Below are 56,915 nucleotides of genomic sequence, written 5' to 3'. Positions count from 1 at the left end.
GACACCTACGTCGTGCGCCGCGCGGGACGACTGGTCGCGGCGGTCCGCGGCCGGGTCGAGGGCCCCGAGGGCACCGCCTGGGACATCGGCCGGATCATGGTCGCGCCCGACCTCCAGGGCCAGGGCCTCGGCCGGGTGCTGCTGGAGCACATCGAGGCCGTCGCCCCGGCGACCGTGACGACGTACCTCCTCTTCACGGGCGAGGGAAGCCTCCGCAACCAGCGGATGTACCGCAAGGCCGGGTACCGCCTCCGGAGCGACCTCCCGGCACCGCCGGGGGCGGTCATCCTGACCAAGCCTCGGCGCCAGGACTCCTGAGAAGTCCGGGCGTGAACCTGTAACACACGCGAAACACGATCGGTCGTGAGGTGAAACGACGCGTCGCAAGTATGCGGCGCATCGTGTGGTCGGCAATGACGTCGGCCTCTGTGGGTCGAACGACAGGACCCGAACCTCCCGAGGAGTTTGTTTTCCATGGACCTTGCAGTTCTGTGGTTGCTGATCACAGCAGCCCTCGTCCTCTTCATGACGCCGGGCCTGGCGTTCTTCTACGGCGGCCTGGTCAAGTCGAAGAGCGTGATCTCGATGATGATGCTCAGCTTCGGCAGCATCGGCGTCGTCGGTGTGCTGTGGATTCTCTACGGCTTCAACCAGGCGTACGTCGACGGCTCCGACGCCGACTGGATCCCGCGGGTCCTCGGTAACCCGTTCTCCGACTTCGGCCTGCAGGACGCCGCCAACGCCGCGTTCGCCGGCGACGACGGCTCCGGGCTCGTCATGGCTAGCGCGATCTTCGGCTCGACGTTCGCGATCATCACCGTCGCCCTGATCTCGGGCTCGATCGCCGACCGTGCCCGCTTCTGGCCCTGGATGCTGTTCGCCGGCCTCTTCGCGACCCTCGTGTACTTCCCGGTGGCGTCGTGGGTGTTCGCGTTCGACGCGAGCGGTGACTTCACCGGCTGGGTGAACAAGCTCGACGAGCAGTTCGGCTTCTCGACCGGCACGATCGACTTCGCCGGCGGCACCGCGGTCCACATCAACGCCGGCGCGGCCGCGCTCGCGCTCGCGCTGGTGCTCGGCAGGCGGAAGGTCGGCTTCTCCAAGGAGGAGGCGCAGCCCCACAACGTCCCGCTGGTGCTGATCGGTGCCGCGATCCTGTGGTTCGGCTGGTTCGGCTTCAACGGCGGCGCGGCCATCGCCGACGGCCAGGTCGGCCTGATCTTCGTCAACACCATGGTGTGCCCCGCGGCCGCGCTGGTCGGCTGGATCGTCGTCGAGCACTTCAAGGAGGGGAAGCCGACCGCGGTCGGCGCCGCCTCCGGCATCGTGGCCGGTCTGGTCGCGATCACCCCGTCGTGCGCCAACCTGACGCCGATCTGGGCGATCGTGCTCGGCCTCATCGCCGGTTCGGTCTGCGCCTACGCGATCGAGCTCAAGTACAAGATCGGCGTCGACGACACGCTCGACGTCGTCGGCATCCACCTGGTCGCGGGTGTCATCGGCACGCTCTACCTGGGCTTCTTCGCCATCGACACCGGCCTGTTCACCGGCGGCAACTTCGAGCAGCTCGTGGTCCAGGCGATCCCCGCCTTCTCGATCATGGCCTACTCGTTCATCGTGGCCTTCATCCTCGGCACGGTCATCGAGAAGACGATCGGCTTCCGCGCCAAGGAGGAGGACGAGATCGCCGGCATCGACCTCGTGCTCCACGGCGAGGGCTACGCGATCTGACGTCGCCCGAGCGGATCATCCGCAGGCCCGTCCCGGTTCCGACCGGGGCGGGCCTGTGGCCGTTCTCGCGGGCGCTACGCCTCGCGCAGCCGCCGGCTCGAGGCCTGGATCCGTGAGCTGAGGTCCGCCACCTCGTCGAGCACCGACGTCGCGAGCCACACGGGCGCGCGCCGGGAGCCCCGCGCTCTCGTCAGCACCTTCGCGTCGACGAGGGCGGCGATCGCCTCGCTCGCGGCGGCCTCGGGGACGTCGATCCGCCCCGTGACGAGGGCGACGTTGACGATCGGCTCCTCGGTGAGCAGGTCGAGGAGGCGGTGCAGCGGCGTCCCCGGCCGGGAGCCCCCGACCGCGTCGTGCCACTCCCTCCGGAGATCGCGCAGGTGCGTCGCCGTACGCCACGACTCCCCGGTCGCCACGCTGGTGGCCGACGCCAGCATGGCGACCAGGGGCCCTGCGGACCCTTCGCGGTAGTGGTTGAGGGCGTCGAAGTAGCCCTCCCGGTGGGCGACCAGGGCGGACGCGATCGGCACCGTGAGGTGCCGGGTGGCACGGCGGCGTCGCAGCACGGCGTGGATCAGCGCACGGCCGAGCCGGCCGTTGCCGTCGATGAACGGGTGGATCGACTCGAACTGGGCATGCACGATCGCGGCCTGCACGAGGATCGGCACGTCGTCGCGGTTGGCGTAGGCGAAGAGGTCGTCGAGGTAGTCGGGCACGGTCTCGGGGGGAGGCGGCACGTGCAGCGCGCCGAGGGGGGAGTAGTCGCTCCCGCCGACCCAGTTCTGCGTGGTGCGGAACGTGCCGGCCCGGTGTGCCTCGTCGGGATTGCGCCGGAACAGCTCGTGATGGGCCTTGAGGAGCGCCTCGGCGCGGATCTTCCGGGTCGTCTCGGCGTCGCGGATCATGCGCGTCAGCGCTCCGGTCGCCGAGGCCATCGAGATCGCGGACGCGTTGGCCCCGGCGCCGAGGAGGGCACGCCCGTAGTCGGCCAGGCTGGCGTCGACGTTCTCGATCTTCGAGGAGTCGACGGCCTCGGTGCGGAGCTGGAGGTGGTTGAGGGCCTTCAGGGTCCTGCCGTGCACGAGGTCGAGGTGGCCGAGGTCGCCGGCGCTGGCGGTCGTCATCGCGGCGAGCGGTCGCTCCATCGCGAAGTCGCGCTCGCGGATGAACGGCGGCAGCGCCACCGTGACCTCGCGCAGCTGCCGGTCGGACCGCGGCCCCCGGGCGACCCGCTGCCGGTAGGGTCGCGACTCGAAGGTGTGGGGCGCCCAGTCACGAGCCGGGCCGGCGTCGGTCACGACGGCATTCTCCCCGACGCCGGGACGGGGCTCTGGAGGCGCCGGTGGCGATTACCGACCGTCCCGGCTCCTGTGCGATGATCGTCCGTCGGCGCCACGGACGCTTCTGCCACAGGGGAACCGTCGGACGTGCTGCGCCACCTGTTGGATCACGACCCACTATCCGCGGTTGACCTGTGGCACTCGCGAGGAGCCATCATGAGCAACGTTTCCCCGTCCATCGTCGCCGAGCTCGGCAAGGCCGCGAAGCGCGACGACATCCCCGCCTTCCGCGCCGGTGACACCGTCAAGGTCCACGTCAAGGTCGTCGAGGGCAACCGGTCCCGGGTCCAGATCTTCCAGGGTGTCGTGATCCGCATCCACGGCAGCGGCGTCGGCCGCACGTTCACCGTTCGCAAGGTGTCCTTCGGCGTCGGTGTCGAGCGGACCTTCCCGCTCCACTCGCCCATCTTCGAGCAGATCGAGGTCGTCACCCGCGGTGACGTCCGCCGCGCGAAGCTCTACTACCTGCGCAACCTGCGCGGCAAGGCCGCCAAGATCAAGGAGCGCCGCGAGGCCTGATCAGGCACTGGCTAGAGTCAGTACCTGTGACGACCGACGCCGGCGAGCCCGACGCCATCGAGGAGGCGCCCGAGGCCCCAGCGGCCTCGGACGGCTCTTCCGAGGAGTCCAGCGACCGGTCCAGCGACGAGGGCGATGGAGCGGCTGCACCGGTGAAGAAGGGCGAGCGCAAGCACCTCCCGGTGTGGCAGGAGAGCATCTTGCTGCTCGGCATCGCACTGGTGCTCGCCGTCGTCATCAAGACGTTCTTCGTCCAGGCGTTCTACATCCCGTCCGAGTCGATGGAGCCGGGCCTGATCCGCAACGACCGGATCCTGGTGCAGAAGGTCTCCTACTGGTTCGGGGGAGACCCGTCCCGCGGCGACGTCGTCGTCTTCGAGGATCCCGGCAGCTGGCTGACCGGCGAGGAGCCGGCGCCGACCGGCCTCGCCAACGTGCTGTCCAAGATCGGGCTCTACCCGACCGGCGGGCACCTCGTGAAGCGCGTCGTCGGCATCGAGGGCGACGTCATCGAGTGCTGCGACGACCAGGGGCGGATCCTCGTCAACGGCGAGCCGGTCGACGAGTCGCCCTACATCGCGAAGAACCACGGCAAGTGCGCTGCCGTCTTCGAGGGCAGCTGCGACTGGTCGGTCGGTCCGATCCCCGACGGCATGCTCTTCGTCCTCGGCGACAACCGCTCGCAGTCGGCCGACTCGCGCGCCCACATGTGCGGCCCCGACGTGGAGACCTGCGCCAAGAGCCCGTGGATCGACACCGACCTCGTGGTCGGGAAGGTCTTCTCACTGGTCTGGCCGCGCGACCGGTGGGACTGGATCAGCAATCCCGGCGTGTTCGACGGCGTGCCTGACGACCCGCCGGCCGGGGACTAGTCTCGAAGGCGATGTCCACGCTTCCCCGAGGATCGACGGTACGACGGGACGCCGGCCTCTACGGCTACGAGCGCGCCCTGCGCCGCCACGGCATCGAGCCGATCGCCGGCGTCGACGAGGCCGGGCGAGGGGCCTGCGCCGGCCCGCTGGTCGCCGGCGCGGCGATCCTCCCGGCCGGCAAGGCCGGGATCGTGCCGGGCCTCGCGGACTCCAAGCTGCTGACGGCGAAGGCCCGGGAGCGGTGCTACGACCAGGTGGTCCGGCGCGCGCTGGCCTGGTCCGTCGTCGTCATCTCGCACGAGGAGTGCGACCGGCTCGGGATGCACGTCGCGAACGTCGAGGCGCTGCGGCGCGCGGTCGCCAAGCTCGACCTCGCGCCGTCGTACGTCCTCACCGACGGGTTCCCGGTGGACGGCCTCGGCGCCCCGGGCCTCGCTGTCTGGAAGGGCGACCGCGTAGCCGCGTGCGTCGCGGCGGCCTCGGTGATCGCGAAGGTCACCCGGGACCGGCTGATGGACGACCTCGACGAGGAGTGGCCGGCGTACGACTTCCGCACGCACAAGGGCTACATCACACCGACCCACACCGCCGCTCTCGACGAGCACGGGCCGTCGCCTATCCATCGGATGCGGTTCGTCAACGTGCGTCGCGCCGCCGGTCTCGAGGACCCGGCGGTAGGGTCGGCATCGTGAGTGCCGAGGAGCTCGAGAAGTACGAGACCGAGCAGGAGCTGCGGCTCTACCGCGAGTACCGCGACGTCGTGAAGATCTTCAAGTACGTCGTCGAGACCGATCGCCGCTTCTACCTCTGCAACTCCGTGGACGTGAAGGCGCGCACCGAGGCCGGTGAGGTGTTCTTCGAGGTGACGATCAGCGACGCCTGGGTGTGGGACATGTACCGCCCGGCCCGGTTCGCCAAGAACGTGAAGGTGCTGACCTTCAAGGACGTCAACGTCGAGGAGCTCGCCACCTCGGACATCGAGCCTCCCAAGGACTGACTAGTTCGGACTAGTCCTTCCGGGCCGGTCGGTCCGGACAGTCGTACGGAATCCCTTTCTAAGGGATCGATCGGACGCCGAGGCGCCCTAGGGTCGACTCGTCCCCCCGTTCGGGCATGGGCGGACGAGGCTAGGGAGGGCCGACAATTGCGCTGTGTGCCGGGCGATCGGGGTCGCCTCCGTCTGAGGATGGAGGAGAGCCGACGGATGCTGCGCGCCCGCCGCGAGGACGAGCGCGGAGCCGTGACGATCTTCTCGGCGTTCATCCTGGTGGTCCTGCTGGGCGTCGGTGCGCTCGTCGTCGACATCGGCATGGAGCGCGTCGCCCGCGCGGACATGCAGGCGCTGGCGGACGTCGTCTCTCTCGACCTTGCCCGGGAGCTCGACGGCCGAACTGTCGCGGAGCTGACGCCGCTCATGCCCGGCCTAGCTCTCGCTTCGGAGCAGCGCAACCAGGACGTCATCGGTTACGCGGCCCACTTGCCTGACCTCGACGTCGAGCTCGGCACGCTCGTCGACGGCGACTTCCAACCGATGGCATCCGGCGTACCCAGAGCGGTCCGGGTGGAGGCGTCCACCACCGTCGACTTCGCCTTCGCAGGTATCACCGGCGTCGCGACCGGGACCACGAGCCGGCAGGCCGTTGCCGAGGCTCAGTCCGCGGCGTGCTTCCAGGTCGGGTCGTACGCAGCGTCGATCACGCCCGGTGCGGCGCCCTTCTTCCAGGACATCCTCGGACCGATCATCGGCAGCACCACGGTCCGGATGGTCGGCTACCAGGGCCTGGCCAGCGCTCACGTGTCGTTGCTCGACATCGTCAGCGCGCCGGCCATCGGCGTCGGGACGGTGGACGAGCTGCTGGCGATGCCCTCCATCAGCGTGGGGACCTTCTTCCGGGCCATGGCCTTCGCGCTGCGGAGCGACGGCCGGATCGCGGAAGCCGCCGTCCTCGACTCCGCGGCGGCGGCGGCGATCCCGGCGACGATCAACCTGCGCGACCTGTTCGGTCTCACGACTGCGTCCGACGCGGCCCTGGGCGTCCAGTTCAACGCGCTCGACCTGCTGGTCGGTGCCGCGTTCCTCGCCAACGGCACCAACTTCATCGCTCTGCCCAACCTGCAGGCCGGGGTCCCGTCCGTCGGCGTCACCAGCACCCAGTTCAGCCTCATCGAGCGTCCTCGCCGCGCGTGCGACGGCGACGAGGCCAAGACCGCGCAGGCCAGGCTCATCGCGGACGCCAAGCTGCAGCTCAACATCCCGCTGGTCAAGACGCCCGTCATCGACCTCAAGCTGGTCGGCGCCGACGGGAAGCCCAACAGCGAGGCGCCCCTGCGGATCGAGGTCGAGATCGCCGGCGCCCGCGGCCGGCTGGTCGAGGTGAGCTGCGATCCGGACCGGTTCGTCGCCGACATTTGGCGCGACCTGATCCGGCTGACGCTCACCGGCAGCCTGAAGCTCAAGGGCACCGTGGACGTCAACGTCCCCCCGTTCGGGCTGCTGACCGTCCCTGTCGCCTTCGACGTGGCCATCCTGGCCGACGGCTCGAGCGGAGCGGTCGGCCCGACCCGGGTCGACGTCACGTACCCCCCGCAGGTGTACGGCGACGCGGTCCCGGCCCCGTCCGGCCAGATCCAGATGAACCCGGTCACCGTGAGCCCGGTCGCCGGTACGCTGCGAACGGGTCCGCTGAGCGTGCTCGGGGTCCCTGTCGCGACGAGCGTCCTCGACGCCGCCGTGAACCCCGTGCTCCCCACGATCATGGGACTTGTCCGCAGCGAGCTGCACTTGATCGACCCGCTCGTCGCGAAGATCAACGACATCGTCGGGCCGCTGGTGACGGGGATGGGCATCACCCTGGCCGGGGCCGACTTCTTCGGTCTGCCCACGCCTTTATGTACCGAGCCCGCCCTCCGCGGTTGAGCGGGGGAGGACCAGACCGTGGACGGACGTAGTCCCGACAGACTAGGTGGCCCGGGACGAACGGTTGGATCGTCCGGGAAAGGGTCCCGGCGCGACGGCACGACGCTAGTGTCCGGCTTGGGTGAGGTCGAGGGAGTACAGGGGAGAGAAGTGGTGACGGTGAAGCCTCGAGTGCTGCGGTGGCGGTCCGACGGACGTCGCGACGCGGATCGCGACGACCGCGGAGCAGCGGCGATCGAGTTCGCACTGATCGTCCCGATCCTGCTCCTGCTCGTCTTCGCGATGATCAGCTTCGGCATGATGCTCTCCTTCCGGCAGACGCTCAGCCAGGCAGCCGCGGAAGGTGCACGTGCTGCCGCCGTCGAAAGAGATCCCGCGGCCCGGTCGACCGAGGCGTTGGACGCCGTGAACGATGCGATGGCAGCGGTCGACAAGGAATGCGGATCCGGTGGCCTCGTCTGCAACGTCGGTGCGGCGACGACGTGCGGGAGCGGTCAGTGCATCACGGTCACCGTGACCTATGCCTACCGGGAGAACCCGACGGTGGCGACGGCACCCTTCGCCGATCAGCTTCTTCCCGAACAGCTCGAGTACGCCGCGACGGTGCGCGTCAGCTGACCACGCGCGGCCGGACGAAAAGGCCGCGATCCTGTCGTTCGCCGGTGGACCCCTAACCGTCCCCAGCCCCGCGCGGGCGGCCGCCTTTCCACAGGGACTGCCCGCGGTGCGCTGGTTCGTCCGTCCTCCCGGCCACGCTGGCGGGCATGACAGAGACGACGACGGCGGCGGCGCGGCAGGCACTGGGGGCGTACGGCGAGGCGGTGGCGGCGCGGCACCTGGTCGGGCAGGGGATGGTCCTGCTCGAGCGCAACTGGCGCTGCGACGAGGGCGAGATCGACCTCGTGCTGCGCGACGGCTCGACGCTCGTGGTGTGCGAGGTGAAGACCCGGACGAGCCTGCAGGCAGGCACGCCCCACGAGGCGATCACCGACGCCAAGCTCGGGCGGCTCCAGCGGCTGGCGGAGCGGTGGGCGACCGACCGCGGGGTCCGGCCCGACGACACCCGGGTGGACCTGGTCGCCGTCCTGCGGCCGCGACGCGGGCCCGCGGTCGTCGACCACGTGCGGGGACTCGTCTGATGCCGTTCGCGACGACGCACACGGTTGCTCTCAACGGTGCGCTCGGACACCTGATCGACGTGCAGGCCGACGTCTCGCCCGGTCAGGTGTCGGTGACCATGGTCGGGCGCGGGGACGCCGCGCTCCGGGAGGGCCAGGACCGGATCCGGATGGCCATCATCAACAGCGACCTGCGGTGGCCGGCGACGAAGCGGATCACACTGCTGCTCTCGCCGGCCGACCTCCCGAAGTCCGGCACCCACTTCGACCTGGCCCTCGCCGTCGCGGTGGTCTCCGCCGACGGCGGCCTGCCCGACGGAGCGCTGCGGAACGCCGCGTTCATCGGCGAGCTCACGCTGTCCGGCGGCCTGCGCCCGGCCGTCGGGGTCCTGCCGATGGTGCTCGCCGCCGCGGAGCGCGGCATCGACCGCGTCTACGTGCCCGAGCCGCAGCAGGACGAGGCGCGGATGGTCCCGGGGGTCGACGTCTTCGGCGTCCGCTCGCTCGCGCAGGTCGTCGCGCTGCTGCGGCACGAGGAGCTCCCCAGCGCCCCGCCGGTCGCGGCGTCGTCCGGCACCCCGCTGCTGAGCTGGCGCGGGGAGGAGCGGCTCGACGAGCTGGACCTCGCGGACCTCCACGGTCTCACCGACGCGAAGTACGCGCTCGAGGTGGCGGCCGCCGGCGGCCACCCGCTGCTGCTGTCGGGCCCGAAGGGATCGGGCAAGACCAGCATCGCCGAGCGACTGCCCACGATCCTGCCCGACCTCACGCCGGAGGAGTCGCTCGAGCTGACGGCCATCCACTCGCTGGCCGGCGTCCTGGATCCCGCCGACGGCATGATCGTGCGACCGCCGTTCGCCGCGCCCCACCATGACGCGAGCAAGGCCAGCATCGTGGGCGGAGGCAACGGCCAGGTGCGCCCGGGCGAGATCAGCCGCGCGCACTGCGGCGTGCTCTTCATGGACGAGTTCCCGTTGTTCCGGTCCGACGTCATCGACGCCCTGCGCCAGCCGCTGGAGAGCGGCGACATCACCATCGCTCGGCGCGACGAGTCGGTCCGGTTGCCGGCCCGGGGCCTGCTCGTCCTCGCCGCGAACCCCTGTCCCTGTGGCAACTACTCGTCGGTCCCGCGAGCCAACCAGTGCACCTGCGCCGACCCGGTGCGCCGCGCCTACCAGGCCAAGGTCTCGGGGCCGATCGCCGACCGGATCGACATCACCCGCCACGTGCGGCCCGCGCTCGGCGGGCAGGTCGACCGGTTCCGGCCGCCCGAGTCGTCCAGCGTCGTCCGCGAGCGCGTGGCGGCCGCGCGGCAGCGGCAGCGGGAGCGGTTCGCGGGCTGCAGCTGGCGCCTCAACAGCCAGGTGCCGAGCCCGCGCCTCAAGGACGCGTGGCCGATCACCGGCGACGGCGGCCGGATGATCGACGAGGCGACCTACCGTGGTCGGCTGGGCGCGCGGGGAGCGGTGCGGGTCGCCCGGCTCGCGTGGACCGTCGCCGACCTCGAATCGGTCCGGTCGGGGCGTGACATCCGGCCGGGACCGGCCCACGTCGACACCGCCCTTCGGCTGCGCGCGGGCGAACCCCTGGACCTGCGGGTGGCGGAGGAGCGGGCCGGATGAGCGCGACCGAAGAGCGCCGGGCGCGGATGGTGCTGAGCCTGATCAGCGAGCCGGGCGATCCACGCTTCACCGACCTGGCCCACGAGCTCGGCGGCGCCCGCCTGCTGGAGGCGATCCGCACCGACCCGGAGCGCCACCAGCTGCTCCTGGCGGCGTCGGCGCGGCTGGAGGAGCTGGACCTCGATGCCGAGCTCGCCAGGGCGGAGCGCTGCGGCGCCCGCTTCGTCGTACCCGGCGACGACGAGTGGCCGCGGCAGCTCGACGACCTCCACGGCGCGGCTCCGCTCAACGAGCGCGGCGGGGTGCCGATCGGGCTGTGGGTGCGCGGCCCGCTCCGCCTCGACGCACTCGCCCGGTCGGTCGCGATCGTCGGCGCCCGGTCCGCCACGACGTACGGCGCCGAAGTCGCTTCCGACATCGCGGCCGAGGTGGGTCTCGCCGGCATCCCGGTGGTCTCCGGTGCCGCCTTCGGGATCGACTACGCCGCCCATCGCGGGGCGCTCGGCGCCGGTGCGCCCACCGTGGCGGTCCTCGCCTGCGGTCCCGACCGGGCCTATCCGGTCGCCCACCGGCCGCTGCTCGACCACCTCGCCCAGGAGCACGCGATCGTGTCTGACGCGCCGCCCGGGGCCGCGCCCACCCGGATCAGGTTCCTCTCGCGCAACCGGCTCATCGCCGCGCTGACCCGCGGCACCGTGGTGGTCGAGGCGGCGGTCCGCAGCGGCTCGCTCACCACGATGAACTGGGCCGAGCGACTGAGCCGGGTCACGATGGGAGTCCCCGGACCGGTGGGCAGCGCCGCGTCGGCCGGTGTGCACCAGGCCCTCCGCGGCGGTGCCGCGCTCGTGACCTCCGGCGCTGACGTGTTGGAGCTGATCGGGTCTTCGGGCGAGCACCTCAAGGCCGATCAGCGCGCTCCGGCGAGACCCCGCGACCGGCTCTCGGTCCACGACCGCCAGGTCCTCGACGCCGTCCCGGTGCTCTCCGGGGCTCCCGTCGAGTCGATCGCGAGGGTGGCCGGTCTCAGCGTGCTCACCGTGCAACCGGCGCTCGCGCGGCTGCGACGTTCCGGCCTCGTCGACCGGGCTCCACGCGGATGGCACCTGACCGACGCGGCGCGCGGGGACGTCGACGACGGCTCGACGTCCCACGTCCAGCGGCAGGAGGTTCCTACGATCGACAGGTGACCGCGAGCCGAACCACCCCGCCGGACAGCGACGACCTGCCCGAGTCGCTGTCGCGGGTGCTGGGGGACTACGAGCGACATCTGGCGTCGGAGCGCAACCTGGCTCCGCACACAGTGACGGCGTACCTGGGCGACATCGCCGGTCTGCTCGAGCACGCCCACCGGCTCGGCTTCTCCGACGTGTCGGAGCTGGATCTCCGGACGCTGCGGAGCTGGCTCGCGAAGCAGCAGTCGATGGGACGGTCGCGTACGACGCTCGCCCGCCGCGCGACGGCAGCCCGGGTCTTCACCGCCTGGCTGGCGCGCACGGGCCGCGCCCCGGTCGACGCCGGGTCGGCGCTCGGCTCCCCGAAGCCGCACCAGACCCTGCCGAGCGTGCTGCGGGTCGAAGAGGCACGCGAGCTGATCGTGGCCGCGACCGCTCTGGCCGACGACGGCAGCCCGGTGGGGCTGCGCGACGTCGCGATGCTCGAGCTTCTCTACGCGACGGGCATGCGGGTCGGGGAGCTGTGCGGCCTCGACGTCGACGACATCGACCGGGACCGCAACGTCGTCCGGGTGTTCGGCAAGGGCCGCAAGGAGCGGACCGTCCCGTTCGGCCAACCGGCCGCTGCCGCGGTCGACGCCTGGCTGGCGCACGGGCGCGGGCAGCTGGCCCGTCCCGGCTCCGGCCCAGCGCTCTTCCTCGGCGCCCGCGGGGGCCGCATCGACCAGCGCGCCGTGCGCACGCTCGTGCACCGGCGGATCGCCGAGGTCCCCGGCGCACCCGACCTGGGCCCGCACGGGCTCCGCCACACGGCGGCCACCCATCTGCTCGAGGGGGGAGCCGACCTCCGCTCGGTCCAGGAGCTGCTCGGCCACGCGTCGCTCGCCACGACCCAGCGCTACACCCACGTCACGACCGAGCGGCTCCGCCGGGCGTACCAGCAGGCGCACCCGCGGGCGTGACGTCAGCCCACCGCCGCGAGCGGCCGCCAATCGTCGTAGGGCAGGGACCTGCGGGCCGGTGACCGTGCCACCGGCAGGTCACGCCAGAGGGGGAGCAGCCGGACCGGTCCGGCCCCGACCAGGCGGAGCGGGTCGAGGTAGGTCTCACCGCGCAGCCAGCCCCAGTGCAGGCAGGTCCGCGGCGCGCAGTGGGAGGCGAACGGCTGCAGCGTGCCGATGACCGCCCCGGCGGCGACGGGGTCGCCGACTGACACGCGTGCGGTCACCGGCTCGTAGGTCGTGCGGGTGTCGCCGTGGCTCACCACCACCACGCCGCGACCCGCCAGCGGTCCGGCGTAGGTGACCGTCCCGGCCAGCGCCGACCGCACGGCCTGCCCCGGACGGCCGAGCAGGTCGACTCCGCGGTGCCCCGGACCGTACGGCGACGTCGGCGGGTCGAACCGCGCGACGACCTCCGGCTCCGGGCGGAGCGGCCACACCCCGACGGGGTCGTCCTCGCCTGCGCTCGGCGAGGCCGGCAGGAGCAGCACGAGCAGCACTGCCGGCAGCAGCGCACGGAGCAGGTCGACCAGTGATCGCATGGTCCGACCCTGGCCTGCCCCACCCACCGCGCCGGTGTCGTACGACTCCGGGCTGGGGACGGCTGCCCCGGCGCTCGTCCCTGTGGACGGCTCCTGGTCCGCGATTGGTCGGCGCGCCGACCTGGCGGGTACCCTGGGCCCACCGGTTCTTGGACCGTCCGTCAGGGCTGCCCGGGTGCCGGAATACGCACGTCAGCAGACCACGACGGCGCTCACTCCGAACGCCGACCGCCCGTGGGTGACGGCTCTCAGTCCCGAGCATTCGGGTCGGGCCGCACGCAGGCGTCAGGACCGAACTGAAAAACAACCCAACAGGAGACACCATCATGGCTGTCGTCACCATGCGCCAGCTCCTCGAGAGCGGCGTCCACTTCGGGCACCAGACCCGGCGCTGGAACCCGAAGATGAAGCGCTTCATCATGACGGAGCGCAACGGCATCTACATCATCGACCTGCAGCAGTCGCTGGCCTACATCGACCGCAGCTACGCCTTCGTCAAGGAGACCGTGGCCAAGGGCGGGACGATCATGTTCGTCGGCACCAAGAAGCAGGCGCAGGAGGCGATCGCCGAGCAGGCGACCCGCGTCGGCATGCCCTACGTCAACCAGCGCTGGCTGGGCGGCATGCTCACCAACTTCCAGACCGTGCACCAGCGGATCAACCGCCTCAAGGAGCTCGACGACATCGACTTCGACGACGTCGCCGGCAGCAGCCGCACCAAGAAGGAGCTGCTGCAGATGCGTCGCGAGCGCGACAAGCTCAACAAGTCGCTCGGCGGCATCCGCGAGATGACCCGCACCCCCTCGGCGGTGTGGATCGTCGACACCAACAAGGAGCACCTGGCGGTCGAGGAGGCGCGCAAGCTGCGCATCCCGATCATCGCGATCCTCGACTCCAACTGCGACCCCGACGACGTCGACTTCCCGATCCCGGGCAACGACGACGCCATCCGCGCGGTCGGCCTGCTGACCCGCGTGGTCGCCGACGCCGTCGCGGAGGGCCTCATCGCCCGCTCCGGCGCCAAGGGTGACGGGGAGACTCCCGCTGCCGAGGAGCCGCTGGCCGAGTGGGAGCGCGAGCTGCTCGGTGGCGAGGCCGCTGAGGTCGCCGTCGAGGCCACCGGTGGTGACGCGACGACCGACGAGCCCGCCTCCGAGGCGACCGGTGCGTCCACCGAGACCGCCGAGGCCGACGAGGCCCAGGCCAAGGTCGACGAGTCCGCGGCGACGGCCGACGGTACGACGGCTGCTGCCGAGACGACCGACGCCGCCGCCGAGACCGAGGCGCCCGCCGAGGCCTGAGCCCGGCGCACTTCCCGACTCACCCACCACGTAGATCCGAGGGAGGATCCATGGCATTCACCGCTGCCGACGTCAAGAAGCTCCGCGAGCTGACCCAGGCCGGGATGATGGACTGCAAGAAGGCGCTCGACGAGACCGACGGCGACTTCGACAAGGCGGTCGAGCTGCTCCGCGTGAAGGGCGCCGCGAAGGCTGCCAAGCGCGGTGCCGAGCGCGAGGCGTCGGCCGGGCTCGTCGCGGCCGCGGGCGGGGCACTCATCGAGCTCAAGTCCGAGACCGACTTCGTCGCCAAGAACGACGAGTTCGTCGCGACGGCCCAGAAGATCGCGGAGGCGGTCGACGCCGGCAAGGCGACCGACACCGAGGCCGCGAAGGCGCTGCCGCTGGGCGACAGCACCGTCGGCCAGGTCGTCGAGAACCTCGCGATCACCATCGGCGAGAAGATCGAGCTGGGCCAGGTCGCCTACTTCGACGGCCAGACCACGGTCTACCTGCACAAGCGGGCGGCCGACCTGCCGCCGGCGGTCGGCGTGCTCGTCGAGTACGACGGCGACGAGGCCGCTGCCCGGGGTGCCGCGATGCAGGTCGCCGCGCTCAAGGCGCAGTACCTCACCCGTGACGAGGTCCCTGCCGACGTCGTCGCGGCCGAGAAGGACGTGCTCACCAAGAAGACGCTCGAGGAGGGCAAGCCCGAGGCCGCGGTCACCAAGATCGTCGAGGGCCGCCTGGGCGGGTTCTTCAAGGAGGTCGTCCTGCTCGAGCAGGAGTCGGTGACGGAGTCGAAGAAGTCGGTCAAGGACGTCCTCGACGCCGCCGGCACGACCGTCAAGCGGTTCGCCCGGTTCGAGGTCGGCGCCTGACGCCGCCCCCAGCACCCGACGAAGGCCGGTCCCACTGACGTGGGGCCGGCCTTCGCCGTTTTCGGTTCGGCGCGTTCGTCGGTCGGATAGTTTTTGGTGACATGCGCCCCTTCCCCCCTGCGGGCGCGCCCCGTCAGGTGAAGGAGACAAGCCAGTGGGACTCATCCAGGCTGCGATCGGATCGATCGGTGGCACGCTCGCGGACCAGTGGGTCGACTTCTTCGGGGTCCCTGACGGGATCGCCCCGACAGCGGCGCTGTTCCCGGCTGTGCGCAAGGGCGAGAACGCCGGCCGCGGCAGCAACGACCGCGCGTCGAGCGCCGTCATCACCAACGGCTCCAAGTTCGTCGTGCCCGAGGGCTACGGCCTGGTGCTCCTCGAGGACGGCGCCTTCACCGGCTTCGCCGCCGAGCCGGGTGCCTACGAGTGGAAGTCCGACGAGCCGGCCTCGCAATCGGTGTTCACCGGCGGCGGGCTCGTCGACTCCGTCATCAAGCAGAGCTGGGAGCGGTTCAAGTTCGGCGGCCGCCCCTCCGCCCAGCAGAACGCCCTCTTCGTAGCGCTCAAGGAGCTCCCCAACAACAAGTTCGGGACGCAGTCGGAGATCTACTGGGACGACGCGTTCCTGAACACCCAGGTCGGCGCGATCACCCGCGGCACCTACACCCTCAAGATCACCGACCCGCTGACCTTCATCCGCAACTTCGTGCCCGCCGGCATCATCAGCGGCGGTGGCGTCTTCGACTTCACCGACATCGACAACCCTGCGGGCGAGCAGCTGTTCAACGAGGTGATCGGCTCGCTGGCGCCGGCGTTCTCGATGTACACCAACGACCCCGCGAAGGGGAACCGGATCGCGCGCCTCCAGCAGGACTCGATCGGCTTCGCCCAGTCGCTGTCCGCGGCGGTCGAGCAGAACTACCAGTGGAAGACGGCCCGCGGCCTGGAGATCGTCAAGACAGCGATCATCTCGATCGAGTACGACGCCAACACCCGCGAGCTGCTCAAGAACGTCCAGCGCGCCGACGCACTGTCGGGTGCCCGCGGCAACTCGAACCTGCAGGCGTCCGTCGCGGCCGGCTTCGAGGCGGCCGGGGAGAACGCCGGCCCGGGAGGCCTGATCGGCATGGGCATGGCTGCCGGCGGCGCCGGCCTCGGTGGCCTCCAGCAGCCTGCCCCGGCGGCTCCTGCCGCCCCCGCGCCCGCTGCGCCGGCTGCGCCCGCTGCTGCGCCGGCTGAGGCCGCCGACGACCCGGTGGCGGTGCTCAAGCGTGCCAAGGAGATGCTCGACGCCGGTCTGATCACGCAGGCTGACTACGACGCGGCAAAGGCGAAGGCGCTCGGGCTCTGACATGGCGCAGGATCCCGTCGACCCCCAGCAGCCCACCTTCGACGGCCCACCGCTGTCGCTGGAGGAGGAGCTCGCCGCGGCCAAGGCCGGGCCCGAGCCCAAGCCGTCCATCGAGACCGTCAACGAGTCGCTCAAGGACGGGCTCAACCGCTGCCCGAAGTGCGGCTCGACCGACGTGCGGCTCCGCGGGTCCACCGGCATGCTCGTCTGCCTGTTCTGCCGCAACGAGTGGCAGGAGGCGCGGGTCGAGGAGGAGTTCGGCCTCGGCGAGGGCATCGACGAGCTCGAGGGCACGGTCATCGCCAGCGGTGCTGAGGACATCCAGGCCGACGTCGCCGACATGCTCACCTTCAAGTGCGAGTCGTGTGGGGCCGAGGTGGTCGTCGACACGGCGCACGCGCTCAACGCACGCTGCCACTGGTGCCGGCACACGCTCAACGTCAACCAGCAGATCCCCAACGGGGCGGTGCCCGACGCGGTGCTGCCCTTCAAGCTGACCAAGGACGAGGCGGTCGAGAAGATCCGCGAGTTCGCCTCCAAGCGGCGGCTCTTCGCCCACGCCCGGTTCAAGAAGGAGTTCGTGCCGGAGAACGTGCTCGGCGTCTACCTCCCCTACCTGGTCATCGATGCCCGGGCCGAGTCGCAGTACTGGGGCAAGGGCGAGGTCCAGACCCGGCGGTGGACGGAGAAGAGCGGCGACAGCACGGTCACCTACTACGCCGCCGACGTCTACCAGGTCGCCCGCCAGGTGAGCTTCACCGTCGACGACCTCACCATCGAGGGTTCCTCCGAGCGGGCCGACTTCGGTCCTCAGAACACCAACAACATCATCAACACGATCCTGCCGTTCGACACGAAGAACGCCGTGAAGTGGAACTCCAGCTACCTCGTCGGCTTCACCAGTGAGAAACGCGATGTCAACGTCGACGCCGTGAAGCCCGTCCTGGAGGACCAGCTGCTCTCGATCGGAAGGTCGCAGGTGCACGAGTCGCTGGACAGGTTCGACCGCGGCGTGCGCTGGGAGCAGGAGAAGATCGACGTCGGCGGGTCCCGCTGGCTGTCGATGTACCTGCCGGTCTGGCTGTACTCCTACCAGCAGGAGAGCAACAAGCTCCTCCACTACATCGCGGTCAACGCCCGCACGGGCGAGACGATGGGCAGCATCCCGGTCTCGCAGCCCAAGCTGCTCCTCGCGGCCTTCACCGTCGGCACCTTCCTCGAAGGCATCGCCGGCACGATCCTGGTGGCATCGGCATGACGATCGAGATCCTCGGCGCCGTGGCACACCTCGTGCCCGCCGTACTGCCGCTCGCGAGCGACGACGGCGTGTTGTGGCTGCTGGCCGCCGGCCCGGCGGGTGGCGCGGCCACCTACTGGCTCATCTACCGCTACTACCGCAACACCGACAAGTCCCACGCCTACGAGCGGGACACGATCATCCACGCCCAGCCGGTGCAGGGGGGCGAGGAGAAGGTCGACCACATCTCGAAGACGCGCGACTCCGACATCGACGGGGACAACAGCAAGCACCACCGCAAACGGGTGCAGCGGATCCCTTGAGCGCCGCGCAAGACCGCCCGGTAGGGTCGCAGGCGTGACCGGCTACAGGCGAGTACTGCTGAAACTCTCGGGCGAGGTCTTCGGTGGCGGTGCGGTCGGTCTCGACCTCGATGTGATCAACCGGATCGCAGGAGAGGTGGCCGACGTCGCGAAGTCCGGCGTCCAGGTCGGCATCGTCGTCGGCGGCGGCAACTTCTTCCGTGGAGCCGAGCTCCAGCAGCGCGGCATGGAGCGCGCGCGTGCGGACTACATGGGAATGCTCGGCACGGTCATGAACTGCCTGGCGCTCCAGGACCTGATCGAGAAGAACGGCGTCGAGACCCGCGTGCAGACCGCGATCACGATGGGCCAGGTGGCCGAGCCCTACATCCCCCGCCGCGCCGTCCGGCACATGGAGAAGGGCCGGGTCGTCATCTTCGGCGCCGGCGCCGGCATGCCGTTCTTCTCGACCGACACCGTGGCGGCGCAGCGCGCCCTGGAGACGCGCTGCGAGGTCATCCTGATGGGCAAGCAGGGTGTCGACGGCGTCTACGACTCCGACCCCTACCAGAACCCCGGGGCGGTCATGTTCGACCACCTCACCTACGACGAGTACCTCGCCAGGGACCTGAAGGTCGCCGACGCCACGGGCATCGCGATGGCGCGCGACAACAAGATGGACATGGTCTTCTTCAACCTCTCGGCCGACGGCAACATCCTCCGGGTCGTGCAAGGTGAGAAGATCGGCACGCTGGTCAGCGCCGGCTGAGTCTCGACAAGCGAACTAGGAGCACCAGGTGATCAACGACATCCTCAAAGAGGCCGACGGCAAGATGGACAAGTCGGTCGCCGCGACCCGCGAGGAGTTCGCGACCATCCGCGCCGGGCGCGCACACCCGAGCATGTTCAGCAAGATCATGGTCGACTACTACGGCACGCCGACCCCGATCCAGCAGCTCGCGTCGTTCACCGCTCCGGAGGCGCGGATCATCCTGGTCCAGCCCTACGACATGGGCGCGATGGCCAACGTCGAGAAGGCGATTCGCGACTCCGACCTCGGCGTCAACCCCGCCAACGACGGCAAGGTCCTCCGCTGCGTGTTCCCCGAGCTGACCGAGGAGCGCCGCAAGGAGTTCATCAAGCTCGCCAAGGAGAAGGCCGAAGGCGGCAAGGTCGCCGTACGCCAGGTGCGGCAGAAGGCCAAGCAGAACCTCGAGCGCCTCGAGAAGGACGGCGAGGCCGGCAAGGACGACGTGACCGGCGCCGAGAAGCGCCTCGACGGCATCACCAAGAAGCACACCGACGCCATCGACGAGCTGCTCAAGCACAAGGAAGCCGAGCTCCTCGAGGTCTGACCCCCTCGATGGATGACTTCTTCATGACCGACGCCACGCCGCCGGCCGCTGCTGCCCAGCCTCCCCAGAAGGACCACGGTCGAGCCGGCCGCGACCTCAAGGCGGCGGTGGCCTCCGCCGTCGTGCTCCTGGCCGCGATCGGCGCCTCGCTGTACTTCTGGAAGCCGGCGTTCATGCTGATCGTCGCCGCTGCCGTGGTGGTGGCGGTCTGGGAGCTGCGCAAGGGCCTGCTCGCCCAGGACATCGACCTTCCCGAGCAGCCGCTGATGGTCGGTGGCGTCGCGATGGTCGTCGTGGCCTACGTCTTCAGCGCCGAGGCGCTGGTCACCGCGACCGCGGTCACGGCGCTGGTGATCATGCTGTGGCTGCTGCGTCGCGGCGTCGACGGCTACGTCAAGAACGCCACCGCGTCGGTGTTCACGCTGATCTACCTGCCGTTCCTCGGCTCCTTCGTCGCCCTGATGCTCGCCGAGGGCGGCGACACCTGGACCGGCGGCGGCCTCGACGACGACGGCGTCGCCGGGATCATCACGTTCATCCTGGTCACGATCGCCTCCGACATCGGCGGCTACTTCGCCGGCGTCCTCTTCGGCAAGCATCCGATGGCGCCGGTCATCTCGCCGAAGAAGTCCTGGGAGGGGTTCGCCGGGTCACTGGTGGCGTGCCTCGCCGCCGGCTGGGCGCTGGTCGTCTACCTGCTCGACGGGGACTGGTGGGTGGGCCTGTGCCTCGGCCTGATCGCGGTCGTGATGGCGACGCTCGGCGACCTCTGCGAGTCGGTCATCAAGCGCGACCTCGGCATCAAGGACATGAGCCAGGTCATCCCGGGCCACGGCGGCCTGATGGACCGGCTCGACTCGATCCTCGCGACCATCGCCCCGATCTGGCTGCTGCTGCACTACGCCGTCTTCTGACCGGCCGCGCTGTAGAGCTCGAGGTGTGCCATGGCGGCGCGCGCCCAGGAGTACGACGCCGCCAGCTCGATGCCCGGATCCGGCTCCGGGGGGCTGTTCAGCACGTCGACGAGGGCGTCCGCGATCGACAGGACGGTGTCGGCGAAGACCACCGTGTCGTCGAGGACCTCGCGCAGCGCGGGCAGGTCGCGCGCGACGACCGGCACGCCGGCAGCGAGGGCCTCCAGCGCCGCGATGCCGAAGCCGTCACCGATGGGGACGTGGCAGACCGCCGACGCGCCCGCGACCAGGGCGGGCAGGTCGCTGTGGGCCACCGGCCCGAGCACGACCGGCCGGGTGCCGAGCTCGTCCGCCCGGGCGTCGAACTCGGCCAGGTAGGTGGGCTCGGCTTCCGAGAGCCTGCCGCCGGAGAACACCAGCCGAACGTCGGCCAGCGCGGGCTGGTCCTGCACGAGGGCGCTGTGGGCGTCGAGCAGGTCGATGCTGCCCTTGCTCGCCTCGATGCCGCCGAGCGCCAGGAGGTAGCGGCCCCCGACTCGGACCCGCCACGCGGCCTGCCCGGGCACGTCGTACACCGCGGCCGCGAAGCGGGCAGCGTCGACGCCGTCCGGGATGACGGCTGCCTTGCGGCCGCAGTGGGCCAGGACCTCCGACGCGAGGGTCTTCGTCCCGCACACCAGCTGAACCCGGCGTGCGGCGCCGGTCGCCACCTCCAGCGACCGCATGTCGTCGAGGTCCTGGACGGTGCGGAAGGTGGGGAGGGTGGCGGCCGCGCTCGGCTCGTCCAGCGCGTGCACGACGTCGTACGACGACCGGGTGCTCGCGAACTCGTCACCGATCGCCACGGCCGCGCGGCGCGTGCGATCGGCGCGCGACTCCGTGGTGCGCTCGTGGAACGGGACGACGCGCACGGTGACCCGCGGCTCGGCGGTCGGCATCAGCACCGGGTCGGGCGCGACGCCCAGGCTCCAGACGTCCACCGCCAGCCGCCCGTCGAGCGCTGTGAGGGCGCGCGCCAGCGCCAGCGTGTGCACAACGCCGCCCCGTGCCTCCACCGAGGAGGTCAGCAGTGCGATCCGCAAGGCAGGTCCTCCCTCAGGCCGCTCCCGGATGCGTCCTCCCGAACTGCTGAGGCCAACCTAACCCCCGCGTGCCCCGCACACCATGGCTGGAGGGAGGTCGATTCGTCGCGCGGCCGATCATGTCGTCTGCGGGTCTGGCGGCTACGATCGAGGACACATGGACCAGGCAATCGAGACCCCGGCGCGCACCGCGACCGACCCCGCCCGGGGCGCCGCGGAGCCTGGTGCTGCGTCCGCGGGTGAGTCGACCCTGGCGCCGAAGAAGCGCTGGCAGCTGCCCGAGTGGTGGCACCGCGACCACCCGGTCTTCGTGCCGCTGGCCGGGTTCTTCACCGGAATGGCCTTCATCATCCTGGTCCCGGGCACCTACGGCGCCCTGCTGAAGGCGCTGGTCGGCTACGAGCGCGCCGAGGACCTCTTCCCGTTCGTGCTGGTCACGCTCGTGGTCCCGATCGGGCTGGTCGTGCCGCCCCACACGCGCAAGTTCGGTCGCTACATGCTGTTCGGCGTGGGCGCGACCGCGGTGGTCGTCGTCGGCGTCGCCGTCGGCGTCCTCTGGTTCCTCCTCAACCGCGACGGTTAGGACCGCACCGCCGCCGGTGGGACACTGGACGCACCATGTCCGAGTCCGCCGAGTCCGCCGAGCCCACCCGGCTGCCCCTGGTCCTCGCCGAGCCGCGAGGACGCAAGAAGCCTCCCCAGCACCTGGCGGACCTCACCCCGGCCGAGCGCAAGGCGCACCTGGTCGAGCTCGGCCTGCCCGGCTTCCGCGCGAAGCAGCTCAGCACCCACTACTTCTCCCGCCTGGTCGACGACCCGGCCGAGATGACCGACCTCCCGGCTGCGCAGCGCGAGGACCTGGTCAACGCCCTGCTGCCCGAGCTGATGACGCCGCTCCGGACGCTCGAGGCCGACCGGGGCACCACCCGCAAGACGCTCTGGCGCCTCTTCGATGGCGCGCTCGTCGAGTCGGTGCTGATGCGCTACCCGGGCCGGGTCACGATCTGCGTCTCCAGCCAGGCCGGCTGCGGCATGGCCTGCCCGTTCTGCGCCACCGGCCAGGGCGGCCTCCAGCGCAACATGTCGACGGCCGAGATCGTCGAGCAGGTCGTCGCCGGCGCCCGTGCGCTGGCGCGCGACGAGGTGGCCGGCGGCCCCGGCCGCGTCTCCAACGTGGTGTTCATGGGCATGGGGGAGCCGCTGGCCAACTACAAGGCCGTGCTCGGGGCCGTACGCCGGCTCACCGACCCCGCCCCGGACGGACTCGGCATGTCCGCCCGCGGCGTCACCGTCTCCACCGTCGGCCTGGTGCCGCGTATCCGGCAGCTCGCCGACGAGGGGATCCCGGTCACGCTCGCGCTGAGCCTGCACGCGCCTGACGACGAGCTGCGCAACGAGCTGGTGCCGATCAACACCCGGTTCTCCGTCGCCGAGACCGTCGAGGCGGCCTGGAGCTACGCCGAGAAGACCAAGCGCCGGGTCTCGATCGAGTACGCCATGATGCGCGGCATCAACGACCAGGGTTGGCGGGCCGACCTGCTCGCCGACGTGCTGACGTCGTACGGCGGGTCAGAGAGGTGGGGCTGGGTCCACGTCAACCTGATCCCGCTCAACCCCACGCCGGGCTCGAAGTGGACGGCCTCCGACCCCGCCGACGAGCGCGAGTTCGTCCGTCGCCTCGAGGCGCGCGGCGTGCCCACCACGGTGCGGGACACTCGCGGCCGCGAGATCGACGGCGCCTGCGGCCAGCTCGCCGCCGCCCCCGAGGGCGCCTGAAGAGGCTCAGGCCAGCGGGCTGCTGACCAGCAGCTCGACGTTGCGGTCGGCCTCGGTGCCGGTCGAGGCGGCCAGGTTGTTCTGCGGGTCGTTGACCGCGAGCTCGCGCGCCAGGCCGGCCAGCGAGACCGTGTTGGTGAGGTCGCCGCCATAGTTGGCAGGGCCGGCGTGATCCAGGATCGTGGTGAAGATCGACAGCGTGCCGTCGCGGTTGTCGGCCACCTCGACGATCCGCGCCTGCTGGGGATAGTCGATGTGCGACGCGCTGTTGATCTCCCAGAAGCCGCCGCTGCCGTCGGCGCGCTTGTGCGCCGTCACCTGGTTGCGGTGGGAGTGGCCGTTGACCCAGGCGACGACCTGCGACTGTGTGAGCAGGTACTCCACCACGGCGTCCCCGAGCACCCGCGGCGAAGGATCTCCACCGGTCAGCACGAACGGGTTCATCATGCTCGAGCTGGTGTGGTGGCTGTAGACGAGGACGATCTTGCCGGCGGCCGCTCCGATGGTCGCTTGGAGCCAAGCGAACTGGCCCTGGTCGAGTGAGCCGTCGTAGTAGCCGTTGGGGTTGACCGAGTCCATCACCACATGCCGGAACGGACCCTGGTCGAAGAAGTAGTACGCCGTGCCGTCGGCGCGGTTGGTCTCGGTGAACCCGTGCCCGACCGGCAGGCCCTTGGTGCGGAAGTGCTCCTCGACGGTGTCCTTGCGGCTGACACTGCGCCGCGTGGGGTCCGGCGCGACCGCCCGGACGTACGGCGAGACGACGAGGTCGCCGATGACGCGCAACGGGTCCTGGTCCTCGACCGCGTCGATCACGTCGGTCTCGCTCACGCCGGCAGGCGGCGAGATCACCTTGAGCGGGCCGACCGCTATCGTGGAGAACTGGAAAGTCTGCGGAAAGTTGCCCTGCACGAGCCCGTCGTGGTTCCCGAAGGCGGTGTACCACGGGATGTCGAGGCCCGGCGCGCGGAACGCCCTCCGGGAGGCGGTGAGCAGCCCTCGGATCGTGGGGAAGCCGTGCTCGGCCTTGTACTGGTCCGGCTCCTTGCCCGCTGGCACCCCCTGGGGGTGCCAGTAGTGGGTGTCGTAGTAGAGCGCGTTGTCGTCCATCACGCCCTCGTAGGCGAGCACGCTGCCGCTGTCGGGGCGGATGACACCACCGTCGAGCACGTCGATGTTCCAGCGCAGCTCGTTGTACTGGCAGTTGTCGGTGTTGTCGCCGGTCTCGATCGCGAAGGAGAACGGGAGCCGGGTGACCGGACCGCGCTTCTGGGCGTTGACGGCCTGCACCATCGCGTCGGCAACCTGCGCGGTCAGCATCTCCTGCGGCCGGTAGGCCGAGGAGAACAGGCCTGGCGTCTCGTAGCGGTCGGTCCACTCCACGCGGGCGGGCGACTGGTGGTCGAGGATATGGATGTCGCTGAGCTGGACGAACGCCTGGAGGCCGACCCGGCGATCGGCGCGGCCGGCCTGGGCCGCGACGCCGAGGTCGGTGCGCACCAGGTGGGGCTCGCCCGGCTTCGCCACGATCTTCCGGTAGCCGAGCGCGTTCGGCGTGCCCGGGGCGAACGTGCGAAGGAGGGTGGTGCGGGTGTTGACGGCGGCACGGGCCAGCGACGGACCGAGGACGCCGCCGACCGCGGCGGCCCCTCCCGCGAGCAGGCCGGCACGGAAAAGGTCGCGACGAGACAGCTTCACGGCCAACCAACGATCACGACGTGAGGTGGGTCACGCGTCCTGATGGCAAAGTCCGGGCGTTCATCCGGAGGTCACGCCCGGATCGTGTCGGCGTGCCCGTTCGTTGGCTGCCCGTCCCTAGCGTCGTCGCCATGAGAGTCCTGGTCGTCACCGAGTCGTTCCTCCCGCAGATCAACGGCGTGACCAACTCCGTACGACGAGTCCTCGAGCACCTGGCCGCCGAGGGGCACGAGGCGGAGCTCGTCGCGCCCACCGGCCCGGACCTGTACGCCGGCTTCCGGGTCACCCGCGCCCGCGGCGCCAACCTCCCCTTCTACAGAGACTTCCGGGTCGGCCTGGAGACGCGGCGCCGGCTGCGAGCGGTGATGCTGCGGTTCCGGCCGGACGTGGTGCACATCGCGTCGCCGGCGACCCTCGGCTACCAGGCGGCCCGCGCCGCCGGCGAGCTCGGCATCCCCACCGTCGCGATCTACCAGACCGATCTGGTCGGCTTCGCCGAGCGGTACGACGTGCCCGGCGGCGCCCGGGCCGCCGCGGCTCTCACCCGCAAGATCCACACCCAGGTCGACCGCACCCTCGCCCCGTCTACGGCGAGCCTGCGGCAGCTGGACGAGCTCGGCGTACCCGGTCTCGAGCGCTGGGGTCGCGGCGTCGACCTCCACGCCTTCCACCCGCGCCACCGCGACGAGCAGCTCCGGCGCGCGCTGGCGCCCACCGGCAAGCTCCTCGTCGGGTACGTCGGCCGGCTCGCCGCCGAGAAGGAGCTGGAGCTCCTCACCCACCTCTCCCGCGACCACCGCTTCGAGCTGGTCCTGGTCGGCGCCGGTCCCGAGGAGCAGCGGCTCCGCACGCTGCTGCCGGACGCGCGCTTCCTCGGGCTGCTCCACGGGCAGGACCTCAGCCGCGCCTACGCCTCGCTCGACGTGTTCGTCCACACCGGCCGGCACGAGACGTTCTGCCAGTCCGCCCAGGAGGCGCTCGCCTCCGCCGTACCCGTCGTCGCGCCGGCCCAGGGCGGCCCCCTCGACGTCGTCTGCGACGGCGTGACCGGCCTCCTCTACCCGCCGGGTGACGGCGCCGGCCTCGCCGCCGCCGTCCACCGCCTCGTCGCCGACCGCGCCCTCCGCGACCGCCTCCGCGCCGCCGCCATCCGCAGCGTCCAGGAGCGGTCGTGGCACGCCGTCAACGAGCAGCTGATGGGTCACTATCGAGCCGTGATCGGCTCGCGAGAGGAGCTCCTCGCGGGATAGGCGCTGCGCTGGGCTGTGTTGGCTGGGCCGTTGGTGGGTGTCGCGCGTGGGTGGGGCGGTGACGGGAGGTCGCCGCGGGACAAGAGCGGGGACCCCGCCGCCGGCCCTCTCGCCTGGGGCCTGGTGCGTCCTGCCAGGCGCGCACCGGGATCTGGTGCGTTGAGACAGAGCTGATGGGTCGGTTCGCCGGCGGCACCCCGATTGCCCCGCGGCGACCTCCCGGCACCGCCTGCATCAGGCGCGCGAGGCCCTCGCGGCTCCGGCTGCTCGGATGAGGGGGGTCTCGGGGTCGGTCGATCTCCCAGCGGATCCGTCCGAACGAGACAGGTGACCCCACCCACCCCGAACGCCGGAGCCGCGGGTGGCACGGCCCACAGGTCCGACACACCTGACCGGCGAAGCCAACAAGAGCCCAGCCCAGCGCTCTTACTCGAAGAGAGCGGCCGCCTCCTCGACCGAGTCGACCAGGTGGAGGTGACCCTCCATCGCCCGGCCACGGGCAAGGCTGGTGAGGAGCGGCCAGGCGGGGAGCGTCTCGGTCCAGTAGCGGCGGCCGACGAGGACCATCGGCGCCACCTTTCCGTCGTCGGCGTAGTAGTTCTCGCAGGCGTCCTGGAAGATCTCCTGCACGGTCCCGGCGGCGCCGGGGAGGAAGACGATCCCGGCGTCGCAGATCTGGAGCAGGATCGCCTCGCGCTGCGCGTTCCGGTAGTACTTGGCGATCACCGTCGCGAAGACGTTGGAGGGTTCGTGCCCGTAGTGCCAGGTCGGGACGCCCAGGGTCGGGCTCGGCTCCGCGATGAGCCGGCGCGCCTCCTGGGCGCGGCCGACCCACGCGTCGACGGAGGGCTTGAACGTCGGCACGTCCGCGAGCACCGCGAGCGCCTCCTCGAGCACCGCTCCGTCCGCCCGCGCGAACGACGCACCGAGGTTCGCCGCCTCCATCGCGCCCGGCCCGCCGCCGGTGGCGACGGTCAGCGTGGGCCCGAGCAGGTGACCGAGACGAGCCGCGTCGGCGTACTCCCGGCTGCCGCGGAGCACGCCGTGTCCGCCCATCACGCCGACCAGGTCGCGCGGGGTGCACCAGCGGCCCAGCGCCTGGTCGATCCCCTCGTCGTGGAGGGCTCGGCACGTGAGCGCCTCGGGGGAGTGGTCCTCGAGCGACCAGGCGTAGGCACGGGCGTCGAGCGCGTCGGCGTAGGGCACGGTGTCGTAGAGCTCTTCCGGCTCGTAGAGGCCGTCGCGCCCCGGGTCCGCGGGCGAGGTGTCGCGGACGACGACGATGCGTTCCGGGATGCTCCTCACCCGGTCGAGGCTAGCCAGGTGTCGCGCGCTCGGCGCGCTCCCGGGTGACGTCGGCCCACGGGCTCCACAGGAACCAGCGGGGGAGTGCCGAAGTCAGCCGCGGCGCCCCGGCGACCTCGATCCGACCCTCGTCGACGGCTTCGCGCCAGGTCCGGTAGCCCTGGAAGACGTCGGCGAAGTCGGCGGTCGTGGCCGTTACGACGACGTCGACGTCGAAGCCGGGGTGCTGGTGGCACACCGACACGTCGCCCCGGTCGATCACGAACCAGATGGTCTGCGATGTCGGCGCGGTGTGGCGGAACTCCAGGACGGTGCGGACCGGCGGCAGCGCCTCGGGGTTGACGCGGCGGCGCATCCACCACATCAGCGTCGTCGGCGGCACGTCGTGCGGGCGGAGGTCGTCGAAGAGCCACTCGATCGCCCACCGGCCGAGGCTGTCGATCACCCGGTCGAGATCCTTGCCCGCCGGGGTGAGGTGGTACTCGCTGCCGCGTCCGGCGGGGGCCGGCCATGTCTCGAGGACGCCCTTCTTCTCCAGGTGGCGCAGCCGCTGCACCAGCAGCGACCGCGAGATCCCCGGCATCGCGCGGGCGATGTCGTTGAACCGGGTGTTCCCGAGGACGAGCTCGCGGATGATCAGCGGCGTCCAGCGGTCGGCAACGACCTCGGCGGCCATCTGGACCGGGCAGTAGTCCCCGTAGTCGGGCATGCGTCAAGGATGACACCGGTCCGCGTCGTACGGGTCCCGAATCAGAACTGGCCTGGTCACGATCGTGGACTAGTTTGCGTCAGCCCCCCGGCGGACAGTCGGAGCATGACCACGACAGCCACTCCCTCTCCCGCCACCGAGTCCCTCGAGCGGCCGCCGACCCCGGCCGAGCGTGCCGCGGCAATTGGCCCCGCCATCGCCGAGCACGCTGCCCGCCACGACGCCGAGGGAAGCTTCGTCACCGAGGCGTACGACGCCCTCCGCGCCGCCGGGCTCCTCAAGGCCGCCGTCCCCACCGAGCTGGGCGGCGACGGCGCCACGATTGCCGAGCTGACCGCGTTGCAGCGCGAGATCGCCCACCACTGCGGCGCGACGGCTCTCGCGAGCTCGATGCACCAGCACGTCGTCGCGTTCACGGCCTGGCGGTTCCACCGGGGCCTTCCGGGCGCCGAGGCCACCCTCCGCCGCGTCGCGGACGAGGGGATCCTGCTCGTCTCGACCGGCGGTGGCGACTACACGCACCCGCGGGGCGAGGCGGTCAAGGTCGACGGCGGCTACCGCGTCTCCGGGCACAAGAGGTTCGCCAGCCAGTCCGGGCACGGCGCCGCGATGTCGACGATGTTCGTCCACGACGACCCCGAGCAGGGCCGGCGGGTGCTCAACATGGCGGTCCCGATCGCAGCCGAGGGCGTCACGGTCGCCGACAACTGGGACACCCTGGGCATGCGGGGCACGGCGAGCAACGACGTCGTCGTGAAGGACGTCTTCGTGCCCGACGAGCGGGTGCTCGCCAACCGCCCGTACGGCGTCGTCGACGGCCCCCTCCAGGTGATCTCCCAGGTCGCGTTCCCGATCATCACCGGCGCCTACCTCGGCGTCGCCGAGGCGGCGTACGACGCCGCACTCGCCGCTGCCACGCCCAAGGCTGAGAACCTGCTGGTCCAGCGCCAGCTCGGCCGGATGCGGCACCGGCTGCAGGTCGCGGCGTGGGCGCTCGACGGCGCGCTCGCCGCGGTGGGCGACGACCCGACACCGTCGCGGGAGGCCTACCTCGCCGTGATGACGGCGAAGGCCGAGGTCGCCGACGCCGGGATCGAGGTCTGCGACCTGGCGATGGACGTCGCCGGCGGCCCGGCCTTCTTCAAGGGATCGGTGATCGAGCGGGCCTACCGCGACATCCGTGCGGTCAAGTTCCACCCCCTGACGCCGGAGGCGACCCTGGTCGAGTCCGGTCGCCAGGCGCTCGGACTGACCGGTCTGCTGGCCTGACGCTCGTCAGAACGCGTGGGCCATCAGGTCGCCGAACAGCTCGTCGCCGTCCACCTCGAGGCCACGCCGGGCGAACCAGGCGCAGACGTTCCGGCAGTCACGGAGCAGGAAGTCGAACCCGGCCGGGTTGCCGACGAGGTCGACGATCTGGGGCAGGTCGATGATGACCAGCCGATCGCCGGCCGCCAGGATGTTGTAGGGCGACAGGTCGCCGTGCACCAGGCCCGCCTGCACGAGGGTCGCGAGGGCGTCCCGCAGCTGGTCGAGGTACGACGCCAGCAGCTGCCGGTCCGGGCGGGTCTGGGCCAGCCGCGGCGCGGTCTCGCCGTCGACGGTGATCCATTCCATCAGCAGCTCGGTGCCGTCGATCTGCACCGGGTAGGGGACCGGCAGCCCGAGTCCCCAGCAGCGGACCAGCGCGGACCACTCCGAGATGGCCCACTCACCAGCGGCGACCTCGCGGCCGAAGTTGCTCTTCCGCTTGATCGCGCGCTCGTCGCGCGAGCGCTTCATGCTGCGACCCTCGGTGTAGGCCGCCGAGCGGTGGAACGTCCGGTGCTCGGGCGACCGGTAGCGCTTGGCCGCCATGACGACCGCGTGGTCGGGATGGTGCAGGTCGGCGCGCTCCACGAGGAAGACATCGGCCTCCTTGCCGGTCTTGAGGATGCCGAGGTCGGTGTCGATCGCGCCCTGGGACGTGACGACCCAGTCGGGTCGTGGCTCGGGGCCGCGGCTGAGCGGCTCGACGCTCAGCCAGGTCGACCAGCGTCGACCGTCGCCGAGGTCGTCGTCGTAGGCGACGAAGTCGAAGGTGAACTGCGGGTCGAGGGGGTCGCCGGCGTCAGCCGGCGTGGAGGTGTGCTCCAAGAACATGGTGGGTGCTCCGGGTCGAGAAGAGATGGTCTGCGGACAGGCCAAGGACAGTCGTGGTCATGTCACGCTCCTCTCGATCCGGACCCGCGGCTCGTGCAGGTCGTGTGCGCCATGGTTCCCGGTCCGGGATATGCCGTGCAACGCATTTATCGCAGGTTCCCTTCCCGGGTTAGGTTGGGCCGGTGCGTCGACCTCGGATCGTCCCCCAGCTCACCACTGCCGCAGCCCTCGTCCTCGTCGGCGGGCTCGCGACCGGCTCGGTCGCGGCCCCGGCAGCGGCGCCGCAGGTGCCGGACCCGTACTTCCCGGCCGACGGCAACGTGGGCTACGACGTGCGGCACTACGACATCCACGACCGCTACCGGTTCGGGGACCGGCACCTCGAGGGTGTGACGACCGTCCGGCTGGTGCCCCTCCGGGAGCTGACGAGGTTCAACCTCGACCTGCTGCTGGACGTCGAGGCCGTGCGGGTCGACGGCGTCACCGCCGAGTTCGACAAGCCCAACGCCCACGAGCTCGTGGTCACGCCGGCGACGCCGCTGGCGCAGGGCGAGCCCGTCGACGTCCGGGTCCGCTACCACGGCTTCCCCGACCGGATCGGCTGGCAGGGCGAGACCAACTGGCTCGCCACCGGCCACGAGGTCGTCACCATGAACGAGCCGCACATGGCCGCGTGGTGGTTCCCCAGCAACGACCATCCGAGCGACAAGGCCCGGTTCGACATCCGGATCACCACGGGTGCGCAGCGCGAGGTCGTCAGCAACGGCGTTCGCGTCGGTCGCACGGTCCACGGACGCAGGGCCACGACGCACTGGCGGATGACCGACCCAATGACGACGTACCTCGCGTTCTTCGCTGCCGGCGACTTCCGGATCGAGCGGGGGCGCGCCCATGGCCAGCGTTACTACAACGCCGTCTCGAAGCGCCTCGGCGCCTCCGCCGAGAGCTACGCCCTCCACATGCTGCGCCGGTCCGCTCGGATCACCGCGTGGCTGGAGGAACAGCTCGGTGACTACCCGTTCTCGACCACCGGCGGACTAGTGACCAGCATCGACCCGGGGTTCGCCCTGGAGAACCAGACCCGGCCGATCTACCCGTCCTGGATCTACCCGTCGGTCGTCGTCCACGAGCTCGCGCACCAGTGGTTCGGTGACTCGGTGGCCGTCGCTCGTTGGCGGGACATCTGGCTCAACGAGGGCTTCGCGACCTACCTGGAGAAGCGGTACGTCGAAGCCAGGGGCGGTCCGTCCACCAACCGGTGGCTGCACCGCCAGTACGCGTCGACCCCCGCCGCCCATCCGTTCTGGGACCTCGAGATCGCCGATCCGGGCCCGCGCCACCTCTTCGACACAGCGGTCTACGACCGCGGCGCGATGACCCTCGCCGCGCTCCGCAACCGGATCGGGAACGCCGACTTCCGCCGGTTGCTGCGCCGCTGGGCAGCGGTGAAGGAGGGCGGCAACGCGACGTCCGAGCAGTTCGAGCGCCGGGCGGAGCGGGTGTCGGGGGAGCAGCTCGACGCGTTCTTCGACGCCTGGCTGCGGACCGGCCAGCGGCCGCCGAACACCGCGGCGTACGGCCTCTGAGCGGGCCGCTGCCCGCGCGCCTCCCGCGCTGTCCGGACGCCTGCTGGTACGAATGTCGCGTCGTATGCCCGCCTGCTCGGACGGAGAATCCTGGAATGGACGCCAAGAAGCTGATCGCTGTCGTGGTCGTCGTGTTTCTCGGCTTCTGGATGCTCAGTGACCCCACCGGTCTGGCGAGCACGGCCAAGAGCGCCGGAGGCGAGGGCTGGAGCGTGACCGAGAAGCTGTTCACCGGCGTCATCGACTTCGTCGGCGCGCTGTGAAGGCCGCGACGGCGGGCTGATCCGTGGGCTTCCTCGCCTGGGTGGGCGACCCGAAGATCGGCAAGCACCTCCTCCGTGAGGAGGGCGAGGTGGTCGTCGACGAGGTGTGCCACCACTGGGTGGCCTACGTCCGGCCGGCGATCGAGGGGGTCGCCGCGGTGACGCTGCTGCTGTGGTCGCCGTTCGTCGACGTCAACGTGGCGTGGTTCGTCCTCGTCGTCGCGTTCCTGCTCCTCGCCCACTCGGCGTGGGGCGCGATCCGGGAGGTGCGCGACCGGTTCGTGATCACCAACATGCGGGTCTTCCGCGTGCACGGCGTGCTCTCGCAGCACCTGGCCACGATGCCGTTGAGCCGGATCCTCGACATCTCGGTCAAGAAGCCGCTCCACGGCCGCCTCCTCGGCTTCGGTCACTTCTGCTTCGAGTCCGCCGCCCAGGAGCAGGGGCTGCGCGACATCAAGTACGTCGGCCGCCCCGACGAGCGCGACCTGTCCATCCAGCGCGTCGTCCAACGCTCCGGCCTACGCGGGCCGCGGGTGCCGAACTGATGGCTGCGTGATGCTGGACTTCGACCCGATCGACGAGGCCGCCCGGCAGTGGGGCCAACGCTGGGGCGCCGTACCCGCCATGCACGCGGTCACCTCGCTCATGCGGGTCCAGCAGCTGGTGCTCGCGCGGCTCGACGCGCTGCTGAAGCCGCACGGGCTGTCCTTCGCCCGCTACGAGGCGCTGGTGCTGCTCGTCTTCTCGTCGCGGGGCTCGTTGCCGCTGGGGAAGATGGGGGAGCGGCTCCAGGTCCACCCGACGTCGGTGACGTCGATCGTGCGCCGGCTCGAGTCCAGCGGGCACATCCGCCGGCTGCCGCACCCCGAGGACGGCCGGGCCGTGCTCGCCGAGATCACCCCGGCCGGCCGCGAGCTCGTCGAGCGGGCGACCGCCGACCTGGTCGCCGCCGGGTTCGCCCTCGACAGCCTCGACGAGGCGCAGCTGCGGGAGCTCTCGGAGCTGCTCCGCCCGGTCCGGGCCGCGGCCGGCGACTACGAGGTCGACCCCTCCTCCTAGACTCTGCGGCATGACGCAGCAGCCGTTCATGGGCCGGGGAGCCATCGACCTGTCGGCCCTGAAGCGACCCGCGACCCCACAGGCACCGCCAGGGGGCGGCAGTCCCGGAGCCGCCGCAGCGGCCGGGTCGTCGTACGCCGTCAACGTGGACGAGCAGAACTTCCAGACGGTCCTCCAGGCTTCGACGACCGCGCCGGTGGTGCTGGTCTTCCACTCGCCGTCCCAGGCGCCCGAGAGCAGCCAGATGGCCGACGACGTCGCCGACCTCGTCGGGCAGTACGACGGGCGCTTCCTCGCCGGGCTCGTCGACGTCGACGCCCAGCCGCAGATCGGCCAGGTGATCGCGCAGGCCAGCCAGCTGCAGCAGCTCCCGGTGCCGCTGCTGATGGTGTTCCTCGACGGCCGGCCCGCGATCCAGCCGATCCCCGGCCTGGTGAGCCGCGAGGAGCTGAGCACGCTGTTCAACCAGCTCGGCCAGCAGCTCACCGCGCAGGGCATCACCGGTCGCCACCAGCCTCTCGCGGCACCACCCGGCGGCGACGAGGCCGCCGAGGATGCCGGGCCCGACCCGCGCTACGCCCCGGCGCAGGACGCGCTCGCGGCGGGTGACATCGACACGGCCGTGGCGGAGTACCAGAAGCTGGTCGACTCCAACCCGGCCGACGCCGAGGCCACCGCCGGTCTGGCGATGGCGAAGATCCTGCAGCGCACCCAGGGCGTCGACCTCAGCGCCGCCCGGGCGGAGGCGGCCGCGAACCCCGACGACGTCGACGCCCAGATCATGGTCGCCGACCTCGACCTGCTCGGCGGCCATGTGGAGGACTCCTTCGCGCGCCTGGTCGAGCTCGTGCGCCGTACGTCCGGCAAGGAGCGGGACCGCGCGCGGGACCACTTGGTGAGCCTCTTCGCCGCGGTCGGAAACGAGGACCCCCGGGTCCTCAAGGGCCGCCAGGCGCTGGCGTCGGCCCTGTTCTGATCGGCCCGGACATGGGCTTCGCGCACGGGGCGGGCTTCCTGCTCCGGGGGCTGCGGATGTGGCGACAGCGGCCCGGGCTGATGCTCCTCGGCATGGTGCCGGCGGTGCTCGTGCTGGTCCTCCTCGTCGGCCTGTTCATCGCGATCGTGCTCCTTGCCGACGACCTGATCGGCTGGGCGACGCCGTTCGCCGACGACTGGTCCGACCTGTGGCGCAACGTCCTGCGCGTCGGCCTCTACGTCGCAGTGATCCTCGGCTCGCTCTTCCTGTCCGTCGTCACCTTCACCGGCCTCACTCTCGCAGTGGGCGATCCCTTCTACGAGAAGATCTGGAAGGAGACCGAGCTGATGCTCGGCGGCGAGGTCCCGGAGCGGGGCGTCGGCTGGCTGCGCGGTGCGGTCGACGGGCTCGGGCTGGTGGCGCTCGGCGTGGCCACCACCGCCCTGGTCTTCGTCATCGGGCTGGTCCCGGTGATCGGGCCTGTCGTCGGGCCCGTGCTGGGCGTCATGATCGCCGGCCGGCTGCTCGCCGGGGAGCTCGTCTCCCGCGGTCTCGAGGCTCGTGGCATGGACCGGGCCGCGCAGAAGGCGCTGCTGGCCGACCACGGCTCGACGATGCTCGGCTTCGGCGCGGTCGTGCAGCTGTGCTTCCTCATCCCGTTCGGCGCGATCCTGATGATGCCCGCCGCTGTCGTGGGGTCGACGATGCTGGCGCGTGAGGTGTTGGACGGGGCGGGTGGCGAGGGGCGCGGAATACCCGGTTGACCGGGTATCCCACGGGTTGTCAGCCATTGCAGAAGCGGACAACCCGCGGAATACCCGGTCGACCGGGTATTCCTCAGGCCCCCCGCAGCGCCCCCAGCACAGCAGCGACGGCAGGGGAGTCGGCCATCGTGCGGCGGTGGAGGGCGTCGACGAGCCGGGTCGGCACGGGGTCGGTGACCTCGATCGCGACGACGTCGGGGCCGAGCGGCGCCCGGCCGAGGCGGGGCACGAGGGCGACGCCCAGGCCGGCCGCGACGAGAGCCAGGTGGGACTCGAACTCCATCGACACGTGGGCGATGCGCGGCGGGCGGCCGGTGCCGTCGTACATCCGGTGCAGCCACTGCCGGCAGATCGTGCCCTCCGGGGTCGCGATCCAGTCGACCTCGAGCAGGTCGCGCGGCGTCACCTTCCGGCGGCCGGCGAGCGGGTGCTCCCGCGGCACGACCAGGTCGGCGACGTCGTCGGCGATCCGGGTGGTCGCGACATGGTCGGGCACGGCGAGCGCGACGCCTCCCCAGCGGTGGACGATCCCGACGTCGCACTGACCGGCGGCGACCAGGTCGACGGCGTCCCACGGCTCGCGCTCGTCGAGGGTGAGCCGGAGGTCGGGATGCGCGTCGAGCAGTCGGCGCGCGACGGGGGCCACCAGCCCGCGCATCGCCGTGGAGAACGCGACCAGGCGGACCGCCCCGGTGACCACGCCGGCACGGTGCTGGAGCTCGGTCTCGAGCTGCTCGAGGTCGGCGAGGACCTGCTCGCCCGCGTCGACGAGGTGCCGGCCGTGGCTGGTGAGCATGACCCCCCGGCCGACCCGCTCGAGGAGGGGTACGCCGACCTGCCGCTCCAGGCGCTTGACCTGCTGCGAGACGGCACTCGGCGTGAACCCGGTCGCCTCCGCGGCCGCGATCACCGAGCCGTGCGTGGCGACTGCGCGGAGCCCGGTCAGGGCAGCGAGGTCGATCATGTAGCGATGCTACACGGAGAGCGTCAAGAACATTCGCTGGTGCTTCACGATCGTGGCGGTCAGGATCGGGCTGTGAGCCGCCGTGACTGCCTCCTCGCCGCCTTCGTCGCGAGCCTGTGGGGTTTCAACTTCGTCGTGATCGAGTGGGGGATGGGGGATGTGCCGCCGTTGTTGTTCCTCGCGGCACGGTTCCTGGTCGTGCTCGTCCCGGCCATCTGGCTGGTGCCGCGCCCGGATGCACCGTGGCGAACCATCCTGGCGGTCGGCGCCTTCATGTCGCTAGGCCAGTTCGGCCTCCTCTACAGCGCGATGGCGGCGGGGATGCCGGCCGGGCTCGCCGGTCTGGTGCTCCAAGCTCAGGTGGTGCTCACCATCCTGATCGCCGCCGCAGTCCTGCGGGAGCGCCCCACCCGCGCGCAGGCGATCGGTGTCGGGCTCGGTGTCGTCGGACTGCTCGTCGTCGGGATGGGCCGCGGCGGCCACGTGCCAATGCTCGCCCTGGCGCTGTGCCTGCTCGCGGCCCTCTCGTGGGCGATCGGCAACGTGGTCTCGCGAGCGTCCGGCATCCGCGGCGGACTCCCGCTCACCGTGTGGTCGGCGCTCGTCGTACCAGCCCCGCTGGCGGCACTCGCGCTCGCCCTCGACGGTCCCGGTGCGTTCTCCGAGGCCGCCTCCGCCTTTGGCTGGCAGGCCGTCGTCTCCACCCTCTACACGGCGGGACTCGCGTCGCTCGTCGGCTACGGGATCTTCAACGGCCTGCTCTCCCGCAACCCGTCGGCCGCGGTTGTGCCGTGGATCCTGCTGGTGCCTCCGGTCGCCATCGGGTCGGCCTGGCTGCTGCTCGGGGAGCAGCCGACGACAGCCGAGCTCGCTGGCGGAGCAGTGCTCGTCCTCGGAGTCCTGGTCGCGCTGCGCCCGGACTCAGCGGCCCGACTCGGTGTACGCCGACCCGCCGCCCAGGTTGGCGACGGCCGCCCGGATCCGTCGCGCGCTGAAGTCGGCAGCCCGCTCGTCGACCTCGGCCAGCGTGCAGAACTCCGCGGACCTGATCTCGCGCGCCTGGGGGACGATCCGCTCGACGAGCGAGGGGTCGTGGACGCCGCCGTCGAAGACGAGGCAGAGGGCGTCGTCCCAGCCGCCCCACGGGGGTAGCCAGTCGGTGAGGAGGAGCGGCCCGGCCGGGATCTCGAGGCCCAGCTCCTCGCTGACCTCGCGCCCCACCGCGAGCTGGGGAGACTCACCGACCTCGACCACGCCGCCGGGCAGGTCCCAGTCGGACTTGTAGGTCAGCTGGCAGAGCAGGACGCGCGGCTCGGGGGAGTCGTCGCGGATGAGCATCTGGCTGATCGCCCGCTTGCGGGGAAGGAACGAGTTGAGCAGGGCGCGGAAGCCGCCGGGCTCGTGCACCGGCACGTCGTCGACGAGGCGCGCGTAGACCACCAGGTCGCCGGAGACCCCGCGGCGCACGCCCTCGCGACGCAGGCCCGACCAGGTCGCGATCCGCTGCGCCTGGTCGTCGTCGACCGGGACCAGCGCCTCGACCCGGTCGTGGTCGACGAGGGCGGCCGCCACGTCGCGTCGTACGACGTCGACCGCGGCCTGCCAACCACGGTCGGTCAGCTGCGAGGACCAGTCGATCCGGGCGACCCGGTCGGACACGGTCGCGACGTGCGTGTCGGGCTGGTCGGGCACGGCATCCACCCTAGCGACGCCTTGGTCTCGAGGCTCGCTGCGCTCGCACCTCAACCAGCGGCGGGTGCCCGCAGCCACAGGGTCGCGAGCGGGGGCAGCGTGAGGACGGCGTACGCCGGGCTGCCACCCGGGGCGAGCGCCTCCAGGTCCGGGGCGGCCTCGGCGGGGACCTGGCCGAGGTTGCCCGTCCCGGAGCCGCCGTAGAGCTCGGCGTCGGTGTTGAGCACCTCGGTCCAGGTCCCGGCGACGGGGAGCCCGAGCCGGTAGCCGGAGTGGGTCTGGTTGGCGAAGTTGGTGACGCACACCAGGTCGGGCTCGTCGTCGGCGGTGCGCCGGAGGAACGAGAAGGTGTTGTGGCCCGCGTCGTTGGCGTCGATCCACACGAAGCCGTCGGGGTCGTTGTCCAGGCGCCACAGGGCGGGCAGCTCGGCGTAGCGCCGGTTGAGGTCGCGGACCATGCTCTGCATCCCGAGGTGCTCGGGCTCGGCCAGCAGCCACCAGTCGAGCTCGCGCGACTCCGCCCACTCCGACAGCTGGGCGAGCTCGGTGCCCATGAACACCAGCTGCTTGCCCGGGTGGGCCCACATGTAGCCGAGGAAGGCGCGCAGGTTGGCGAGCTGCTGCCAGGCGTCACCGGGCATCTTCCGCGGCAGGGAGCCCTTGCCGTGCACGACCTCGTCGTGGCTCAGGGGCAGGACGTAGTTCTCGGAGTAGGCGTAGACCAGCGCGAACGTCAGCTCGCCGTGGTGGTAGGCGCGGTGGATGGGGTCGCGCTTGAGGTAGCCGAGCGAGTCGTGCATCCAGCCCATGTTCCACTTGAAGCCGAAACCGAGGCCGCCGCCGGACGTCGCCCCGGTGACACCGGGCCACGACGTCGACTCCTCGGCGATCGTCACGGCGCCCGGCACCCGCTTGTAGACGGTGGCGTTGAGCTCCTGCAGGAACTGGACTGCCTCGAGGTTCTCGTGGCCGCCGTACTGGTTGGGCACCCACTCGCCGTCGTTGCGCGCGTAGTCGAGGTAGAGCATCGAGGCGACGCCGTCGACCCGCAGCCCGTCGGCATGGAACTCCTCCAGCCAGTACAGGGCGTTGGCGACCAGGAAGTTGCGCACCTCGCGCCGCCCGAAGTCGAAGATGTGCGAGCCCCACTCGGGGTGCCAGCCGCGCCGCGGGTCGGGGTGCTCGTAGAGCGGGCTGCCGTCGAACCGCACCAGGGCCCACTCGTCGGTCGCGAAGTGGCCCGGCACCCAGTCGAGGATCACGCCGATGCCGGCGGCGTGCAGGGCGTCGACGAGCCGGCGGAAGCCGTCGGGGTCGCCGAACCGCGAGTCCGGCGCGAAGTACGACGTGACGTGGTAGCCCCAGGACCCGCCGAACGGGTGCTGCATGACCGGCATCAGCTCGACGTGGGTGAAGCCGAGGTCCGCGAGGTACGCCGGCAGGTCCTCCGCGAGCTCGTCGTAGGACCAGAACGACCCGTCCGGGTGGCGCTTCCAGGAGCCGAGGTGCATCTCGTAGACGGCCATCGGCTCGTTCACAGCGAGCTTCTGGGCGCGCTCCGCGAGCCAGGCGTCGTCCTGCCAGACGTGGGTGGACTCGAACACCCGCGAGCCGGTCGCCGGAGCCACCTCGGCCGCGAACGCCATCGGGTCGGCCTTCTGGCGCCAGACGCCGTCGGCTCCGTGCACGAGGAACTGGTAGTAGGCGCCGGTGCCGACGCCCGGGACGAAGACGGTCCAGATCCCGCCGGACGGGGCGGGCTGCATGGTGTGGGCGTTGCCGTCCCAGCCGTTGAAGTCGCCGACGACGCTGACCGAGCGGGCGTTCGGTGCCCACACCGCGAACGACGTGCCGCCGTCGCGGACGTGCGCGCCGAGCGCCTGCCACAGCTGCTCGTGGCGGCCCTCGCCGATGAGGTGGAGGTCGAGCTCGCCGAGCTCGGCGGGGTTCCGGGGGTTGCGAGTGCTCATGGTGTGCCGATCCTTGCGACGGCGGCCAGGGGGATCTGGAGCCAGGAGGGCCGGTTGCGCGCCTCATAGACGCACTCGTAGACGGCCTTGTCCGCGACGTACGCCGCCACCAGGACCCCTTCCTCGGAGTTGAGCCCGCCGGCGTACGCCGTCAGGAATGCTTCCTTGTTGCGGGCCGCCCACTCGTCGGCCCGGTGCTCGCGCTGCGAGGTGACGTGGGGGTCGTCGTCCGCGGCGGAGCGGGCGACGGCGTGCGGCGCGTAGTCGAACGACCGCAGCATCCCGGCGACGTCGCGCCACGGCGAGTCGGGCAGCAGCCGCTCGGTCAGCGGCTTCGCCGGCTCGCCCTCGAAGTCGACGATCTTCCAGCCCTTGATCGTGCGCAGGGTCTGTCCGAGGTGGAGGTCACCGTGGATCCGCTGCACCGGGAAGTCGCCGAGACCGCCGAGACGGGCGTAGGCACCGCGCAGCCGGTCGGCGTGCTCCTCGAGCTGGGGGACCACCGCGATCGCCTGCTGCAGCCGGTCGGCCATCTGCTGGGCGACCACCTCGGCGACCGCGCTGCCGACGCCGAACGCCTCGCGCAGCTGCTCGTGCACCTCCGCCAGCGCGGTGCCGAGCCGCGCCGCCTCGGCCGCGAAGTCGCCCCCGACCTCGTCGGCGTGGAGGTCGCCCTCGGAGAAGAGGTCACGCACGCTCGCCAGGGCGATCTCCCAGCCGTCGCTCGCCGTGCGCAGGAACTGCTGCAGCATCGCCAGGTGGAGCGGCACCCCGTCGTCGGTGGCCGTCTCGACCCACCCGTAGAGGGCCGCGACGTGGGTGGAGCCGGCTTCGGTGAGCACCTGGTGGGTGGTGATGTCGGGGTTCTCGCCGGGGGTGATCTTCCGGAAGAACTTGAGCACCGCGTCCTCGCCGAACAGCACCGACGAGTTGGACTGCTCGCCGCTGAACGGAGCGGGGATCGCGTCGAGGTCCAGGTCGTGGCCGGGCACGCGCACGAAACGGAGCCCGCTCGAGTCGTCGGGGTTCACGAACGCGTCGAGGACCAGCGACATGCTCGGCCGGTGGTGGATGGCGTCGTAGGCGTGGACCCACCCGTGGTCGGCGTCCTCCCACCAGCCGACGAAGGCGTGGTCGAGACCGCCGTCGGGGTCGGTCGCCAGCACGAGGGGGAGCTGGTAGAGGTCTGTGGACCCGTCGTCGGCGTACGTCAGCTCGACGAGGTCCACGACGACGGGTGGGTCGTCGCGGCCCGGCACGGTGCCGAGGCGGCGTACGTCGGTCACGGTGAAGTCGCGACCCTTGCCGCCGAACCACCGCGCGCTGCGGATGTAGGCCTGGAGCGTTTCCGTCCTGGTGGCCATGGTTGTCAGATCACCGGCCGCTCGTCGAGATCGGGGTTGGTCAGTCGGAACCAGTAGAAGCCGTGGCCGCTGAGGGTGAGGAAGTACGGCAGCTCGCCGACCGCGGGGAACGGCACGCCGCCGAGCAGCTCGACCGGCACCCGGCCCTGGTAGCGACGGAGGTCCAGCTCGACCGGTTGGGGAAACCGGGACAGGTTGTTGACGCACATGATGATGTCGCTGTCCTCGGCCTTGGGGTCCTTGTGCTCACGGACGTAGGACAGCACCGTCGGGTTCGACCCGCCCAGGTCGGAGAACGACCCGAGGCCGAAGGCGGGATGCTTGCGACGGGCGTGGATCATCCGGCGTGTCCAGTGCAGCAGGGAGGATGCGTTCTCGAGCTGAGCTTCGACATTGACGCTCTGGTACCCGTAGACGGGGTCCTGGATAACGGGCAGGTGCAACTTGCCCGGCGTCGCCGCGGAGAACCCGGCGTTCCGGTCGGGCGTCCACTGCATCGGCGTGCGGACCCCGTCGCGGTCACCGAGCCAGATGTTGTCGCCCATGCCGATCTCGTCGCCGTAGTAGAGCACCGGCGAACCCGGCAGGGAGAGCAGGAGCGCGGTGAAGAGCTCGATCTGGTTGGTGTCGTTGTCGAGCAGCGGAGCGAGTCGGCGGCGGATGCCGATGTTGGCCTTCATGCGGGGGTCCTTGGCGTACTCGCCCCACATGTAGTCCCGGTCCTCGTCGGTGACCATCTCCAGCGTCAGCTCGTCGTGGTTGCGGAGGAAGATGCCCCACTGGCAGCCGTCGGGGATCTCCGGCGTGGCGGCCATGATCTCCGAAACCGGGTAGCGCGACTCGCGTCGTACGGCCATGAAGATGCGGGGCATCACCGGGAAGTGGAAGGCCATGTGGCACTCGTCGCCGCCGACGGCCGGGTCGCCGAAGTACTCGACGACGTCGTCGGGCCATTGGTTGGCCTCGCACAGCAGGACCGTGCCGGGGTACTTCTCGTCGACGAACTGACGGACCTTCTTGAGCGCCTCGTGGGTCTCGGGCAGGTTCTCGCCGTTGGTGCCCGGCCGCTCGTAGAGGTAGGGGACCGCGTCGAGGCGGAAGCCGTCGAGGCCCATGGACAGCCAGAAGTCCATGGCGTCGAGCATCGCCTCGAGGACCTTCGGGTTGTCGAAGTTGAGGTCCGGCTGGTGGTGGAAGAACCGGTGCCAGTAGTACTGCCCGCGGACCGGGTCCCAGGTCCAGTTCGACGGCTCGGTGTCGACGAAGATGATCCGCGCCTCCTCGTAGAGCTCGTCGGTGTCGGACCAGACGTAGAAGTCGCCGTACGGCCCGTCCGGGTCGCTGCGCGACGCCTGGAACCACGGGTGCTGGTCACTCGTGTGGTTCATGACGAAGTCGATGATCACGCGGATGCCGCGCTTGTGGGCCTCGTCGAGGAAGTAGTGGAAGTCGTCGACGGTGCCGGCCTCCGGGAGGATGTCGTTGTAGTCCGACACGTCGTAGCCACCGTCGCGCAGCGGCGACGTGAAGAACGGGGGGACCCACAGGCAGTCGACCCCCAGCCACTCCAGGTAGTCGAGCTTCTCCGCCAGCCCGCGGAAGTCACCCGTGCCGTCGGCGTTGGAGTCGCGGAACGACCGGACCAGGACCTCGTAGAAGACTGCGGTGCGGAACCATTCGGGCTCGTTGTTGATCACCTGGTTCACGGGACGAGCCTGACGGTCAGCACGTGGGCCGGCTCCTCCCGCGGATCGAGTCTGACGTAGTTGTCGGCACCCCAGTGCCAGTCGTTGCCGGTCAGCTCGTCGTGGACAGCGAAGCTGGTGCTGGGGTCGAGGCCGAGCGCCGCGAGGTCGAGATGGACCATGGTGTCGCGCGTGGCGTGCGGGTCGAGGTTGATCACGACGATCACCCTGTCAGCGCCGGCGGTCTTGCTGAAGCAGACGATGGCGTCGTCGTCCGTGGGATGGATCACGAGGTTGCGCAGCAGCTGCAGGGCAGGGTGCGCGCGGCGCAGCTCGTTGAGCCTCGTGAGGTACGGCGCGAGCGTCTGGCCGTCCCTCTCCGCGGCATCCCAGTCGCGGATCCGGACCTGGTACTTCTCGGAGTCGAGGTACTCCTCACTGCCGGGCCGGACCGCCACGTGCTCGCACAGCTCGTAGCCGGCGTAGACGCCCCAGCTCGGCGAGCCCATCGCCGCGAGCACGGCGCGGATCTTGAACGCCGGCGGTCCGCCGTACTGGAGGAACTCGTGGAGGATGTCGGGGGTGTTGACGAAGAAGTTGGGCCGGATCCGGTGGTCCGACTCGGTCGCGACCTCGCGGAGGTAGTCCTCGACCTCGTCCTTGGCGGTGCGCCAGGTGAAGTAGGTGTAGCTCTGGTGGAATCCGATCGCGCCGAGCGTCTGCAGCATCGGCGGCTTGGTGAACGCCTCCGACAGGAACAGCACGTCGGGATCAGTCGAGCGCACCTCGGCGAGCAGCCACTGCCAGAACGCAACGGGCTTGGTGTGCGGGTTGTCGACGCGGAAGATCCGGACCCCGTGCGCCATCCAGTGGCGGACCACCCGCAGGACCTCCTGCGCCAGCCCCTCGGGGTCGTTGTCGAAGTTGAGGGGGTAGATGTCCTGGTACTTCTTGGGCGGGTTCTCGGCGTAGGCGATCGTGCCGTCGGCGCGGGTCGTGAACCACTCGGGGTGCGTGGTGACCCAGGGGTGGTCGGGCGCGCACTGGAGCGCGAGGTCGAGCGCGACCTCGAGGCCGAGTGTGCCGGCGCGGGCGACGAACGCGTCGAAGTCGGCGAGGGTGCCGAGGTCCGGGTGGACGGCGTCGTGGCCGCCGTGGCGGCTACCGATCGCCCACGGGGAGCCGGGCCAGTCGAGGGGAGCCGGGCCCGGGCCCGACAGCACAGTGTTGTTGGGCCCCTTGCGGTTGACCTCGCCGATCGGGTGGATCGGCGGGAGGTAGACGACGTCGAAGCCCATGGCGGTGACCGCGTCGAGGCGCTTGGCCGCTGTCGCGAAGCTGCCGCTCACGACCTTGCCGGTCTTGGGGTCGCGGTAGGCGCCCTCGGAGCGCGGGAAGAACTCGTACCAGCTGCTGAAGAGCGCCCGCGGCCGGTCGGCGTAGGCGGCGTAGGGGCCGTCGACGGTGACCAGCTCGCGCAGCGGGTGGGCGAGCAGCACCGCGGACAGCTCGGGGGACTCCAGCTGGGCCAGCCGCGCGGCGACCGGACGGTCGGTGTCGGCGGCCGCGGCGATCGCGCCGCGCAGGACCTCGGCGGCCTCCTTCTCGGTCCGCCTCAGGCCGGCGAGCACCCGCTCGAGGAGCAGCCGGCCCTCCGTGAACATCAGCTCGACGTCCACCCCGGCCCGGATCTTGATCCCCGCGTCGTGCTGCCAGGTGCCGACCGGGTCGGACCACGCGTGGATCTCGAACGACCACGCACCGGGGAGGTCCGGCGTGACCCAGGCGCCGTAGCGGCTGACCGTGTGCCGGTCGACGGCCGGCAGCTGGAGCAGGCGGACCGGCGGGCGTCGTTTGCCGTCGGGACCGGTCAGCACCACCTCCGCCCCGAGCTTGTCGTGTCCCTCGCGGAACACGGTCGCCGAGACCGGGAACGGCTCGCCGACCGTCGCTTTCGCGGGGAGCCGACCGTTGTCGACCAGGGGCATCACGTCGATCACGGGGATGCGTCCGACCATGTCACCCACCCAACCATTTACCTGGTGAGCGGTGCGAACCGGCCGCGCCCGACGGCCCGGATCAGCCGCCGGAGAGGTCCCAGACGTCGACCTGGTCTCCCTCCGCGAGCTCGGTGACGTCGGCCGGGATGTCGATGAGGCAGTCCGCGCCGGCGAGCCAGCCGAGGAAGCCCGAGCCCGCCGGACCCCACGGCTCGACCGTGCCGGTGGCCCGGTCGAGCCGGCCGCGGCGGAACTGCCGCTTCCCGGGAGGCGAGGTGACGGGGACCGGGAGCTCCGCCCGGAGAACGGGGCGGTGCGGCCGGGGATGGCCGTACGACGCCCGCAGCGCGGGCCGGACGAACACCTCGAACGACACGAGCGAGCTCACCGGGTTGCCGGGGAGGCAGACGACCGGCGTGTCGGCGTACCGGCCCGAGCCCTGGGGCATGCCCGGCTGCATCGCGACCTTGGTGAACTCCACGCCGCGCGGGCCGAGCGCGTCCTTGACCACCTCGTAGGCGCCGGCGCTCACACCGCCGGAGGTCAGCAGCAGGTCGACCCCGGCGTGCAGCTCGGCGTCGAGCGTCTCGAGGAACCTCGGCACGTCGTCGGCGACCCACAGCCGACGGAGCGCGACCCCGCCGGCGTCCTCGACCGCGGCGGCGAGCATGGCGCTGTTGGAGTCCCGGATCTGGCCCGAGCCGGGCACAGGGTCCTCGGCGAGCTCCGACCCGGTGGAGCACACGAGCACCCGCGGGCGGGGGTGAGCGACGACGTCGTGCATGCCGAGCGCGGCGAGGAGGCCGACCTGGCCCGGGCCGATGAGGACGCCTGCCGGCAGTGCCGTCGCCCCGGCGGTCACGTCGACGCCTGCGCAGCGGATGAACGAGCCCGCGTCGCGGGCGGCGGTGATCGCGACGGCATCCGTGCCGCTGTCGGTGGCCTCGACCTCGACGACGGCATCGGCGCCGCGGGGGAGGGGTGCCCCGGTCATGATCCGGTGCGCGGTCCCGGGCGAGAGGTCACCGACGGGCGAGCCGGCGGGGATGTCGGCGACCACCGGGAGCACGACCGGCGACTCCGGGCTCGCGCCGGCGATGTCGGCGGCGCGTACGGCGTACCCGTCCATCGCGGAGTTGTCGAAGGACGGCAGCGACTCCTGAGCGACGACCGGCTCCGCCAGCACCAGCCCGACCGCCTCGGCGAGCGGGACGGTCGTGGGAGGGAGCAGGCCGACCAGGTCGGTGATCCGCTGCTGGTGCTCGGACACGGGACTGAGCGGCGAGGGACTGGACATCGAGGTCAGCCTAGGACTTGCCAGAACGCGCTCGCGCCATTCGAAGGGGAGACGGGCGGGACAGCCCCCATGACTCTGTCCCGCCCGTCGCCTATGTGCGCCAACGGACGAGGAGGACGAGGGTTACGGGTTAGCCGACAGTCTGTCGCGGAAATCTCGGACGGCCCGCATTGGATCGTTCAAGTCGCCCTCGGATAACGTCGGAGGGTGCGCGCGATCCGTCGATTCACCGTCCGTCCGCTCCTGCCTCCGACGCTGGCTCCGCTGGGTGAGCTGGCCTCGAACCTCCGCTGGTCCTGGCATCCCGAGACCCAGGACGTGTTCGCGGAGGTCGACCCCGAGCTGTGGGCGTCGTCCGGCCACGACCCGGTCCGCCTGCTCGGCGAGGTCCCGGCCGCACGCTGGGACGAGCTCGCCGCCGACGAGGGCTTCGTCCGGCGGCTGGGCGAGGTCCGTGCCGATCTCGAGGCCTACCTGACCGAGCCGCGCTGGTACCAGCGGGTCTCCGAGGGCCGCGACCCCGACGTCGCGTGGCCGCGCCAGATCGCGTACTTCTCGCCGGAGTTCGGCATCACCGCCGTGCTGCCGCAGTACTCCGGCGGCCTCGGCATCCTCGCCGGCGACCACCTCAAGGCCGCGAGCGACCTCGGGGTGCCGATCATCGGCGTCGGCCTCCTCTATCGCCACGGCTACTTCAAGCAGTCGCTCTCCCGCGAGGGCTGGCAGCAGGAGACCTACCCGGTGCTCGACCCCGACGGACTGCCGATCTCCCAGCTGCACGAGGCCGACGGCAGCCGCGCGACGATCTCGCTCGCGATGCCGGACGGCCCCGACCTGCTGGCCCGGATCTGGGTGGCCAGCGTCGGGCGGGTGCCGCTGCTGATGCTCGACACCGACGTCGAGGGCAACCCCGACCACTACGTCGACATCACCGACCGGCTGTACGGCGGCAACAGCGAGCACCGCCTGCGCCAGGAGATCCTGCTCGGGGTCGGCGGCGTCCGCGCGATCCGCGCGTACTGCCGGATCACGGGCGCGCCCGACCCCGAGGTCTTCCACACCAACGAGGGCCACGCCGGCTTCCTCGGCATCGAGCGGATCCGCGAGCTCACCGTGGGTGAGGGCGGCCCCCACCTCGACATCGACACCGCGCTGGAGGTCGGCCGCGCGTCGACCGTCTTCACGACGCACACCCCGGTCCCGGCCGGCATCGACCGGTTCCCCGAGACTCTGGTGGAGCAGTACTTCGGCGACGCCGGGCCGACCCCCGGCGTCCCCGTCGAGCGGATCCTCGCCCTGGGCGCCGAGGACTACGAGGGCGGTGACCCCGGCGTCTTCAACATGGCCGTGATGGGGTTCCGGCTGGCGCAGCGCGCCAACGGCGTCTCGCAGCTGCACGGCCAGGTGAGCCGGGGGATGTTCAACGGCCTGTGGCCGGCGTTCGACGAGGCCGAGGTCCCGATCGGATCGATCACCAACGGCGTCCACGCGCCGACCTGGGTCGCCCGCGAGGTGATCGCCCTCGCCACGGCCCACGGCGCCGACCCCGACAGCGACGACGCCGAGAGCTTCTGGGCCGCCGTCGACAAGGTGCCCGCGGGTGACCTGTGGCGCACCAAGCGCGTGCTCCGGGAGCAGCTCGTGGCCGACGCCCGGCGGCGGCTGTGCCGCTCGTGGGAGAAGCGCGGCGCTGCCCGCGCGGAGCTCGGCTGGATCGACTCGGCGCTCGACCCGGACGTGCTCACGATCGGCTTCGCGCGGCGGGTGCCGTCGTACAAGCGGCTCACGCTGATGCTGCGCGACCCGGACCGCCTCCGCGCGCTGCTGCTCCACCCGGAGCGCCCGGTGCAGCTGGTCATCGCCGGCAAGTCGCACCCGGCCGACGACGGTGGCAAGAAGCTCATCCAGGAGCTGGTCCGCTTCGCCGACGCCGAGGACGTCCGGCACCGGATCGTGTTCCTCCCCAACTACGACATCGCGCTCGCGCAGCCGCTCTACCCCGGGTGCGACGTGTGGCTCAACAACCCGCTGCGGCCCTACGAGGCCTGCGGCACCTCCGGCATGAAGGCCGCGCTGAACGGCGGACTCAACCTGTCGATCCTCGACGGCTGGTGGGACGAGTGGTTCGATGGCGAGAACGGCTGGGCGATCCCCTCGGCCGACGGCCTTGACGACCAGGACCGCCGGGACGACCTCGAGGCCGGCGCGCTCTACGACCTGATCGAGAACGAGGTCGCGCCGCGGTTCTACGACGTCGACGGTGACGGTGTGCCGATCCGGTGGGTCGAGATGCTCCGCCACACCTGGAAGTCGCTCGGCCCCAAGGTGCTGGCGACGCGGATGGTCGGCGACTACGTCCGTCAGCTCTACGCGCCGGCGGCCGGCAACGCCCGCGCGCTCAACAGCGACTACGCGGGCGCGCGCGAGCTCGCCCAGTGGAAGCACCGGGTGCGCGCCGCCTGGCCCGGTGTGCGCGTCGAGCACGTCGAGGCGATCGGCCTCGGCGACGAGCCGCTGGTCGGTGCCCCGATGACGGTCCGCTCCGACGTCGCGCTCGGCGACCTCACCCCCTCCGACGTCGAGGTCCAGCTCGTCCACGGGCGGGTCGACGCCGAGGACGAGCTCGTGGAGCCGGCCGTCGCCGTGCTGCACGCGACCGAGTCCTACGACGGCGGCCGGCACCGGTACGACGCCGAGGTCGCCCTGCCGCGCAGCGGCCCGTTCGGCTACACGGTGCGCGTCGTCCCCGCCCACCCGCTGCTGGTCGCGACGGCCGAGCTGGGTGTCGTCACCTTGGCCTGAGCACCTGCGGCTCGCTCAGTCCTCGGTCTCCTGGAGCACGACGACGCACCGCGGTCCGACCAGCATCTCCGCGCCGGACTCGACGGGGGTGCCGATCGGCTGCTCCGGGTCGGTCGAGAGCACGACCTTCCCCCGGCGTACCCAGTCGTTGTCGGGCAGGTGGACGGCGCACGGCTCCGCGCCGGCGTGCAGCCACATGAGGAACGAGGCGTCGATCAGCTGTTCGCCGTGCGGGCCGGGCTCGCGCAGCGGCTTGCCGGAGACGAACATGCCGATGGTGCGCAGGCCGGTGTCGTGCCAGTCCGCCTCGGTCATCTCGCGCCCGGTCGGGTGGAGCCACGCGACGTCCTTCGGTCCACCCACGATGGTCGGCCGTCCCTCGAACCAGTGCCGCTGCCGCAGCGTCTGGTGGTCCCGCCGCAGCCGCAGCGCGGCCTTGGTGGTCTCGTAGACGTCGAGCCACGCGTCGTCGGGCCGCCAGTCGACCCAGGAGACCTCGTTGTCCTGGCAGTACGCGTTGTTGTTGCCGCCCTGGGTCCGCCCCCGCTCGTCACCCGCCGTCAGCATCGGGACGCCGTTGGACAGGCACAGGGTCGCCATCAGGTTGGCGGCCTGGCGCCGGCGCTGGGCGACGATCTCGGCATCGTCGGTCTCGCCCTCCACCCCGTGGTTCCAGGACCGGTTGTTGTCGGTGCCGTCGCGGTTGTCCTCGCCGTTGGCCTCGTTGTGCTTGTGGTCGTAGGACACCAGGTCCCGCACCGTGAAGCCGTCGTGCGCGGTCACGAAGTTGACCGAGTTGTACGCCGACCGCCCGTCGTCCGCGTAGAGGTCCGACGAGCCGGCGAGCCGGGTCGCGACGCCGTGCATGCCCTCGGTGTGACCGCGCCAGAAGTCGCGGACGGTGTCGCGGTACTGGTCGTTCCACTCCACCCACGGCGGCGGCATCCGGCCCACCAGGTAGCCGCCCATGGACACGTCCCACGGCTCCGCGATGAGCTTGACGTGGCGCAGGACGGGGTCCTGGCCCATCGCGATGAGGAGCTTGCAGGACATGTCGACCTCGGTCCCGGTCCGGGTGAGCGCGGACATCAGGTCGAACCGGAACCCGTCGACGTGCATCTCGGTGACCCAGTAGCGCAGCGAGTCGAGGATCAGCCGGAGCGCGAGCGGGTCCTCGGAGTTGACGGTGTTGCCGCACCCGGTGACGTCCCAGTAGGTGTCGTCGAAGCCGTCGCCGGCGCCGTCGCCCTCGCCCTCGTCGCCGTCCGCCACCGGCACCCGCCGGTAGAACCCGCGGTCGTCGAAGCCCCGGAACGACAGCGAGGCGCCGCCCGGTCCGGCCTCCGCGGTGTGGTTGTAGACCACGTCGAGGATGACCTCGATGCCCGCGCGGTGCAGGGACCTCACCATCTGCTTGAACTCGCGGACCTGCTCGCCGCGGTCGCCCGACGCGCTGTAGGCGCCGTGGGGCGCGAAGAACCCGATCGTGTTGTAGCCCCAGTAGTTGGTGAGGTCGCGCTCGAGGAGGGCCGGCTCGGAGAAGAACTGCTGCACCGGGAGCAGCTCGACCGCGGTCACCCCGAGGTCCTGGAGGTAGTCGGTCACCACCGGATGTCCGAGACCGGCGTAGGTGCCCCGGACGTCCTCCGGGATCCGGTCGTGCAGCTGGGTGAACCCCTTGACGTGCAGCTCGTAGATGACGGTGTCGCGCCACCGGCGCTGGATCGGCTCGTCGCCCTCCCAGTCGAACGCCGGGTCGACGACGACGCTGCGTGCGGTGGCCGGCGCCGAGTCGAGCGCGCTCGGCTGCGCAGGGTCGGCGACGTCGTACGCGAGGGTGTCGGGGCCGGCCGCGGCCGTGCCCGAGACGGCGAGCCCGTAGGGGTCGAGGAGCAGCTTCTGCGGGTTGAACCGCATGCCGTTGGCGGGATCCCACTTGCCGTCCACGCGGTAGCCGTAGCGGGTGCCGGGTGCGATCCCCGGCAGCTCGCCGTGCCAGATCCCGAGCGAGTGCTCCGTCAGCGGGAAGCGTCTTTCACCTTCGGTGCCCTCGACCTCGTCGAAGACGCACAGCCACACCTCGTTGGCGTCGGGCGCGTAGACGGCGAAGTTCGTCGCCTCGGGCGTCCACGTGGCACCGAGCGGCCAGTTCCTCCCGGGCCACATCGGTGCGCTGTCGCCGAGGCTGCGCCAGAGGCCGGGTGTCATGCGGCCGATTCTGCCGGGTCGCCGGTGAGACCCGCCCGACTATCGCGATGACGTGACCTGGACGCGTGATCACCGGCACAATGCGCAGTCGGAACCACTCCACACCGCGACCACGAGGAGTCAGATGACCAGCGAGTTCGTGCGACTCGAGGTAGCCGACGGCGTCGGGACGATCCGCTTGGACCGGCCCAAGATGAACGCCATCAGCTTCCAGGTGCAGGACGAGCTGTTGGCCGCTGCCGCGGAGGCGACCGAGCGCGCCGACGTCCGCGCGGTGGTGGTCTGGGGTGGCGAGCGCGTGTTCGCCGCCGGCAACGACGTCAAGGAGATGGCGGAGAAGTCGTACGTCGACATGGTCGACCGCGGCGACCGCGTGCAGGGCGCGGTCACGGCGATCGCCCGGATCCCGAAGCCCGTCGTCGCGGCCGTGAACGGCTACGCGCTCGGCGGTGGCTGCGAGCTGGCGCTGGCCGCCGACGTCAGGTTCGCCGCGGAGGACGCCGTCTTCGGGCAGCCCGAGGTGCTGCTGGGGATCATCCCGGGTGCCGGCGGCACCCAGCGGCTCACCCGCCTGGTCGGTCCGGCGACGGCCAAGGAGCTCATGTTCACCGGCCGTTTCGTCAAGGCGGACGAGGCGCTCTCGATCGGCCTCGTCGACCGGGTGTTCCCGGCCGAGCAGGTGTACGGCGCCGCGGTGGCGTGGGCCGCGAAGTTCAGCGACGCGGCGCCCTACGCGCTGCGCGCGATCAAGGAGTGCGTCGACCGCGGCCTCGAGACCGACCTCGAGACGGGCCTCGCGATCGAGCGCCAGCAGTTCGCATCGGTGTTCGCAACCGCCGATCGCGCCACCGGCATGCAATCCTTCATCGAGAACGGGCCCGGCAAGGCCAGATTCGAGGGACGATGAGCAGGATGGCGGACAAGACCACTCGGGACGACTCGGTCGACCACACTGCGCTGACTGTCGCGCGGGTGCGCGGCGTCGTCTCGCGAACCGTCTGGGTGATCTGCCTGACGCTCGCGCTGGTCCTTGCCGCCGCGGCCTTCAGCTTCGCCCTCGACGCGAACGAGAAGAACGACCTCGTCCAGATCGTCCGTGACCTCGCGAACGCGTTCGACCTCGGGTTCTTCGACCTCGACGAGCCCGTCAAGCGGTTCGAGAACCCCAATTCCGAGGTGAAGACCGCGCTGTTCAACTACGGCATCGCCGCGGTCGTCTACCTCATCGTCGGCCGGGTCCTCGAGCGCATCATCCGGCCCTAAGACGGTCTCCGGCGGACCAGACCCGCGGTTAACGTGTGAGGTAGTCCACGCGTACGGGGTTACCCCTGCCGGTAAACCGGGCGGTAACCTGCGGGGCGCTGTCCTATGTGGACCCCATGTCGACCCGCGAGGGTCGCACGAGTGCAGGAAGGGGCCGGTCCGGCCACAACCATGAACATTGTCGTCTGTGTGAAGTATGTCCCCGACGCCACCGCGGACCCGCGGTTCGAGTCGGACAACACTGTTGACCGCGTCGGTGTCGACGGTCTCCTGTCGGAGCTCGACGAGTACGCCGTCGAGCAGGCGCTCCAGCTCAAGGAGGGCACCGAGGAGGAGGTCACTGTCACTGCGCTGACCGTCGGTCCCGAGAAGGCCGCGGACGCGGTGCGCAAGGCGCTGCAGATGGGTGCCGACCAGGGCGTGCACGTCCTGGACGAGGCCATCGCCGGCTCGGACGCGATCGCGACCTCGCTCGTGCTCGCCAAGGCGATCGAGAAGATCGGGAACGTCGACGTCGTGCTGTGCGGCATGGCGTCGACGGACGGTGCCATGAGCGTCGTCCCGGCGATGCTCGCCGAGCGCCTCGGGCTGCCCCAGGTCACCCTCGGCTCGCGGATCGAGCGCAAGGAGAACCAGCTCGCCGTGCAGCGCGACGGTGACACCGCCACCGAGGTCGTCATCGGCACGATGCCGCTGGTCGCCTCCGTGACGGACCAGTCGGGCGAGGCCCGCTACCCGTCGTTCAAGGGGATCATGGCGGCGAAGAAGAAGCCGCTCGAGACCTACGGCCTCGGTGACCTCGGTGTCGACGCGGGCGAGGTGGGCCTCTCGGTCGCCTGGTCCTCGGTCGAGGAGACCACCGAGCGTCCGCCGCGGACCGCCGGCGAGATCGTCAAGGACGAGGACGGCTCGGGCGCCACCGCGCTCGTGGACTTCCTCGCCTCGAAGAAGTTCATCTGAGGAGCAACAAGACATGTCTGAAGTTCTGGTTCTCGTCGACCACGTCGACGGTGCGGTTCGCAAGCCGACCTACGAGCTCCTCGCCATCGCGAAGCGCCTGGGCTCGCCGTCCGCGGTGTTCATCGGTGCTGCCGACAAGGCCGAGGCGGCTGCGGCCGACCTCGCGAAGTACGGCGCGGAGAAGGTCTACGCCATCGACGACGCCGAGGTGAAGGGCTACCTGGTGGCCCCCAAGGCCGAGGCGCTGCAGCAGGTCGCCGAGGCTGCCTCGCCTGCCGCGATCCTCTTGGTGTCCTCCGCCGAGGGCAAGGAGATCGCCGGTCGCCTCGCCATCAAGCTGGGCTCCGGCCTGATCACCGACGCCGTCGACGTCGACGCCGACGGCAGCACGACCCAGTCGGTCTTCGCCGGCAGCTACACCGTCAAGGCGAAGGTCACCAAGGGCACGCCGATCATCACGGTGAAGCCGAACTCGGCCGCGGCCGAGGAGGGTGCCGGCGCCGGCACCGTGGAGCAGTTCTCCGTCACCATCTCCGACGCGGCCAAGGCCGCCCGGATCGTGGCGTCGAACCCGCGCCAGGCCAGCGGTCGCCCCGAGCTCGCCGAGGCCGCGATCGTGGTCTCCGGTGGTCGTGGCACCGGCGGTGACTTCGGTGCCGTCGAGGGTCTCGCCGACGCGCTCGGTGCGGCGGTCGGTGCCTCGCGTGCCGCCGTCGACTCCGGCTGGAAGCCCCACAACCTGCAGATCGGTCAGACCGGCAAGGTCGTGTCGCCGCAGCTGTACGTCGCCGCCGGCATCTCCGGTGCGATCCAGCACCGCGCCGGCATGCAGACCTCGAAGACCATCGTGGCCGTCAACAAGGACGAAGAGGCCCCGATCTTCGAGCTGGTCGACTTCGGTGTCGTCGGCGACCTGCACACCGTGCTGCCGGCCGCCACGGCCGAGGTCGAGAAGCGCAAGTAGGTCTCGGGACGCTCGCCTGAGCGAGCGCCACCACCGAGGCAGCAACACGAAGCCCCCGGCACCAGCGGTGCCGGGGGCTTCGTCGTCAGCCGATCAGCGGGTGCGGAAGCTGCCCCACGGGTCGTCGGTGATGATCCCGACCGGGGCGACCTTCACCTGGCGCACGCCGTTCCGGTCGGTGTAGATCCGGACCTTGCGGAGCGACTCGTTGTTGGTGGTGTCGGTCTCGACCAGCGTGCCGTCGGGGTTCGCGAGGACGCGGACGTAGTAGACGCCGTCGGCCAGGTTCTTGATGGGGAACGACTGCCCGGCGCGGAACTGCGCGTAGGTGTCACCCCAGCCGGCCGAGAGCACCTCGCGGATCGAGCGGGTCTCGTAGCCACCGCAGACGCTGCCGAGGTCCTCCTCGTAGGCCTCCCACGCGGCGCCGTCGCCGGTGAGGTCGACCGCGTCGGTGTTCGCCAGGCAGAACGACTCCTTGCCGGAGCGCACCGCACGGGTCTTGTCCGCGTTGAGCAGCTCGTAGGTCGCGAAGTCGGTGAAGTGCCAGTGGTTGTGGGTGGGCGCCGGGTGCCAGACCATCGTGCCGACCGGCCGGTAGGCCACCTGGTTTCCGTCCTCGTCGAGGAAGTACTGGTAGGCGTCCATGACGTCCTCGCCGTCGCGGCGGAAGCCGTCGACCACGAGCGGGGAGTTGCCGCCGTTCCAGACGTTCGCCGCGAACTTCAGCTGGGTGCCTTTGCGGTTCACCTGGATGCCGAACGCCGGCAGCGAGCGCAGGTCGGGGGTCGGCGTACCCGGGGGAAGGTCCTCGAGCGAGTCGATGCCGCCGTCGGCGTCGGGCTCGGTCCGGTTGGGGGTGAGCCGCGGGTTGGCACCGCGGTCGCGGCAGCCGCGGCAGTCGTCGCTGTCCTCGATCACGAGCTCGGTGGTCGCGGTGCGCTGGTCCGCAGTCATGCCGAGTGCGTCGGCGTAGCCCTTCGTGATCGTGACCGACAGCTCGTAGGTGCCGGGCTTGAATCGGAGCCGGGACTCGGAGCCGAAGACGCTGGCCGCCCAGCCCTCCGGCACGCCCTGGACGGCACCGAGGGCGAACGGGTTGTAGAAGCAGGTCTCCGGGTAGGAGTTCTTGAACTGGGAGTCGGGGCTGATGCGGGTCGACTCGCTGAGGCAGGAGCTGCGCCGGCGGACGACCGGCGTCGCGTCGGGGTTGTCGAGGTCGACGATCCGCATCCGGAGGAAGCGGCGGAGCTCGCCCACGCGCACCTGCTCGGGAAGCGCCACGTCGCCGAGCGGAAGCTTCGCCACGGCGGTGGGAACGGACTGGTAGTCGGCCGCGCGCTGGGTCCAGATCTCCAGGGGTGCGCCGGTCACCTCGAGGCGGAAGCCGAGGTCGGAGTAGATGTCCCCGCCGTAGGTCTGGACGACCACGCGCTCCGGGGCGGTGAGGTCCAGCGTGGGGTTCGAGGGCTCGGCGCCGGTGGCGGGAGTCGAGCCGCCGGCGACGGCGGCGAGCAGCGGGGCGCCGAGCGCGGCGGCGACGAGGGCGGCCCTGCCCCATCGCTTCCGGCTGGGGGACGGGGGGTGGGACACAAGCTCCTCCTCGAGCAAACACGAAGCGAGGCGCGGGACCGCGCCTCACCCACTAGACGCCCGAGACAGCCGGACGGTTGCGTCCCGTGCGGGACTAACCTTCCACAGGTGAGCATCACCGAGGACGTGATTGAGGGAGCCCGCCGCGCGCGGGTCGCCGGACGGGATCTGGCGCTGGCCACGCGGGCGACCAAGGACGCCGCCCTGCACGCGATGGCGGACGCGCTGCTGGCCCGCGAGGACGAGGTCGTCGCGGCCAACGACGACGACGTCCGCCGTGCCGAGGAAGGCGGTACGCCGGCCAACATCATCGACCGGCTGCGGCTGACGCCCGACCGGATCGCCGGGATGGCACAGGGGCTCCGTGACGTCGCCGGCCTGCCGGACCCCGTCGGCGAGGTGGTCCGCGGCGGGGTGCTCGCCAACGGGCTGGAGCTGCGCCAGGTGCGGGTGCCGTTCGGCGTCGTCGGGATGATCTACGAGGCGCGCCCCAACGTCACCGCCGACGCGGCCGGCATCTGCCTGAAGTCCGGCAACGCGGTGCTGCTGCGCGGCAGCTCGAGCGCGCGGTCGAGCAACGCCGCCATCGTCGCGGTGCTGCGCGACGCGGTGGTCGGCGCGGGCCTTCCGGCCGACGTCGTCCAGCTCGTGCCCGGCGACACCCACGACAGCGTCAAGGCGCTGATGCGGGCCCGCGGCCACGTCGACGTGCTCATCCCGCGTGGCGGCGCAGGCCTGATCCGCTCGGTGGTCGAGGAGTCCACGGTGCCCGTGATCGAGACCGGGGTCGGCAACTGCCACGTCTACGTCGACGCGGCCGCCGATCTCGACAAGGCGCTCGCGATCGTCCTCAACGCCAAGACCCACCGCACCAGCGTCTGCAACGCGGCCGAGTCGCTGCTCGTGCACGAGGCCGTCGCCGACGCGTTCCTGCCGCGGGTCGTGGCGGCTCTGCAGGAGGCCGGGGTCACCCTGCACGGGGACCGGGTCTTCGGGGGCTACGACGGGGTCGTGCCGGCCACGGACGACGACTGGTCGACGGAGTACCTCTCCCTCGACATCTCCGCGCGCGTCGTACCCGACCTCGACGAAGCGCTCGAGCACATCCGGCGCTGGTCGAGCCAGCACTCCGACGCGATCGTCACCGAGGACCAGGCTGCTGCCCGCCGGTTCGTCGCCGAGGTCGACTCCGCGGCGGTCTTGGTCAACGCGTCGACGAGATTCACCGACGGCGGCGAGTTCGGGTTCGGCGCCGAGATCGGCATCAGCACCCAGAAGCTGCACGCGCGCGGCCCGATGGGGCTTCCGGAGATGACGTCGACGAAGTACGTCGTCGTGGGTGACGGTCATGTGCGCTGAGGTGGCACGGTAGGTTTCGCGCCATGG

The 56,915-nt window shown here is 71.1% G+C and carries 53 protein-coding genes and 1 pseudogene (2 of these 54 running past the window's edge); 38 read left to right on the top strand and 16 right to left on the bottom strand.

Annotated elements, in window-relative coordinates:
• Positions 1-318, top strand: partial view of a tRNA (guanosine(37)-N1)-methyltransferase TrmD gene (gene trmD / locus F0U47_RS15375; RefSeq protein ID WP_149751356.1) — the 3' end only. The gene continues 861 nt to the left of window position 1, outside the view; only the last 318 of its 1,179 coding nucleotides appear in the window; its start codon lies off the left edge, out of view; its stop codon occupies positions 316-318.
• Positions 319-474: 156 nt separating this feature from the next.
• The gene (locus F0U47_RS15370) at positions 475-1,731 is read left to right on the top strand and encodes an ammonium transporter (RefSeq protein WP_149751355.1); all 1,257 of its coding nucleotides are present in this window, start codon (positions 475-477) and stop codon (positions 1,729-1,731) included.
• Positions 1,732-1,805: 74 nt separating this feature from the next.
• Here the strand turns inward: F0U47_RS15370 and F0U47_RS15365 are convergent, their stop codons facing one another.
• Positions 1,806-3,029: a Fic family protein gene (locus tag F0U47_RS15365; protein WP_149751354.1), complete on the bottom strand. Its 1,224-nt coding sequence runs from the start codon at positions 3,027-3,029 to the stop codon at positions 1,806-1,808.
• Between the two features lie 198 nt (positions 3,030-3,227).
• On the opposite strand from F0U47_RS15365, the gene rplS reads away from it, so the two are divergent.
• From rplS to F0U47_RS15315, 10 genes are all read left to right on the top strand, one after another.
• Positions 3,228-3,590 (top strand): 50S ribosomal protein L19, encoded by a 363-nt coding sequence (gene rplS, locus F0U47_RS15360; protein WP_149751353.1) that lies wholly within the window; start codon positions 3,228-3,230, stop codon positions 3,588-3,590.
• Between the two features lie 26 nt (positions 3,591-3,616).
• Positions 3,617-4,462, top strand: a complete 846-nt coding sequence (lepB, locus tag F0U47_RS15355) for a signal peptidase I (RefSeq protein WP_246159650.1) — start codon at positions 3,617-3,619, stop codon at positions 4,460-4,462.
• An 11-nt stretch (positions 4,463-4,473) separates the two neighbouring features.
• The gene (locus tag F0U47_RS15350; RefSeq protein WP_149751352.1) at positions 4,474-5,154 is read left to right on the top strand and encodes a ribonuclease HII; all 681 of its coding nucleotides are present in this window, start codon (positions 4,474-4,476) and stop codon (positions 5,152-5,154) included.
• Positions 5,151-5,459, top strand: coding sequence for a DUF2469 domain-containing protein (locus F0U47_RS15345; RefSeq protein ID WP_149751351.1), 309 nt, complete (start codon positions 5,151-5,153; stop codon positions 5,457-5,459). The genes F0U47_RS15350 and F0U47_RS15345 overlap by 4 nt, the downstream gene beginning before the upstream one ends.
• Before the next feature lie 189 nt (positions 5,460-5,648).
• Entirely contained in the window at positions 5,649-7,379 is a 1,731-nt protein-coding gene (locus F0U47_RS15340; RefSeq protein WP_149751350.1) for a pilus assembly protein TadG-related protein, read from the top strand.
• Positions 7,380-7,538: 159 nt separating this feature from the next.
• Positions 7,539-7,997, top strand: a complete 459-nt coding sequence (locus F0U47_RS15335) for a TadE/TadG family type IV pilus assembly protein (RefSeq protein ID WP_188111381.1) — start codon at positions 7,539-7,541, stop codon at positions 7,995-7,997.
• Between the two features lie 146 nt (positions 7,998-8,143).
• Entirely contained in the window at positions 8,144-8,518 is a 375-nt protein-coding gene (locus tag F0U47_RS15330) for a YraN family protein (RefSeq protein ID WP_149751348.1), read from the top strand.
• On the top strand, positions 8,518-10,119 hold the full coding sequence (locus F0U47_RS15325) for a YifB family Mg chelatase-like AAA ATPase (RefSeq protein ID WP_149751347.1): 1,602 nt from the start codon (positions 8,518-8,520) through the stop codon (positions 10,117-10,119). The genes F0U47_RS15330 and F0U47_RS15325 overlap by 1 nt, the downstream gene beginning before the upstream one ends.
• A complete protein-coding gene (locus F0U47_RS15320) occupies positions 10,116-11,306 on the top strand; it encodes a DNA-processing protein DprA (protein ID WP_149751346.1) in 1,191 nt (396 codons plus the stop codon). Before F0U47_RS15325 ends, F0U47_RS15320 begins: the two co-directional genes overlap by 4 nt.
• The gene (locus F0U47_RS15315; RefSeq protein ID WP_246159649.1) at positions 11,303-12,253 is read left to right on the top strand and encodes a tyrosine recombinase XerC; all 951 of its coding nucleotides are present in this window, start codon (positions 11,303-11,305) and stop codon (positions 12,251-12,253) included. Before F0U47_RS15320 ends, F0U47_RS15315 begins: the two co-directional genes overlap by 4 nt.
• 2 nt (positions 12,254-12,255) lie before the next feature.
• Here the strand turns inward: F0U47_RS15315 and F0U47_RS15310 are convergent, their stop codons facing one another.
• A complete protein-coding gene (locus F0U47_RS15310; protein ID WP_149751344.1) occupies positions 12,256-12,834 on the bottom strand; it encodes a murein hydrolase activator EnvC family protein in 579 nt (192 codons plus the stop codon).
• Between the two features lie 326 nt (positions 12,835-13,160).
• Between F0U47_RS15310 and rpsB the strand changes: the two genes are divergently transcribed.
• The 8 genes from rpsB (at position 13,161) to F0U47_RS15270 (ending at position 20,154) form a co-directional block, all read left to right on the top strand.
• Positions 13,161-14,135 carry a 30S ribosomal protein S2 gene (rpsB, locus tag F0U47_RS15305; protein ID WP_188111380.1) on the top strand — a complete coding sequence of 325 codons (975 nt, stop codon included), beginning with the start codon at positions 13,161-13,163 and terminating at the stop codon, positions 14,133-14,135.
• Positions 14,136-14,185: 50 nt separating this feature from the next.
• The gene (tsf, locus tag F0U47_RS15300; protein WP_149751342.1) at positions 14,186-14,995 is read left to right on the top strand and encodes a translation elongation factor Ts; all 810 of its coding nucleotides are present in this window, start codon (positions 14,186-14,188) and stop codon (positions 14,993-14,995) included.
• A gap of 154 nt (positions 14,996-15,149) precedes the next feature.
• Positions 15,150-16,346, top strand: coding sequence for an SPFH domain-containing protein (locus tag F0U47_RS15295; protein WP_149751341.1), 1,197 nt, complete (start codon positions 15,150-15,152; stop codon positions 16,344-16,346).
• 1 nt (position 16,347) lies between these two features.
• Positions 16,348-17,604 carry a TFIIB-type zinc ribbon-containing protein gene (locus tag F0U47_RS15290; RefSeq protein ID WP_149751340.1) on the top strand — a complete coding sequence of 419 codons (1,257 nt, stop codon included), beginning with the start codon at positions 16,348-16,350 and terminating at the stop codon, positions 17,602-17,604.
• On the top strand, positions 17,601-17,906 hold the full coding sequence (locus tag F0U47_RS15285) for a hypothetical protein (protein WP_149751339.1): 306 nt from the start codon (positions 17,601-17,603) through the stop codon (positions 17,904-17,906). Before F0U47_RS15290 ends, F0U47_RS15285 begins: the two co-directional genes overlap by 4 nt.
• A 34-nt stretch (positions 17,907-17,940) precedes the next feature.
• Entirely contained in the window at positions 17,941-18,654 is a 714-nt protein-coding gene (pyrH, locus tag F0U47_RS15280) for a UMP kinase (protein WP_149751338.1), read from the top strand.
• A gap of 31 nt (positions 18,655-18,685) precedes the next feature.
• Positions 18,686-19,240, top strand: a complete 555-nt coding sequence (gene frr, locus F0U47_RS15275) for a ribosome recycling factor (protein ID WP_223162800.1) — start codon at positions 18,686-18,688, stop codon at positions 19,238-19,240.
• 8 nt (positions 19,241-19,248) lie between these two features.
• On the top strand, positions 19,249-20,154 hold the full coding sequence (locus F0U47_RS15270; protein WP_149751336.1) for a phosphatidate cytidylyltransferase: 906 nt from the start codon (positions 19,249-19,251) through the stop codon (positions 20,152-20,154).
• Here F0U47_RS15270 and F0U47_RS15265 read toward each other — a convergent pair.
• Positions 20,139-21,236, bottom strand: a complete 1,098-nt coding sequence (locus tag F0U47_RS15265; protein ID WP_149751335.1) for a glycosyltransferase — start codon at positions 21,234-21,236, stop codon at positions 20,139-20,141. The two genes, F0U47_RS15270 and F0U47_RS15265, sit on opposite strands and share 16 nt — an antisense overlap.
• Before the next feature lie 157 nt (positions 21,237-21,393).
• Here F0U47_RS15265 and F0U47_RS15260 point away from each other — a divergent pair, with 157 nt between their 5' ends.
• Both F0U47_RS15260 and rlmN read left to right on the top strand, forming a co-directional pair.
• A complete protein-coding gene (locus F0U47_RS15260; protein ID WP_246159648.1) occupies positions 21,394-21,819 on the top strand; it encodes a hypothetical protein in 426 nt (141 codons plus the stop codon).
• A gap of 35 nt (positions 21,820-21,854) precedes the next feature.
• The gene (gene rlmN / locus F0U47_RS15255; protein ID WP_149751334.1) at positions 21,855-23,012 is read left to right on the top strand and encodes a dual-specificity RNA methyltransferase RlmN; all 1,158 of its coding nucleotides are present in this window, start codon (positions 21,855-21,857) and stop codon (positions 23,010-23,012) included.
• Between the two features lie 6 nt (positions 23,013-23,018).
• On the opposite strand, the gene F0U47_RS15250 is transcribed toward rlmN, so the two are convergent.
• A complete protein-coding gene (locus tag F0U47_RS15250) occupies positions 23,019-24,710 on the bottom strand; it encodes a TIGR03767 family metallophosphoesterase (RefSeq protein ID WP_188111379.1) in 1,692 nt (563 codons plus the stop codon).
• Positions 24,711-24,841: 131 nt separating this feature from the next.
• Here F0U47_RS15250 and F0U47_RS15245 point away from each other — a divergent pair, with 131 nt between their 5' ends.
• Positions 24,842-25,960: a glycosyltransferase family 4 protein gene (locus F0U47_RS15245; protein WP_149751332.1), complete on the top strand. Its 1,119-nt coding sequence runs from the start codon at positions 24,842-24,844 to the stop codon at positions 25,958-25,960.
• A 426-nt stretch (positions 25,961-26,386) separates the two neighbouring features.
• Here the strand turns inward: F0U47_RS15245 and F0U47_RS15240 are convergent, their stop codons facing one another.
• Positions 26,387-27,265 carry an LOG family protein gene (locus tag F0U47_RS15240; protein ID WP_149751331.1) on the bottom strand — a complete coding sequence of 293 codons (879 nt, stop codon included), beginning with the start codon at positions 27,263-27,265 and terminating at the stop codon, positions 26,387-26,389.
• 10 nt (positions 27,266-27,275) lie between these two features.
• A complete protein-coding gene (locus tag F0U47_RS15235) occupies positions 27,276-27,974 on the bottom strand; it encodes a winged helix-turn-helix transcriptional regulator (protein WP_149751330.1) in 699 nt (232 codons plus the stop codon).
• A 105-nt stretch (positions 27,975-28,079) separates the two neighbouring features.
• Here F0U47_RS15235 and F0U47_RS15230 point away from each other — a divergent pair, with 105 nt between their 5' ends.
• Positions 28,080-29,243 (top strand): acyl-CoA dehydrogenase family protein, encoded by a 1,164-nt coding sequence (locus F0U47_RS15230; RefSeq protein WP_149751329.1) that lies wholly within the window; start codon positions 28,080-28,082, stop codon positions 29,241-29,243.
• 6 nt (positions 29,244-29,249) lie between these two features.
• Here the strand turns inward: F0U47_RS15230 and F0U47_RS15225 are convergent, their stop codons facing one another.
• Positions 29,250-30,116 carry a serine protein kinase RIO gene (locus F0U47_RS15225; protein ID WP_149751328.1) on the bottom strand — a complete coding sequence of 289 codons (867 nt, stop codon included), beginning with the start codon at positions 30,114-30,116 and terminating at the stop codon, positions 29,250-29,252.
• 182 nt (positions 30,117-30,298) lie between these two features.
• Between F0U47_RS15225 and F0U47_RS15220 the strand changes: the two genes are divergently transcribed.
• From F0U47_RS15220 to F0U47_RS15200, 6 genes are all read left to right on the top strand, one after another.
• Entirely contained in the window at positions 30,299-31,702 is a 1,404-nt protein-coding gene (locus F0U47_RS15220; RefSeq protein ID WP_149751327.1) for a M1 family metallopeptidase, read from the top strand.
• A gap of 95 nt (positions 31,703-31,797) precedes the next feature.
• Positions 31,798-31,965 carry a hypothetical protein gene (locus F0U47_RS21300; RefSeq protein WP_188111378.1) on the top strand — a complete coding sequence of 56 codons (168 nt, stop codon included), beginning with the start codon at positions 31,798-31,800 and terminating at the stop codon, positions 31,963-31,965.
• 23 nt (positions 31,966-31,988) lie between these two features.
• Entirely contained in the window at positions 31,989-32,513 is a 525-nt protein-coding gene (locus F0U47_RS15215) for a PH domain-containing protein (protein ID WP_149751326.1), read from the top strand.
• A 10-nt stretch (positions 32,514-32,523) separates the two neighbouring features.
• A complete protein-coding gene (locus F0U47_RS15210; protein ID WP_149751325.1) occupies positions 32,524-33,027 on the top strand; it encodes a MarR family winged helix-turn-helix transcriptional regulator in 504 nt (167 codons plus the stop codon).
• Between the two features lie 10 nt (positions 33,028-33,037).
• Positions 33,038-34,003, top strand: coding sequence for a co-chaperone YbbN (locus F0U47_RS15205; protein ID WP_149751324.1), 966 nt, complete (start codon positions 33,038-33,040; stop codon positions 34,001-34,003).
• A gap of 11 nt (positions 34,004-34,014) precedes the next feature.
• Complete coding sequence (locus F0U47_RS15200; protein ID WP_149751323.1) at positions 34,015-34,767, top strand: EI24 domain-containing protein; 753 nt, start codon at positions 34,015-34,017, stop codon at positions 34,765-34,767.
• A gap of 73 nt (positions 34,768-34,840) precedes the next feature.
• Here F0U47_RS15200 and F0U47_RS15195 read toward each other — a convergent pair whose 3' ends face one another.
• Positions 34,841-35,731, bottom strand: a complete 891-nt coding sequence (locus F0U47_RS15195; RefSeq protein WP_149751322.1) for a LysR family transcriptional regulator — start codon at positions 35,729-35,731, stop codon at positions 34,841-34,843.
• A 6-nt stretch (positions 35,732-35,737) separates the two neighbouring features.
• On the opposite strand from F0U47_RS15195, the pseudogene F0U47_RS15190 reads away from it, so the two are divergent.
• Positions 35,738-36,631 (top strand): annotated as a pseudogene (locus F0U47_RS15190) (EamA family transporter); the annotation flags it as partial.
• Positions 36,632-36,652: 21 nt separating this feature from the next.
• Here the strand turns inward: F0U47_RS15190 and F0U47_RS15185 are convergent.
• From F0U47_RS15185 to F0U47_RS15160, 6 genes are all read right to left on the bottom strand, one after another.
• Complete coding sequence (locus tag F0U47_RS15185) at positions 36,653-37,423, bottom strand: NUDIX domain-containing protein (RefSeq protein ID WP_149751321.1); 771 nt, start codon at positions 37,421-37,423, stop codon at positions 36,653-36,655.
• A 50-nt stretch (positions 37,424-37,473) separates the two neighbouring features.
• Positions 37,474-39,393 carry a 1,4-alpha-glucan branching protein GlgB gene (glgB, locus tag F0U47_RS15180; RefSeq protein ID WP_149751320.1) on the bottom strand — a complete coding sequence of 640 codons (1,920 nt, stop codon included), beginning with the start codon at positions 39,391-39,393 and terminating at the stop codon, positions 37,474-37,476.
• Positions 39,390-40,757 (bottom strand): maltokinase N-terminal cap-like domain-containing protein, encoded by a 1,368-nt coding sequence (locus F0U47_RS15175; RefSeq protein ID WP_149751319.1) that lies wholly within the window; start codon positions 40,755-40,757, stop codon positions 39,390-39,392. Before F0U47_RS15175 ends, glgB begins: the two co-directional genes overlap by 4 nt.
• Positions 40,758-40,762: 5 nt before the next feature.
• The gene (gene treS / locus F0U47_RS15170) at positions 40,763-42,463 is read right to left on the bottom strand and encodes a maltose alpha-D-glucosyltransferase (RefSeq protein WP_246159647.1); all 1,701 of its coding nucleotides are present in this window, start codon (positions 42,461-42,463) and stop codon (positions 40,763-40,765) included.
• A complete protein-coding gene (locus tag F0U47_RS15165) occupies positions 42,460-44,460 on the bottom strand; it encodes an alpha-1,4-glucan--maltose-1-phosphate maltosyltransferase (protein ID WP_149751317.1) in 2,001 nt (666 codons plus the stop codon). The genes treS and F0U47_RS15165 overlap by 4 nt, the downstream gene beginning before the upstream one ends.
• Positions 44,461-44,521: 61 nt before the next feature.
• Positions 44,522-45,739 carry a molybdopterin molybdotransferase MoeA gene (locus F0U47_RS15160; protein ID WP_149751316.1) on the bottom strand — a complete coding sequence of 406 codons (1,218 nt, stop codon included), beginning with the start codon at positions 45,737-45,739 and terminating at the stop codon, positions 44,522-44,524.
• A gap of 207 nt (positions 45,740-45,946) precedes the next feature.
• Between F0U47_RS15160 and glgP the strand changes: the two genes are divergently transcribed.
• Complete coding sequence (glgP, locus tag F0U47_RS15155) at positions 45,947-48,541, top strand: alpha-glucan family phosphorylase (RefSeq protein ID WP_149751315.1); 2,595 nt, start codon at positions 45,947-45,949, stop codon at positions 48,539-48,541.
• A 15-nt stretch (positions 48,542-48,556) separates the two neighbouring features.
• On the opposite strand, the gene glgX is transcribed toward glgP, so the two are convergent.
• Positions 48,557-50,749 carry a glycogen debranching protein GlgX gene (gene glgX / locus F0U47_RS15150; protein ID WP_149751314.1) on the bottom strand — a complete coding sequence of 731 codons (2,193 nt, stop codon included), beginning with the start codon at positions 50,747-50,749 and terminating at the stop codon, positions 48,557-48,559.
• A 124-nt stretch (positions 50,750-50,873) separates the two neighbouring features.
• Here glgX and F0U47_RS15145 point away from each other — a divergent pair, with 124 nt between their 5' ends.
• The 4 genes from F0U47_RS15145 to F0U47_RS15130 all read left to right on the top strand — a co-directional run bounded on the left by F0U47_RS15145 (position 50,874) and on the right by F0U47_RS15130 (position 53,936).
• A complete protein-coding gene (locus F0U47_RS15145) occupies positions 50,874-51,656 on the top strand; it encodes an enoyl-CoA hydratase/isomerase family protein (RefSeq protein WP_149751313.1) in 783 nt (260 codons plus the stop codon).
• Positions 51,657-51,661: 5 nt separating this feature from the next.
• Positions 51,662-52,012, top strand: coding sequence for a hypothetical protein (locus tag F0U47_RS15140; protein WP_149751312.1), 351 nt, complete (start codon positions 51,662-51,664; stop codon positions 52,010-52,012).
• Between the two features lie 189 nt (positions 52,013-52,201).
• Entirely contained in the window at positions 52,202-52,972 is a 771-nt protein-coding gene (locus F0U47_RS15135) for an electron transfer flavoprotein subunit beta/FixA family protein (protein ID WP_246159646.1), read from the top strand.
• A gap of 13 nt (positions 52,973-52,985) precedes the next feature.
• Positions 52,986-53,936, top strand: coding sequence for an electron transfer flavoprotein subunit alpha/FixB family protein (locus F0U47_RS15130; protein WP_149751310.1), 951 nt, complete (start codon positions 52,986-52,988; stop codon positions 53,934-53,936).
• Between the two features lie 93 nt (positions 53,937-54,029).
• Here F0U47_RS15130 and F0U47_RS15125 read toward each other — a convergent pair whose 3' ends face one another.
• Positions 54,030-55,529 (bottom strand): lysyl oxidase family protein, encoded by a 1,500-nt coding sequence (locus F0U47_RS15125; protein ID WP_149751309.1) that lies wholly within the window; start codon positions 55,527-55,529, stop codon positions 54,030-54,032.
• A 108-nt stretch (positions 55,530-55,637) separates the two neighbouring features.
• On the opposite strand from F0U47_RS15125, the gene F0U47_RS15120 reads away from it, so the two are divergent.
• Positions 55,638-56,888, top strand: coding sequence for a glutamate-5-semialdehyde dehydrogenase (locus F0U47_RS15120; protein WP_149751308.1), 1,251 nt, complete (start codon positions 55,638-55,640; stop codon positions 56,886-56,888).
• Positions 56,889-56,911: 23 nt separating this feature from the next.
• Positions 56,912-56,915, top strand: the 5' end (the start) of a protein-coding gene (locus tag F0U47_RS15115) for a CDP-alcohol phosphatidyltransferase family protein (protein WP_149751307.1). 650 nt of this gene lie beyond the right edge of the window; 4 of the gene's 654 nt are visible here — the first part of the coding sequence; its start codon is at positions 56,912-56,914; its stop codon lies off the right edge, out of view.

The sequence above is a fragment of the Nocardioides antri genome (assembly GCF_008373765.1).
Taxonomy (GTDB): domain Bacteria; phylum Actinomycetota; class Actinomycetes; order Propionibacteriales; family Nocardioidaceae; genus Nocardioides; species Nocardioides antri.
This window is presented reverse-complemented; position numbering and strand designations above follow the sequence as displayed.

Excerpts from the sequence above, each read along its gene's own strand:
- F0U47_RS15330 (WP_149751348.1), top strand. The coding sequence starts at position 8,144 with ATGACAGAGACGACGACGGCGGCGGCGCGGCAGGCACTGGGGGCGTAC.
- F0U47_RS21300 (WP_188111378.1), top strand. The coding sequence starts at position 31,798 with ATGGACGCCAAGAAGCTGATCGCTGTCGTGGTCGTCGTGTTTCTCGGC.
- F0U47_RS15140 (WP_149751312.1), top strand. The coding sequence starts at position 51,662 with ATGGCGGACAAGACCACTCGGGACGACTCGGTCGACCACACTGCGCTG.
- F0U47_RS15195 (WP_149751322.1), bottom strand. The coding sequence starts at position 35,731 with ATGATCGACCTCGCTGCCCTGACCGGGCTCCGCGCAGTCGCCACGCAC.
- F0U47_RS15200 (WP_149751323.1), top strand. The coding sequence starts at position 34,015 with ATGGGCTTCGCGCACGGGGCGGGCTTCCTGCTCCGGGGGCTGCGGATG.
- F0U47_RS15245 (WP_149751332.1), top strand. The coding sequence starts at position 24,842 with ATGAGAGTCCTGGTCGTCACCGAGTCGTTCCTCCCGCAGATCAACGGC.
- F0U47_RS15325 (WP_149751347.1), top strand. The coding sequence starts at position 8,518 with ATGCCGTTCGCGACGACGCACACGGTTGCTCTCAACGGTGCGCTCGGA.
- F0U47_RS15310 (WP_149751344.1), bottom strand. The coding sequence starts at position 12,834 with ATGCGATCACTGGTCGACCTGCTCCGTGCGCTGCTGCCGGCAGTGCTG.
- F0U47_RS15270 (WP_149751336.1), top strand. The coding sequence starts at position 19,249 with ATGGATGACTTCTTCATGACCGACGCCACGCCGCCGGCCGCTGCTGCC.
- rpsB (WP_188111380.1), top strand. The coding sequence starts at position 13,161 with ATGGCTGTCGTCACCATGCGCCAGCTCCTCGAGAGCGGCGTCCACTTC.
- rlmN (WP_149751334.1), top strand. The coding sequence starts at position 21,855 with ATGTCCGAGTCCGCCGAGTCCGCCGAGCCCACCCGGCTGCCCCTGGTC.
- F0U47_RS15210 (WP_149751325.1), top strand. The coding sequence starts at position 32,524 with ATGCTGGACTTCGACCCGATCGACGAGGCCGCCCGGCAGTGGGGCCAA.
- tsf (WP_149751342.1), top strand. The coding sequence starts at position 14,186 with ATGGCATTCACCGCTGCCGACGTCAAGAAGCTCCGCGAGCTGACCCAG.
- glgX (WP_149751314.1), bottom strand. The coding sequence starts at position 50,749 with ATGACACCCGGCCTCTGGCGCAGCCTCGGCGACAGCGCACCGATGTGG.
- F0U47_RS15205 (WP_149751324.1), top strand. The coding sequence starts at position 33,038 with ATGACGCAGCAGCCGTTCATGGGCCGGGGAGCCATCGACCTGTCGGCC.
- F0U47_RS15230 (WP_149751329.1), top strand. The coding sequence starts at position 28,080 with ATGACCACGACAGCCACTCCCTCTCCCGCCACCGAGTCCCTCGAGCGG.
- F0U47_RS15235 (WP_149751330.1), bottom strand. The coding sequence starts at position 27,974 with ATGCCCGACTACGGGGACTACTGCCCGGTCCAGATGGCCGCCGAGGTC.
- F0U47_RS15285 (WP_149751339.1), top strand. The coding sequence starts at position 17,601 with ATGACGATCGAGATCCTCGGCGCCGTGGCACACCTCGTGCCCGCCGTA.
- F0U47_RS15370 (WP_149751355.1), top strand. The coding sequence starts at position 475 with ATGGACCTTGCAGTTCTGTGGTTGCTGATCACAGCAGCCCTCGTCCTC.
- F0U47_RS15340 (WP_149751350.1), top strand. The coding sequence starts at position 5,649 with ATGGAGGAGAGCCGACGGATGCTGCGCGCCCGCCGCGAGGACGAGCGC.
- glgB (WP_149751320.1), bottom strand. The coding sequence starts at position 39,393 with ATGAGCACTCGCAACCCCCGGAACCCCGCCGAGCTCGGCGAGCTCGAC.
- F0U47_RS15290 (WP_149751340.1), top strand. The coding sequence starts at position 16,348 with ATGGCGCAGGATCCCGTCGACCCCCAGCAGCCCACCTTCGACGGCCCA.
- F0U47_RS15175 (WP_149751319.1), bottom strand. The coding sequence starts at position 40,757 with ATGGCCACCAGGACGGAAACGCTCCAGGCCTACATCCGCAGCGCGCGG.
- F0U47_RS15165 (WP_149751317.1), bottom strand. The coding sequence starts at position 44,460 with ATGGTCGGACGCATCCCCGTGATCGACGTGATGCCCCTGGTCGACAAC.
- F0U47_RS15145 (WP_149751313.1), top strand. The coding sequence starts at position 50,874 with ATGACCAGCGAGTTCGTGCGACTCGAGGTAGCCGACGGCGTCGGGACG.
- F0U47_RS15320 (WP_149751346.1), top strand. The coding sequence starts at position 10,116 with ATGAGCGCGACCGAAGAGCGCCGGGCGCGGATGGTGCTGAGCCTGATC.
- F0U47_RS15130 (WP_149751310.1), top strand. The coding sequence starts at position 52,986 with ATGTCTGAAGTTCTGGTTCTCGTCGACCACGTCGACGGTGCGGTTCGC.
- rplS (WP_149751353.1), top strand. The coding sequence starts at position 3,228 with ATGAGCAACGTTTCCCCGTCCATCGTCGCCGAGCTCGGCAAGGCCGCG.
- F0U47_RS15225 (WP_149751328.1), bottom strand. The coding sequence starts at position 30,116 with ATGTTCTTGGAGCACACCTCCACGCCGGCTGACGCCGGCGACCCCCTC.
- F0U47_RS15350 (WP_149751352.1), top strand. The coding sequence starts at position 4,474 with ATGTCCACGCTTCCCCGAGGATCGACGGTACGACGGGACGCCGGCCTC.
- F0U47_RS15260 (WP_246159648.1), top strand. The coding sequence starts at position 21,394 with ATGGACCAGGCAATCGAGACCCCGGCGCGCACCGCGACCGACCCCGCC.
- F0U47_RS15160 (WP_149751316.1), bottom strand. The coding sequence starts at position 45,739 with ATGTCCAGTCCCTCGCCGCTCAGTCCCGTGTCCGAGCACCAGCAGCGG.